Origin of the sequence: Halomonas sp., from assembly GCF_029263665.1 — a bacterium.
In the GTDB taxonomy this organism is placed as follows: Bacteria; Pseudomonadota; Gammaproteobacteria; order Pseudomonadales; family Halomonadaceae; genus Halomonas.
Window position 1 is genome coordinate 57,672 of record NZ_JAJUFQ010000009.1, and the last position, 57,671, is coordinate 115,342.

45 protein-coding genes (2 of these 45 cut by a window edge) are annotated in these 57,671 nt (G+C 58.0%); 17 read left to right on the forward strand and 28 right to left on the reverse strand.

Features of this window, described 5'->3' with window-relative positions:
* Positions 1 to 148: the final stretch of an isocitrate lyase gene (locus Q1K07_RS11200; protein ID WP_300310808.1), read on the forward strand. 1,448 nt of this gene lie to the left of the window's left edge; the window shows 148 of its 1,596 coding nt (coding positions 1,449-1,596); its start codon lies off the left edge, out of view; it ends in the stop codon at positions 146 to 148.
* Between the two features lie 208 nt (positions 149 to 356).
* Entirely contained in the window at positions 357 to 830 is a 474-nt protein-coding gene (locus Q1K07_RS11205) for a glycine zipper 2TM domain-containing protein (protein ID WP_300310810.1), read from the forward strand.
* Positions 831 to 960: 130 nt separating this feature from the next.
* Here the strand turns inward: Q1K07_RS11205 and Q1K07_RS11210 are convergent, their stop codons facing one another.
* Positions 961 to 1,242, reverse strand: coding sequence for a hypothetical protein (locus Q1K07_RS11210; protein ID WP_300310812.1), 282 nt, complete (start codon positions 1,240 to 1,242; stop codon positions 961 to 963).
* 255 nt (positions 1,243 to 1,497) lie between these two features.
* Between Q1K07_RS11210 and Q1K07_RS11215 the strand changes: the two genes are divergently transcribed.
* Positions 1,498 to 1,980: a peptidylprolyl isomerase gene (locus tag Q1K07_RS11215; protein WP_149284124.1), complete on the forward strand. Its 483-nt coding sequence runs from the start codon at positions 1,498 to 1,500 to the stop codon at positions 1,978 to 1,980.
* Positions 1,981 to 2,218: 238 nt separating this feature from the next.
* Here the strand turns inward: Q1K07_RS11215 and Q1K07_RS11220 are convergent, their stop codons facing one another.
* Positions 2,219 to 2,884: a CDP-alcohol phosphatidyltransferase family protein gene (locus Q1K07_RS11220; RefSeq protein WP_300310816.1), complete on the reverse strand. Its 666-nt coding sequence runs from the start codon at positions 2,882 to 2,884 to the stop codon at positions 2,219 to 2,221.
* Between the two features lie 20 nt (positions 2,885 to 2,904).
* Positions 2,905 to 5,148 (reverse strand): FAD-dependent oxidoreductase, encoded by a 2,244-nt coding sequence (locus Q1K07_RS11225; protein ID WP_300310818.1) that lies wholly within the window; start codon positions 5,146 to 5,148, stop codon positions 2,905 to 2,907.
* A gap of 189 nt (positions 5,149 to 5,337) precedes the next feature.
* Here Q1K07_RS11225 and msrA point away from each other — a divergent pair, with 189 nt between their 5' ends.
* Positions 5,338 to 5,991: a peptide-methionine (S)-S-oxide reductase MsrA gene (gene msrA / locus Q1K07_RS11230; RefSeq protein ID WP_300310820.1), complete on the forward strand. Its 654-nt coding sequence runs from the start codon at positions 5,338 to 5,340 to the stop codon at positions 5,989 to 5,991.
* A 2-nt stretch (positions 5,992 to 5,993) separates the two neighbouring features.
* On the opposite strand, the gene Q1K07_RS11235 is transcribed toward msrA, so the two are convergent.
* Positions 5,994 to 7,196 carry an MFS transporter gene (locus Q1K07_RS11235; RefSeq protein ID WP_300310822.1) on the reverse strand — a complete coding sequence of 401 codons (1,203 nt, stop codon included), beginning with the start codon at positions 7,194 to 7,196 and terminating at the stop codon, positions 5,994 to 5,996.
* An 89-nt stretch (positions 7,197 to 7,285) separates the two neighbouring features.
* Here Q1K07_RS11235 and Q1K07_RS11240 point away from each other — a divergent pair, with 89 nt between their 5' ends.
* Positions 7,286 to 8,173, forward strand: coding sequence for a LysR substrate-binding domain-containing protein (locus Q1K07_RS11240; protein WP_300310824.1), 888 nt, complete (start codon positions 7,286 to 7,288; stop codon positions 8,171 to 8,173).
* Positions 8,174 to 8,396: 223 nt separating this feature from the next.
* Here Q1K07_RS11240 and Q1K07_RS11245 read toward each other — a convergent pair whose 3' ends face one another.
* Both Q1K07_RS11245 and Q1K07_RS11250 read right to left on the reverse strand, forming a co-directional pair.
* The gene (locus Q1K07_RS11245; RefSeq protein WP_300310826.1) at positions 8,397 to 9,005 is read right to left on the reverse strand and encodes an NlpC/P60 family protein; all 609 of its coding nucleotides are present in this window, start codon (positions 9,003 to 9,005) and stop codon (positions 8,397 to 8,399) included.
* Positions 9,006 to 9,263: 258 nt separating this feature from the next.
* The gene (locus Q1K07_RS11250) at positions 9,264 to 11,720 is read right to left on the reverse strand and encodes a DUF1266 domain-containing protein (RefSeq protein WP_300310829.1); all 2,457 of its coding nucleotides are present in this window, start codon (positions 11,718 to 11,720) and stop codon (positions 9,264 to 9,266) included.
* Between the two features lie 286 nt (positions 11,721 to 12,006).
* Between Q1K07_RS11250 and Q1K07_RS11255 the strand changes: the two genes are divergently transcribed.
* Both Q1K07_RS11255 and gabT read left to right on the forward strand, forming a co-directional pair.
* Positions 12,007 to 13,452: an NAD-dependent succinate-semialdehyde dehydrogenase gene (locus Q1K07_RS11255; protein ID WP_300310830.1), complete on the forward strand. Its 1,446-nt coding sequence runs from the start codon at positions 12,007 to 12,009 to the stop codon at positions 13,450 to 13,452.
* Positions 13,453 to 13,477: 25 nt separating this feature from the next.
* Positions 13,478 to 14,770 (forward strand): 4-aminobutyrate--2-oxoglutarate transaminase, encoded by a 1,293-nt coding sequence (gene gabT, locus Q1K07_RS11260; RefSeq protein ID WP_300310831.1) that lies wholly within the window; start codon positions 13,478 to 13,480, stop codon positions 14,768 to 14,770.
* A 115-nt stretch (positions 14,771 to 14,885) separates the two neighbouring features.
* On the opposite strand, the gene Q1K07_RS11265 is transcribed toward gabT, so the two are convergent.
* Positions 14,886 to 15,437: a DUF924 family protein gene (locus Q1K07_RS11265; RefSeq protein WP_300310832.1), complete on the reverse strand. Its 552-nt coding sequence runs from the start codon at positions 15,435 to 15,437 to the stop codon at positions 14,886 to 14,888.
* A gap of 419 nt (positions 15,438 to 15,856) precedes the next feature.
* Here Q1K07_RS11265 and Q1K07_RS11270 point away from each other — a divergent pair, with 419 nt between their 5' ends.
* The 6 genes from Q1K07_RS11270 (at position 15,857) to Q1K07_RS11295 (ending at position 22,868) form a co-directional block, all read left to right on the forward strand.
* A complete protein-coding gene (locus tag Q1K07_RS11270; protein WP_300310834.1) occupies positions 15,857 to 17,449 on the forward strand; it encodes a solute:sodium symporter family transporter in 1,593 nt (530 codons plus the stop codon).
* Between the two features lie 180 nt (positions 17,450 to 17,629).
* Positions 17,630 to 18,634: a GlxA family transcriptional regulator gene (locus Q1K07_RS11275; protein WP_300310836.1), complete on the forward strand. Its 1,005-nt coding sequence runs from the start codon at positions 17,630 to 17,632 to the stop codon at positions 18,632 to 18,634.
* 111 nt (positions 18,635 to 18,745) lie between these two features.
* Complete coding sequence (locus Q1K07_RS11280; protein ID WP_300310948.1) at positions 18,746 to 19,915, forward strand: MFS transporter; 1,170 nt, start codon at positions 18,746 to 18,748, stop codon at positions 19,913 to 19,915.
* Between the two features lie 84 nt (positions 19,916 to 19,999).
* A complete protein-coding gene (locus Q1K07_RS11285; protein WP_300310839.1) occupies positions 20,000 to 21,391 on the forward strand; it encodes a YcjX family protein in 1,392 nt (463 codons plus the stop codon).
* On the forward strand, positions 21,388 to 22,446 hold the full coding sequence (locus tag Q1K07_RS11290; protein WP_300310842.1) for a YcjF family protein: 1,059 nt from the start codon (positions 21,388 to 21,390) through the stop codon (positions 22,444 to 22,446). Before Q1K07_RS11285 ends, Q1K07_RS11290 begins: the two co-directional genes overlap by 4 nt.
* A gap of 116 nt (positions 22,447 to 22,562) precedes the next feature.
* Positions 22,563 to 22,868 (forward strand): hypothetical protein, encoded by a 306-nt coding sequence (locus Q1K07_RS11295; RefSeq protein ID WP_300310844.1) that lies wholly within the window; start codon positions 22,563 to 22,565, stop codon positions 22,866 to 22,868.
* A 51-nt stretch (positions 22,869 to 22,919) separates the two neighbouring features.
* Here Q1K07_RS11295 and Q1K07_RS11300 read toward each other — a convergent pair whose 3' ends face one another.
* The 13 genes from Q1K07_RS11300 to Q1K07_RS11360 form a co-directional block, all read right to left on the reverse strand.
* The gene (locus Q1K07_RS11300; protein WP_300310847.1) at positions 22,920 to 24,032 is read right to left on the reverse strand and encodes an ABC transporter ATP-binding protein; all 1,113 of its coding nucleotides are present in this window, start codon (positions 24,030 to 24,032) and stop codon (positions 22,920 to 22,922) included.
* A gap of 38 nt (positions 24,033 to 24,070) precedes the next feature.
* Positions 24,071 to 24,955: a carbohydrate ABC transporter permease gene (locus tag Q1K07_RS11305; RefSeq protein ID WP_300310951.1), complete on the reverse strand. Its 885-nt coding sequence runs from the start codon at positions 24,953 to 24,955 to the stop codon at positions 24,071 to 24,073.
* A gap of 4 nt (positions 24,956 to 24,959) precedes the next feature.
* Positions 24,960 to 25,889 carry a carbohydrate ABC transporter permease gene (locus tag Q1K07_RS11310; RefSeq protein WP_300310849.1) on the reverse strand — a complete coding sequence of 310 codons (930 nt, stop codon included), beginning with the start codon at positions 25,887 to 25,889 and terminating at the stop codon, positions 24,960 to 24,962.
* Between the two features lie 101 nt (positions 25,890 to 25,990).
* The gene (locus Q1K07_RS11315) at positions 25,991 to 27,241 is read right to left on the reverse strand and encodes an ABC transporter substrate-binding protein (protein WP_300310953.1); all 1,251 of its coding nucleotides are present in this window, start codon (positions 27,239 to 27,241) and stop codon (positions 25,991 to 25,993) included.
* A 132-nt stretch (positions 27,242 to 27,373) separates the two neighbouring features.
* Positions 27,374 to 28,576 carry an AGE family epimerase/isomerase gene (locus tag Q1K07_RS11320; RefSeq protein WP_300310851.1) on the reverse strand — a complete coding sequence of 401 codons (1,203 nt, stop codon included), beginning with the start codon at positions 28,574 to 28,576 and terminating at the stop codon, positions 27,374 to 27,376.
* A gap of 105 nt (positions 28,577 to 28,681) precedes the next feature.
* Positions 28,682 to 30,127, reverse strand: coding sequence for an ATP-binding protein (locus Q1K07_RS11325; RefSeq protein WP_300310854.1), 1,446 nt, complete (start codon positions 30,125 to 30,127; stop codon positions 28,682 to 28,684).
* A complete protein-coding gene (locus tag Q1K07_RS11330) occupies positions 30,127 to 30,852 on the reverse strand; it encodes a response regulator (protein WP_300310857.1) in 726 nt (241 codons plus the stop codon). Before Q1K07_RS11330 ends, Q1K07_RS11325 begins: the two co-directional genes overlap by 1 nt.
* Before the next feature lie 114 nt (positions 30,853 to 30,966).
* Positions 30,967 to 31,779: a Cof-type HAD-IIB family hydrolase gene (locus tag Q1K07_RS11335; RefSeq protein ID WP_300310859.1), complete on the reverse strand. Its 813-nt coding sequence runs from the start codon at positions 31,777 to 31,779 to the stop codon at positions 30,967 to 30,969.
* Between the two features lie 140 nt (positions 31,780 to 31,919).
* Entirely contained in the window at positions 31,920 to 33,632 is a 1,713-nt protein-coding gene (gene nagE, locus Q1K07_RS11340; protein ID WP_300310861.1) for an N-acetylglucosamine-specific PTS transporter subunit IIBC, read from the reverse strand.
* Complete coding sequence (gene ptsP / locus Q1K07_RS11345) at positions 33,629 to 36,178, reverse strand: phosphoenolpyruvate--protein phosphotransferase (protein WP_300310862.1); 2,550 nt, start codon at positions 36,176 to 36,178, stop codon at positions 33,629 to 33,631. Before ptsP ends, nagE begins: the two co-directional genes overlap by 4 nt.
* Before the next feature lie 54 nt (positions 36,179 to 36,232).
* Positions 36,233 to 37,252 (reverse strand): SIS domain-containing protein, encoded by a 1,020-nt coding sequence (locus Q1K07_RS11350; RefSeq protein ID WP_300310864.1) that lies wholly within the window; start codon positions 37,250 to 37,252, stop codon positions 36,233 to 36,235.
* Complete coding sequence (nagA, locus tag Q1K07_RS11355; protein ID WP_300310866.1) at positions 37,236 to 38,372, reverse strand: N-acetylglucosamine-6-phosphate deacetylase; 1,137 nt, start codon at positions 38,370 to 38,372, stop codon at positions 37,236 to 37,238. The genes Q1K07_RS11350 and nagA overlap by 17 nt, the downstream gene beginning before the upstream one ends.
* A gap of 9 nt (positions 38,373 to 38,381) precedes the next feature.
* Positions 38,382 to 39,116, reverse strand: a complete 735-nt coding sequence (locus Q1K07_RS11360) for a GntR family transcriptional regulator (RefSeq protein ID WP_300310868.1) — start codon at positions 39,114 to 39,116, stop codon at positions 38,382 to 38,384.
* 355 nt (positions 39,117 to 39,471) lie between these two features.
* On the opposite strand from Q1K07_RS11360, the gene Q1K07_RS11365 reads away from it, so the two are divergent.
* Both Q1K07_RS11365 and Q1K07_RS11370 read left to right on the forward strand, forming a co-directional pair.
* On the forward strand, positions 39,472 to 41,418 hold the full coding sequence (locus tag Q1K07_RS11365) for an exoribonuclease II (RefSeq protein ID WP_300310870.1): 1,947 nt from the start codon (positions 39,472 to 39,474) through the stop codon (positions 41,416 to 41,418).
* Between the two features lie 113 nt (positions 41,419 to 41,531).
* A complete protein-coding gene (locus Q1K07_RS11370) occupies positions 41,532 to 42,827 on the forward strand; it encodes an amidohydrolase (RefSeq protein ID WP_300310872.1) in 1,296 nt (431 codons plus the stop codon).
* 66 nt (positions 42,828 to 42,893) lie between these two features.
* On the opposite strand, the gene Q1K07_RS11375 is transcribed toward Q1K07_RS11370, so the two are convergent.
* Positions 42,894 to 44,300, reverse strand: coding sequence for an amidohydrolase family protein (locus tag Q1K07_RS11375; RefSeq protein ID WP_300310874.1), 1,407 nt, complete (start codon positions 44,298 to 44,300; stop codon positions 42,894 to 42,896).
* A 236-nt stretch (positions 44,301 to 44,536) separates the two neighbouring features.
* Here Q1K07_RS11375 and Q1K07_RS11380 point away from each other — a divergent pair, with 236 nt between their 5' ends.
* Together Q1K07_RS11380 and Q1K07_RS11385 are read left to right on the forward strand one after the other, a co-directional pair.
* Positions 44,537 to 45,652, forward strand: a complete 1,116-nt coding sequence (locus Q1K07_RS11380; RefSeq protein WP_300310876.1) for a glycosyltransferase — start codon at positions 44,537 to 44,539, stop codon at positions 45,650 to 45,652.
* Positions 45,645 to 46,748 (forward strand): lysylphosphatidylglycerol synthase transmembrane domain-containing protein, encoded by a 1,104-nt coding sequence (locus tag Q1K07_RS11385; RefSeq protein WP_300310878.1) that lies wholly within the window; start codon positions 45,645 to 45,647, stop codon positions 46,746 to 46,748. Before Q1K07_RS11380 ends, Q1K07_RS11385 begins: the two co-directional genes overlap by 8 nt.
* A gap of 99 nt (positions 46,749 to 46,847) precedes the next feature.
* Here Q1K07_RS11385 and sucD read toward each other — a convergent pair whose 3' ends face one another.
* The 7 genes from sucD to sdhA all read right to left on the reverse strand — a co-directional run.
* Positions 46,848 to 47,720, reverse strand: a complete 873-nt coding sequence (gene sucD, locus Q1K07_RS11390) for a succinate--CoA ligase subunit alpha (RefSeq protein WP_300310880.1) — start codon at positions 47,718 to 47,720, stop codon at positions 46,848 to 46,850.
* A complete protein-coding gene (gene sucC, locus Q1K07_RS11395; protein WP_149284092.1) occupies positions 47,720 to 48,886 on the reverse strand; it encodes an ADP-forming succinate--CoA ligase subunit beta in 1,167 nt (388 codons plus the stop codon). Before sucC ends, sucD begins: the two co-directional genes overlap by 1 nt.
* Before the next feature lie 250 nt (positions 48,887 to 49,136).
* Entirely contained in the window at positions 49,137 to 50,576 is a 1,440-nt protein-coding gene (lpdA, locus tag Q1K07_RS11400; protein WP_300310883.1) for a dihydrolipoyl dehydrogenase, read from the reverse strand.
* 223 nt (positions 50,577 to 50,799) lie between these two features.
* Positions 50,800 to 52,311, reverse strand: coding sequence for a 2-oxoglutarate dehydrogenase complex dihydrolipoyllysine-residue succinyltransferase (gene odhB / locus Q1K07_RS11405; protein WP_300310885.1), 1,512 nt, complete (start codon positions 52,309 to 52,311; stop codon positions 50,800 to 50,802).
* A gap of 42 nt (positions 52,312 to 52,353) precedes the next feature.
* Positions 52,354 to 55,209, reverse strand: coding sequence for a 2-oxoglutarate dehydrogenase E1 component (locus Q1K07_RS11410; RefSeq protein WP_300310887.1), 2,856 nt, complete (start codon positions 55,207 to 55,209; stop codon positions 52,354 to 52,356).
* A gap of 302 nt (positions 55,210 to 55,511) precedes the next feature.
* Positions 55,512 to 56,222: a succinate dehydrogenase iron-sulfur subunit gene (locus Q1K07_RS11415; protein ID WP_300310889.1), complete on the reverse strand. Its 711-nt coding sequence runs from the start codon at positions 56,220 to 56,222 to the stop codon at positions 55,512 to 55,514.
* 12 nt (positions 56,223 to 56,234) lie between these two features.
* A protein-coding gene (sdhA, locus tag Q1K07_RS11420) for a succinate dehydrogenase flavoprotein subunit (protein WP_149284087.1) crosses the window boundary here: on the reverse strand, positions 56,235 to 57,671 show its 3' portion. Its footprint extends 336 nt past the window's final position; the window shows 1,437 of its 1,773 coding nt (coding positions 337-1,773); the start codon falls outside the window, past its right edge; it ends in the stop codon at positions 56,235 to 56,237.

Here is a 57,671-nt window from a genome sequence, read left to right on the forward strand (position 1 = left end):
ACGCCGTGAGATCCGGGAAGGTATTGCCACGGTCAAGCACCAGGACATGGCCGGCTCCAATATCGGTGATGATCACAAGGAATTCTTCCACGGGGACGCAGCACTCAAGGCCGGAGGCAAGGACAACACCATGAATCAATTCGGTTGAACATCACACCGCCATTCCTGCTGAAACCCGGGGAGGCCTACGGCCTCCCCGACTTGTTGCTTGCATGATCGCTGATTAAATGATTTTCTCGGGAAACCAAGGAACTAAAGCGATATGCTGAATTCTAATAATGAAAGATTAGAAAACCGCATTTCTCTTATTCAACCTTATTTCTTTTTCTTTAACGCAGTAGAGGGGTATACCCATCATGCAGGTCACCAAGACACGACTCGTTCCCGCTCTGGCCATTGCAGCCCTTGCTCTTACCGGTTGTGCCAATACTTCTGGCTACTCCGGCAATGTCTACTCTGGCAACCAGGCCAAGGCTGCTCAGAGCGTGGAATACGGTACCATCAGCTCCATGCGCCAGGTGCAGATTCAGGCCGAGAACAGTGGCATCCTGGGTAGTGGCGGTGGCGCTATCATCGGTGGTCTGCTCGGCAACCAGGTGGGTGGTGGCTCCGGTCGCACCTTGGCCACTGCCGCGGGCGCTATCGGTGGTGCCGTGGCCGGCAGCAAGATCGAACAGTCAGCCAACCGTGTCGCAGCATGGGAGCTGGAAGTCCGCAAGGATAACGGCCAGACAGTCGTCGTCGTGCAGAAAGCAGACCAGCCGTTCCAGGTCGGTCAGCGCGTTCGCCTGATTGGCAGTGGATCGAATCTCAGCGTAGCGCCTTATTGACGTGACGCCAGACCGACCAGTGTGACTCTTGTGTTTCAGGCAGGAGACACAAACGACATCGCCCCAGCCATCAGAAAAGCTGGGGCGATGTCGTTATGCCCCATCATGATGGGGCATAAGAAACTGCTCGTCAGTGCATCTTGACCTTGCTCATGATCCAGCAGCCTAGCTTGCCACCAACACCAACGATGATTGCCATGATCAACAGCGTCATCAGCATATCGATGGGAGACACAATAGCCGTCGCCACAATGGCGGCAAAGGCTGGGCACCAGATCCAGCGGTCATCCTCACTGCGCAGCACGGCAGGCAACAACCGATCTACCATAGAACCGAAGATCCCTGGCCAAGCCTTTATTGTCAGGGCCAGGATGACGGCAAATACGACCAGCCAGATCACGAATAGCATCATGTCAGACTCCACACGAGTGACGTTAATTAAAAGGATGGGGAAAAAACGTTCCCAGAGGGTATCCCCACCATCGGCACCGCGCAACTAACGACAGGAAAGTCATGCAACTACCGACAAGTTAAAGCATTAGTGCGTGAATCCTGTTCAGGATACGACAGCAACAAGCTGAAAAATGTCCCATCCACCTGACATCACCTTCCTCTGCACGTTACCATGAAGGCTTAAATGCACTCACCAAAGACCAAAGGTTCATCCATGCAGATTGCGCAAAACTCTGTCGTCGCGTTTCACTACACCTTGACCAATGACGCTGGTGAAGTGCTGGACAGCTCGGAAGGCCGTGAGCCGCTGACTTACCTGCACGGTGCTGGCAACATCATTCCCGGGCTGGAAAAGGAGCTCGAAGGCAAGAGCACAGGCGATAAGCTTGTCGCCAAGGTAGCTCCTGCTGAAGGCTACGGCGAAGTCCAGGATCAACTGGTGCAAGAAGTTCCTCGTGATGCTTTCCAGGGCGTCGATAACATCGAAGCCGGAATGCAGTTCCAGGCCCAGACCCAGGGCGGCCCACTGATGGTCACCGTCACCAAGGTCGAAGGTGACACCGTCACTGTCGATGGCAATCACCCGCTGGCCGGCCAGACCCTGAACTTCGACGTCGAGATCACTGACGTGCGCGAAGCCAGTCAGGAAGAGATCGAACATGGCCATGTGCATGGCGAAGGCGGCCATCAGCACTAAGGCTTATTCCCCCCCCTCCATCGCCCTATGCCATCAAGTGTAGTGTCAGTGGGGGACAGGCATGAAAGGGCAGCTCTCGCCGGCTGCCCTTTTTGTGCCTTCCAGGCCTCTTCTACACTGCCAGGTGCCCGTCTTTCCCCTCCATGGTTCGTGTAGCATATGAACTGCCCGTTTATTGGAGTAGTGGTTCTCCTTATCTTGTCGATTATTGACAATTCAATAAATCGGCTTACACACATTAATACCGTCGCCTAGTCAATCGGGCGTGAGCTTTTCCGTGTCGGCGGCAGGCAGTCTCTTGAGCGTGCGATACCCCCCCCCACAACCGAGTGGCGGTCGTTATCAGGCAAGCAACAGCAAACAGTGATGCCAACAAGGGGAATTGTGCCGGCCAAAGACAGAAAGCCACCAAAGCCACTACGGTTTCGGTACCTTCTGTCAGGCCATGCAGGTAATAAAAGGCCTTGCTCTGGAAATTGGGACGCTGAAGGTCATGTCGTGAAGCCATGATGGCAAAGGCCAGAAAGGAAGATCCCGTGCCAATGAAGGCAAACAGCAACAACGCAGAGGGTAATGCATTACGCTCACTATCGGCCAAGGCAAACCCCAGCACCACAGCAGCATAGAAAACGAAATCCAGACCAATATCGAGAAATCCTCCGGCATCACTGGCCTTTCCGGAACAGCGCGCCAGCGCTCCATCCAGGCCATCCCCCAGGCGATTGAGCAGAATAGCCAGCAAGGCCCAGCCATAAAGCTCCATCGCCAGCAGGGGCAGAGACAGCATCCCCACCAGAAAGGCAAACACTGTCACGGCATCCGCTGTCACTCCCAGGTGCCACAAGCGTCGGGCCAGAGCCTGAAGCGGCCGTTGTGTCAGCGGCATGGTCCAGCGATCAAGCATATCAGTCCTTGAAGTATGCGTTACGGGGAACGGGAGCCTTCTGCATTGCGATCAGAAACGGCTGCCTTGTCCGCATCCATGGAAGATGCTTCGCTCCCTCCAGTTGAGGACTCTCCACGTCGCCAGGCAAAGTACCTCTCCAGCCAACGCAGTATTCGTGCTGGCTTATGCGCATTTTTCCACACTCCGGCAGTGGCTTTTGCTGCCTCAGAGTATGTCGGGTAAGGGTGAATAGTACCCAGCAGCTTGTTCAGGCCTATCCCCTGGGTCATGGCCAGGGTGAACTCGGCCAGCATCTCCCCCGCGCCATGCCCGACGATCGAAGCACCAAGGATACGGTCCTTGCCCGGTTCAGTCAGGATCTTGATGAAGCCACGAGTATCCCCCTCCGCAATCGCTCTATCCAGCTCGGAGAGCGCATAACGCGTCACTTCATACTCGATCGCCTGTTCCTGGGCTTCACGCTCATTGAGCCCCACCCGAGCCACTTCTGGATCAGTGAAGGTCACTGCGGGCAATGCCCGATAACTCACCTTGAAACGCTTGATCTCACCGAACAGAGCATTAACCGTGGCATGCCAGGCCTGGTGGGCGCTGGCATGGGTCAGTTGATAGGGCCCCACGACATCACCACAGGCCCACACGTTGGGCAACAACGACTGCAGTGCCTCATCGACATCCAGAGTTCCTCCGGGCCGAGTGGTGACACCAAGCGCTTCCAGCCCCAGGCCCTTTACATTCGCCTGCCGCCCTATCGCGACCAGAATCCGGTCGAACTCGAGTCGATCAAGACGTGTCTCTCCATTTTCCGTCACCTCGACTTCCAGATAATGACGACTTGTTTCCTCCCCAGTGACTACCGCCAGTGCTCGGCTGGAGAGCCGGACATTCACACCATTCTCTCTAAGCTCCCGGGTAACTTCCTCGGCCACATCCGGGTCTTCTCTCGGCAATAACTGGCTGCCCATTTCCACCAGGGTGACCCGGCTGCCCAGACGGGCAAAACTCTGTCCAAGCTCGCAGCCTATCGGACCACCACCCAGGATCAATAGCCGGTCCGGCAATGCATCCAGTTGCCACAGGTTGTCCGATGTCAGTATCTCGACGTGCTCAAGGCCAGGAATGGGAGGTACTCTTGGGTGAGCCCCGCTGGCGATGATCACATGCCGAGTCGACAGGACCTGGTCTCCGACACGCACCCGCCAAGGGTCCACCAATATAGCCTCACCCTGGATCACATCGACACCAAGCCCGCGATAGCGCTCAGGACTGTCATGGGGCTCGACTTCTCGAATCGCACGATGCACATGGCCCATGACAGCGGAGAAATCTACCTGGGGTTCCCCGGCGCTGACACCATATGATGATGCCCGCCGCACATCCTCTGCCGCCCGGGCCGCACGAATGAGCGCCTTGGATGGCACACAACCAGTATTGAGACAATCGCCCCCCATGCGATGACGCTCCACCAACGTCACCTTGGCCTTGAGCGCTGACGCAATGTAACTGGCAACCAGCCCCGCCGAACCAGCCCCAATCACCACGATATCCCGGTCAAACCGACTTGGGCGGTTGTACTCTCGGGCAAGACGACGCCGTTTGGCCAAGGCAACAAGCGCCCGGGCCATCCAGGGAAAGCCCCCTATCAGAATAAAGGACAGGAGCATCCCGGGAGACAGGATGCCAGACAGCGACTCAAGGTTGCCCAGCTCACGCCCGGCATTCACGAACACTGCCGTACCTGGCAACATGCCCACCTGGCTGATCCAATAGAAGGTGCGCAGACGCATGCGCGTCAGGCCCATCACCAGGTTGATGACGAAGAACGGAAATACCGGAACCAGTCGCAGCGTGAAAAGATAGAAGGCCCCTTCCCTGTTGATACCACTGTTGATCCGCACAAGCTGGCGTGCAAAGCGTCGTTCGAGACTGTCACGCAACAAGGTGCGAGCTATCAATGCAGCCAGTGTGGCACCCAGCGTACTCGCGAAGGAGACGATGCCCAGACCGGTCCAGAAGCCAAACAAGGCGCCTGCCAGCAAGGTCAACAACACGGCACCAGGTAATGACAGAGCCGCCATCAGAACGTAGATAATGAAAAAGCCACCAGCGACTTTCAGAGGTTCGTCCAACCACCAGGCGTGAAACTGAGCCTGCTGAGCCTTGATGGATTCCAGCGTGAGTTCATTCTGGGCTCCACTGATAAAGAAAGCAGCCACCGCCATGATGATGACTGCCACCAAGCCCCATTTCTTTATGTTCACTCATGCCTCCTGGGCAGTTTTCTCTCCCACGACCTGATGCCGCAGTGTCCAGTATGGTCGTAGATCTCTCGCACTACCTTACAGATCGAGGTGTATTCACTACCTGACAGTGTAAGGAAATGGCCATTACTGGAACTCAAGCTAGGACGGCTTCATCCAATCCTCTATCGGGGCATACGGAGAAATACCATGCAATCTTTTCAATTTGCTGGCGTGCAGTGCTCTCTTTTATCCTCAGCCGCTATGATGGCTGGTCTGGCTCTGGCGCTGACGGGTACTCCGGCAGAGGCCGAAACAGAGAAGGCCATCTTTGCTGGCGGCTGTTTCTGGTGCGTGGAGGAAGCTTTCGACAAGATCGATGGCGTGCAGGAAACCATCTCCGGCTATAGCGGTGGACATACCAAGAATCCAACCTACGAGCAGGTCGGTAGGGAAGGAACAGGTCATGCCGAGGCCGTAGAAGTGACATTCGACAATGACAAGGTGAGTTACAAGGATCTGCTGTATGTGTTCTGGCGCAACATTGACCCCTTCGTAGCCAATCGCCAGTTCTGTGATGAGGGAGAGTCATATCGCAGCGCGCTATTTCCTCTCAATGACCAACAGCAGGAGTTGGCGGAAGCCAGCAAGGCTGACATCGCCCAGCGCTTTGACCAGCCAATCGTCACCGAGATCACTTCTGCCGGCCCTTTCTACCCCGCCGAGGATTATCACCAGAACTATCACAACACGAACCCGATACGTTACACCTTCTACAAGAACGCCTGTGGTCGCCCAGAACGGCTGAAACAGATCTGGGGAGATGAAGCCATGCCACACGAAGTGCCTCATGCAGCCTCATGAATTCAGTGGGCCAATGCCTTCTGTTCTCGGCCAGCCTCTCTGCGCCCTAGCCACAGGGCCAGGAAAAAGGTCATGGCAAGCACCAACCAGGAAGCACCAACGATGCCTGGCCAGTGCGCCCACTGCCAGAACGGCTCAAACCACACGGGGCCGAGACTGGCGCCAAGATAATAGAAAGTCAGGTACAGGGCCGAGGCGCTGCCGCGCGCTTCGGTCGCACAGCGCCCCACCCAGCCAGAAGCCGTCGCATGGCAAAGGAAAAATCCAAAGGCTCCCACTGTCAGCCCGAGAACGATCAGGCCAAGAACAGGTATTAATGTCATGGCACTGCCACAAGCCAGGATCGCAATACCTAGTGCCATGGAATATGGCGCTGTCAGCCGAGTCACCACCTTTGCAGACAGGCTCGAACCCAGAGTCCCGCCCAGATAGGTCAGAAACAACAGACCAAGCCAGCTAGGTCCCAGCCCGAAAGGTTCCTCGGCAAGGCGGAAGGTCATGTAACTGTACTGATTGATGAAAATCAGGAAATTCAATCCACCGATCAGATAGGCCGTCAACAGCAAGGGATTGCGTAAATGGCCCAATAGCTGCCCAATGGCCCGGGATGGCCGAAAGGGTTGCGGCTTGAAGTCCGTCGATGCTGGCAGCAGGCGCCAGAACAATGCCACGCCGACCAGAGAAAGAATGCCGATGGAGAGAAACCCAACCTCAGCTCCTTGCCATTCACCAATGGCACCGCCAATCACTCGTCCCCCAATGCCACCGAGCGTGTTGGCTGCGATGTACAATCCCACTGCAGGTACCATAGCAGCAGGTTCGAACTCATCCCCCATCCATGCGATCGCAACCGCCGGCAACCCTCCCAGGGCAATGCCCTGCAAGGCACGTAACAACAACAGGCTAGTGATATTTGGAGCCAATGCCACCAACAGCGTGGCACAGGCAGCTGCCAGCAGAGAAAAGCGCATGATGGCCTGACGGCCAAAGGCATCGGACACCGGGCCATAAATCAGCAGCGACAAGGCCATGGTCAGGGTCGCCAGCGACATGACCAGGCCAATGGTCAACGTGGTGACATCATGGCTATGACGTAGTTCGGGCAATAGTGGTTGAGGAGCATACAGGTTGATGAATACCAGCATGGAACCCAGGCAAAGTGCCAGGGTTGCCCGCCACCAGGCGGCACTCTTGGCTTGAATCATGGCAATCTCTCATTGGCGGTTTCCCATGATCCATGTTTCACTTCCATCACACCAACGAAAGAAAAAGATGATTACCATCTAATTTCCTTATGGCCTTATCCTTCGACCTGCGCTCTCTGGCCGTCTTCGTGGCGGTGGTGGATCATGGAGGCTTCAGTGCGGCTGCCCGAGCCCGCCATGTGGCACAGTCTGCCGTCAGTCAGACCATTGCCAATCTGGAACGTCGCCTGGATACGCCCCTGTTTTACCGCCAGGACCGTCGTATTGACCTGACTCCGGAGGGAGAAGTACTGCTCCAGCATGCCCGACGCCTGCTGGAGCATGCTGAAGCTGCGGAACTGGCCGTGAGTGAGCTCAAGGGGCTGGTGAAGGGCGAGGTGCGTATCGGTATCCCATCAATGCTCGGTTCCTACTACCTGCCTCCATTATTGATGGGATTCAAGTCCAGCTATCCTGGTATTCGTCTTACCGTGATAGAGGCAGGGGCTCGCCGTCTGCAACGCTTGATCAGCGAGCGAGAACTGGACCTAGGCATTATTGTCGATGATCACACCAGCACCCCCATGGAAAGATATCCATTGTTGCGCGAGGAAATGGTGGTCTGCGTGCAAAGGGAACACCCATTTGCTGAAAGGGAGAGTATTCGCCCCGAGGACTTCTTTAATGAACCTCTCGTGCTCTTTCAGGAGGGTTATTTTCACCGTGAGTTCGTCGACACAATGGCGCGGCGTCTGGATGTCACCCCGGACATTGCTTTCCAGTCCAACCTGATTCCCTTGACCAAAGCCATCGTCCGTCAGGGCTTCGGGATCACGACTTTCCTGCGCCGAGTCGTCGATGAACCAGAGCTGACAGCGGTTCCCTTCTCCCCCTCTACCTGGCTGACTTTGTCCTTGGCCTGGCGACCCAGTGGCTACCTTTCGCGAGCAGAGCGTGCCTTCATCGATTACACCATTGGCCAACGCGATGCTCTGTAGCCTGCAAGGAATAGCCCAAATAGCAGGGTGGAAAATACGTGATCCTATGCAGTGCAATGCAAAAATCAAGTGCCGAAATACAAAAACCGGCTTCTAAAGAAGCCGGTTTTTTCGAATATCGAGCCTTGAACCACGTTGCTCTACTCATTTTATAGCATCATTACCGCATAGCGACTCTTGATACAACAGCGTGAGCGATCGACTTGCCTGCATTCCCCTATAATCAACTACCGAAACCATAACCGGAGGACAGCTGCAAAGATGCCAGATCAGTAGATTGGAGCGGCCTGCGCGCCTGCCAATAGTAACGAGACCAATAGCTGTTGCTGAGCTTGGAAATCATCACGCCACGAGAAGAGGAGGCATGCAGGAAACGTCCATCACCGACATAGATGCCAACATGCCGATTACCCGGCGGGCGGAAGAATACCAAGTCGCCCGGAGATAGCTCTGCACGGGCAATAGGTACACCGGTATGAATCTGACTGCCGGTCGTACGCGGCAAATCCACCTGGAAAGCTTCATTGAAAATATTCTGCACCAGTGCAGAACAATCAATGCCACTGAAGGAAGTGCCCCCGAGACGATAGGGTGTTCCGGCCCATTTTTCATGTTCTTCCATCAGAGTTGAGCGAACAAGCTCATCACCCACGGCTGCAAGGGATTCTCCAGCAGGAGACATCGATGGTGGTGTCTGAGATGCCATTCCTGGCAAATCCTGGGAGTAATAATCCTGGCTGGCAACATCCTTCTGGCTACTGGAAGCACATCCGGCCAACAGACCGAGTAAGACCAGAGCCGCAGCGGCGCGACACGACAGTGCGACACTCATTAGAATCGAACCTCATTCCCTGAACCCGTGGGAGTCATGAAAGACTTCCTGCTCGGTGTCCTGAGAGTCGCTCTGGAAGTGGCGCTTCAAACCAGAAATTCGTGCCACTGCCATAGCGCCCCATGACTCACTATGGTTAATGCCATTCCCCTAAAGTGGGGAAGCCTTAATTGTTGTTAGGCGATACTAGCCAATATCTCCAATCTTGGCGATAGGAAAAATCAATTTTTTCCCCTTTTTATCCGTAATGTGCGCAAATCAGTGCAAAGTCCTGCCATCACCGGGCAGGGTATCAATGTGCAACGGTGCCCAATGACGTGGTCGCGCACCAGGAAAGTCCAGGCTTGCCCAGCTACCGGCCAAAGGCGGAGCAGCGCTTAACCAGGCAGTAATGGCTTGGCGGAAACTGGCCAGAAAGGCTTCTCTATCCGGGGTCTCCCCCATGAAAAAGGAGAAGCCGGCATACAGGCCCTGGGCATAATCCTGCCACCCGGAATAGTGTTCGGAAGCCAATGCATAGGCTCTTTCCAGCACGGAGAGGAAGTCGGATCTGGCCAGCCATCCGAGCTGACGCCCTGCAATCGCCAGATCTACCGCTTGAGCTAGATCCCAGGCGCACATATCAACATCATTACAGCTCTCGGCATTGTCGCGAACCCGAATCAGCCGGGAAAGATGGTTACGCTCTTCTTCATTGCAATCGCCGGACTCAAGCGTCGCAATTTCGGAGCTCAGTCGCGCAGGATTGAGAGTATAAGGTGCATAGTTGATCTGATATTCCTGACGATCTCCCACATCGAGCAAGAAGCGCACGAAATCGATCAACTCGGTTGAACTGTGCAAACCATAATGGCTGTCAATCCAGTCGCGGATGGAAGCGCCTTCGCGATCACTCTCCTGTTGTGGCAGGTTCCAGACTGGCGTATTCAGCGGTCCTACCAGTGCCAGAGCCGTGAAGTGGCTCAACGACGGGCGCTCCCCCGGTTCATTCCAGGTATCACTGGCCCAGTCAAGCCAATGGAACAGGCTACCCGGGTCCTCCAGATGCCAACGAATCTCTACCGTCAAAGTCGGTTGTTCTGGCTCGGGTAGCAGGCTATCCCAAGTGGCCCAGGCTTCAAGAAGCTGCTTGGGCGAACTGTAGAAACGACACAGGACATCTCGCAGAGATGATGCCATTTCGATCAGTTCTCGTTCGCTGAATTGCTGGCTATCCATTGCCATCTGCAGATAGAAAGCATACTTCTCGGCCATGTGGATGGTCGCCGAATGGCGTGTCGCCTTGCTCAGGGAATCTCGATTGATCAAGTCCGCAGAAGCCGGGTCGCCAAATGGTGTGCGAGATGGCGGCAAAGCCCGATGTGCAGCATCAGCGGCCAACTGGTTGAGATGATGAGCCTGCGCCGGCAACCAATAGCGCATCAATGCTTTTGCTCCCTCATCCGCATATAGTTCCAGACTCTCAATGAGGTACTGACGTGCTTCCTCGACTCGGGACTCAGACAGAACAGGTTCTGCCCCTTGCCGTGTCGATAGCTCCGGATCACGCACTGAAGCCAGCGCCAACACCCAGTGACGCGGAGAGCTACGCCACTGACGTATGGAATGGCGTGCAGCCTCCACCACGTCGGCATTGAGCAGTTCTCCAAGGCTTCCACGCCAGGGGCTTGCTGGCGACGACATCAACAGGCGCCAGTCCATGCTCAGTTGCGGCAGGCGATCCTGCCCCTCGAACAGGCTACGGCCACGCTGATAGGCTCGGGCAAGAGCACTCCAGTCGCTGTAACGTCGAACCACCAGATCCCCCGCATGCGTGGCCAGCATGGTTCCTTCCTGCTGGGTCAACCAGCCACTACAGCAACCTGCCCATGCCAGATCGACAGCCCTCAGCCAGTCCCAAGCAGCCCATTCCAGAGGCTCACCTTTCGCGACGTATTGACTGAGCAGACGGCCATAGGCCACTACTTGAGGCTCCAGGCTTTCCAGCCATGTCTGGCACTCTTCCTGGCTTAGCATCATCAAGCGTGCCGCATCGATATCCCAGCCCTGCCGGTCTCCTTGGCTCGTCAACCACAGGATGGCCCGTATCAAGTCATCACGTCCGTGAATCTGCCAGACCTCGGACAGCCAGCGCTCACTACCAACCCAATCCAGCTCACAGGCAGGCGTTACCATGACCGGCGAGAATGCTGCACGTAATCGCCAGACCTGATCCTCTGCTTGCTGGGGCCAAAGCCGAGCCTTGCCTTTCTTTTCCAGGCAAGCCTCCAACAAGGCCCAGGTCACGCCATCGCCCTCAGCCTCCAATGTGGATAATGCCAGGCAAGCTTCGGGCAGGCCGTCATCACCTCGCATCCAATCTTCCGCCCCACGACAGGTGCGAACCGCTTCCAGCCATGCATCCAAGTCGGCATAGCGACTATGAATACTACGACAGGTATCCAGCCCCCACTGACACGCCTGTTCATGAGAAAGCCAGCCTGCGGCACCGGCCAATGCCGCCAGTTCCAGACTGGCCAGCAACCAGGAAGCCGGTACTTCAACAGCCCCTCTGAGCTCAAGCAATCGCCAGCCCAACTCGCCACGGTCGGCGATCTCGAGTGCCGCCAACCGTTCGCGTGCCGCCTCCTCGGGCAGCATCATGGGATCGGGCATGAAAGCCCAGTTGCACATCACCAACTGCTGGGCCCACCAGGCGTTCAAGGGGTCTACCAAGGCTCACCTCATCAAAGGGACTGTTGCTTCATCTAGCCTGCGCAAGCGAATCATCACCGGATGGCGCGAGAGCTTCGGGAATTCGGCGCAACAGTGTACCGGAAAGCAAGCGTCAGTCCGATGCTTGACCACTTTCTAGAGATAAAAAATTGTGCGGCATGAAAAGGCGCGATGAATAAAAACATCACTGTCAAAAAAATTTGGAACACCCTCTTGGCTCGATGTTTCAAATAATGCACACTCGTCAAACATTGACACACCCCCTACATTGTTCGTGGAGCGTCCCATGTCCAGTTATCAGGATCTGATCTTCGACAAGGCATATATCGGTGGCCAGTGGCGCGACTCTGAGCGCCATTTCGCCGTGACCAACCCTGCCACCGGTGAAGTGCTGGCCCAGGTGGCAGATCTCGGTGCCGATGACGTTCGCGAGGCCGTCTCAGCTGCCGAGTCCGCCTGGCACGGCTGGAAGCGCAAGACAGCCAAGGAGCGCTCCGCACTACTGCGCGCCTGGCATGACAGCATCATGGCACACCAGGAAGTCCTGGCTGAACTGATGACCCGCGAACAGGGCAAGCCTCTAGCCGAAGCACGAGGCGAAGTTGCCTATGGCGCGTCATTTGTCGAGTACTATGCCGAAGAAGCCAAGCGCATCGCCGGTGACACCTTGCCTGGCCATGGTCCCGACAAGCGCATCCTGGTGTTTCGCGAGCCAATCGGTGTTGTAGCAGCCATCACGCCATGGAACTTCCCTCTGGCGATGATCACGCGCAAGTGCGCGCCTGCCATGGCTGCCGGTTGCAGCGTGGTGATCAAGCCCGCAGAGGCCACTCCTCTGACAGCCTTGGCACTGGCCAAGCTGGCTGAAGATGTCGGCATTCCTTCCGGTGTACTCAATGTCGTGACAGCCAGTTCACCACGTGAAGTGGGGCCTGTGCTGACAGGAGACACCCGCGTACGAAAGGTGTCCTTCACAGGCTCCACCGCCGTGGGCAAGATCCTGCTTTCACAATGTGCTGCTACGGTAAAGAAAGCCTCCATGGAGCTGGGGGGCAACGCTCCCTTCATTGTCTTCGACGATGCTGACCTGGATGCTGCAGTGGAAGGCGCTGTCGCGTCCAAGTACCGCAATTCTGGCCAGACTTGCGTATGCACCAACCGTCTACTGGTTCAGGACGGTGTCTACGATGCCTTCGTCGAGAAGCTGGCAAAACGTGTGGCTGAGCTGAAGGTTGGTAATGGACTGGATGATGGTGTGCTTCAAGGCCCGCTGATCAACGCTGCCGCCGTAGACAAGGTGCAGTCTCATATCAGCGATGCACTTGGCAAGGGGGCTTCCCTGGTGTGTGGCGGCAAGCCCCATCAATTGGGTGGCACCTTCTTCGAACCTACTGTCCTGCGCGATGTCACCACAGACATGCAGGTAGCAAGGGAAGAAACCTTTGGCCCCCTGGCTCCGGTGTTCCGTTTCACCACGGATGAAGAAGCCATCGCCATGGCCAACGACACGGAATTCGGCCTGGCAGCCTACTTCTACGCCAGAGACTACCGTCGTATCTGGCATACCATGGAAAACCTTGAGTACGGCATGGTGGCCATCAACGAGGGCATCCTGTCCACAGAGCTGGCTCCTTTCGGGGGCATCAAGGAATCCGGGCTGGGCCGAGAAGGTTCTCGCTATGGATTGGATGAATACACTGAGTTGAAGTACGCCTGTCTTGGCGGCCTCTAATCATTCCTCATCTGGAGACTTCGTCATGAATAATGCACAACTGAATGAGCTGAAAGAACGCTACGTTGCCAAAGGCGCTGCCAGTCCTGCTACCGCTTTTGCAGACCGTGCCGAAAACGCTCTGATCTGGGATGCCGATGGAAACCGTCTGATCGACTTCGCCGGCGGCATTGGCGTGCTCAACATCGGCCACCGCCATCCCAAGGTCGTGCAGGCCGTCAAGGATCAGCTTGACCATGTCATGCACACCTGTCAGACCGTCATGCCATATGCTGGCTATGTCCAGGTGGCCGAAAAGCTCGCAGGCATTACCCCCGTGCGCGGCAATGCCAAGGTCATGCTGGTCAACTCCGGCGCCGAGGCACTGGAAAATGCCGTCAAGATTGCCCGCGCCGCCACTGGCCGCAATAACGTTATCTGCTTCGATGGCGGTTACCATGGACGGACGTTCATGACCATGGCCATGAACGGCAAGGTAGCGCCCTATGCCAGCGACTTCGGCACCATGCCGGGTTGTGTATTCCGCGCGGGCTACCCAGTACCCGAGCACGGCATCAGCGAAGAAGAATCCATTCGTCGCCTGAAGATGGTGCTCAAGACCGATGCCAATCCAAAGGACACGGCAGCCATCGTACTGGAACCGGTACTTGGTGAAGGAGGCTTCTATGCAGCCCCGGCCAGTTTCCTCAAGAAGATTCGCGAGATCTGCGATGAGCACGGCATCCTGATGATCATCGACGAAGTTCAGAGTGGCTTTGGACGGACAGGCAAGATGTTCGCCATTGAACACAGCGGCGTTCAGCCAGACCTGATGACCATGGCCAAGAGCATGGCGGCAGGCATGCCCATCTCCGCCGTGGTGGGGACGGCCGAGCACATGGATGCTTCATGTGTCGGCTCCCTGGGTGGCACCTACTCTGGCAGCCCTGTTTCCTGTGCTGCGACCCTTGCCGTGCTGGAAGTGTTCGAGGAAGACAATATCCTCGACAAGAGCCAGGCTCTGGGCGACAAGCTGGCCAAACGCTTCCAGCAATGGGAGCAACGCTTCGATGCTGTCGTCCATCCGCGCAACCTCGGCGCCATGGCGGCCTTCGAACTCGCTGACGGCAATGGCGAGCCCTCTCCCGCTCTGGCGGCAGAACTGTGCAAGCGAGCCCGTGAGAAGGGATTGATCCTGCTGTCCTGTGGCATGTTCGGCAATACCATTCGTTTCCTGATGCCTGTCACTATCGAAGATGACATCCTTGAAGAAGGCCTGAGCATCATCGAACAAGGTCTGGAAGCTTTGGTAGGCAGCAAGGCAGCTGCTACCGCCTGACACTGACACAACCAGCAGCATCACACTGACGACACCACCGGCCTTTGGCCGGTGGTGTCTTTTCAAGGAGCATGCTGACCCGCTATTTAACGTGTCACCAGCAAGAACGGCCAGGTTAAAAAGAAGAACCTGGCTGCGAAAGGAAAGCCAGCTCTTCCGCCGTCGAGGCACGCCCTAGCACTTCATTGCGATGAGGGTAGCGACCGAAGCGTGCAAGAATCTCCCGATGAAGATGTTCATAACGCAGGTTATCTTCTAACCCGGGCTGGTCGAACAGCCGCAAGGCTTCATCATGCACAACCAGAGACTCACTGTGCATGTAAGGCATATAAAGGAACGACCGCCCATGGACATCCAGCTTGCGATCAGCCTGTTGAGCCACTGCCTCCTGGGCCAGAACCAGTGCCTGGCCATCACAGGCAAAGGCCTGCGCCGAGCCCCGATGAATATTGCGTGAAAACTGGTCGAGCACGATGATTTCCGCCAACCGCCCACGTGCGGAGCGGCGCCACTGCCACAGCTCCCCTGCCGCTGCCGCTTCCAGGGTCATGCCAAAGTCCTGCTGAATACGTCGGTCGAGGTCATCATCCTTGGCAAACCACTGCTTCGGTGTCAGCACCTGAAACCAGAATCCCACCACCTCTTCAGCCGCCTTCACATCGGGCATGATCGTCTCCATTAATAGGGTGCCTGGGGGCAAGAAATCTCATCACAGCTTTCCCGTCACCAGGAATGCCGGCTGCGAATGCATTCTAGCCGCAAATGGGCAACAATACGCCCGTCTACGGCTATACGACAAAAGGCGTATAGCCGTAGTTTTCATAACGCCTAAACTCGCATGCTGTTCGTTTTATAACGTGTCTTAGCTGCTTTCTTAATCCTTTAAGATAAGCACCCAATGCGCAATGAACGTAAGTTTCCGAGCAGAACACTCCCAGATTTCACTACGAACCGAATGCCAAATGCGAAGTTTTTTGAGCCAGACGACTCAGTTACTGCCTAGGCTTATCAGCGATGTCCGGTTCAGCTTCGGCAGCCGAATTGGTTAGCGAACCTACTCCGCATTTTGACCGCAAGGAAGACAACATGCCCTTACTCACTTTCGCGTCATTCCTGTTCTTTACAGGATTGGTCGCCTTCATTACCTGGCGCATCACGCGCAAAGACGACCATTCCAGCAGCAACGGATTCTTCCTTGCTGGACGTAGCCTGACATTCCCGTTGATCGCAGGCTCACTACTGATGACCAACCTGTCCACCGAGCAGATGGTAGGCCTCAATGGTTCTGCCTTCACTGATGGCTTGAGTGTCATGGCATGGGAGGTGGTTGCCGTCATCGCGCTGGTCGCCCTGGGGCTGTTCTTCCTGCCGCGTTTCCTCAAGAGCGGCATCACTACCGTTCCTCAACTGCTGGAAATCCGCTTTGACCGCGGCACCCAACTGATCTGTAACATCATCTTCCTGATTGCCTACGCGGTAATTCTGCTACCAATCATTCTGTATTCCGGTGCCGTTGGTCTTCAGGGCATGCTCGACCTGCATTCCCTGACCGGTATTCAGTCTGATACCACCCTGCTGTGGTTAACGGTATGGATTGTCGGCATCATCGGCTCCATCTATGCCCTATTTGGTGGCCTGCGCACCGTTGCCGTATCCGACACCTTGAATGGCATCGGCCTGCTTGTCGGCGGCTTCGTCATCGTCTACTTCGGCCTGCAGGCCGTCAGCGACGATGGAGGCATCATGGCAGGCTGGGAACTTCTCAAGCAGAGCAACCCGGACAAGTTCAATTCCATGGGTACTGCTGAGCAGCAGGTTCCCTTCCTGACACTGTTCACCGGGGTCTTCCTGATCAACCTCTTCTACTGGACCACCAACCAACAGATCATCCAGCGTACCTTCGCCGCCAAGAACCTGGCTGAAGGCCAGAAAGGTGTGTTGCTGACAGGCCTGTTCAAACTGCTTGGCCCGCTCTACCTGGTACTCCCCGGGATCATTGCCTACCACCTCTATGCGGACCAAGGCGTTCGCGCCGACGAAGCCTACGGCCACCTGGTGTTCAACGTATTGCCTGCACCGCTCACGGGGTTCTTCGCAGCGGTCATGGTGGGTGCCATCCTGTCTTCCTTCAACTCAGCGCTTAACTCCACGACCACACTGTTCAGCCTGGGGTTGTACAAGGCAGTGCTGAAGAAGGATGCCTCTGACGAACAGGTGGTCAAAGCAAGCAAGGTATTCGGCTGGATCATGGCTATTGCCGCCATGACCATCGCTCCTCTGCTGGCCGGTCAGGAAAGCCTGTTCAGCTATCTGCAAAAGATGAATGCCATCTATTTCATCCCCATCCTGGCGGTGGTCATCGTCGGCCTGCTGACGCGGCGTGTTCCGGCCATGGCCGCCAAGATCGCCCTGGTCGGGGGGTGTCTGTTTATCTTTGCCGGCTACTTCATTCCGCCGTTCAACAAGCTACCGACCATCATGCATGAATTCCACTTCGTGGCCCTGGTCTTCGTTCTGCTGGTGGCAATGATGCTGTGGATCGGCAAGATTCGCCCCCGTGCCGAAGCCTGGGTGCATGAAGACGCTGGTGCCGTGGACCTGACGCCTTGGAAAGGCGCCATTCCCGCCGGTATCGTGCTGGTTGTCCTGGTCATTGCCATGTACATCTCTTTCGCCTGACATCGTCGCCAACCACGATTGACACCACAGCGCCCCGCTCACCGAGCGGGGCGCTGTGGTGTTGGCGTCGCACTTGAGTCCCTGCCACGCCCCGAATGTCCTTATTGGTGGGATATTGGTCATTGATGACATCCTCGTCATCCTCCAGACTCCAGAAACCCCGACATGCTGGAGTTTGCCATGCCTCCCTCTCCCTTACGCCGTGTTGCGATCGTTGCCTATCCCGATTGCCAGGTACTCGATGTCAGCGGCCCTTGGCAGGTATTTGCCAGTGCCAACCAGATGGCGAACCGTCTACTTTACGACCTGAGCCTGGTGGCCCGGGCCGCCGGCATGATAAAGACCAACGGCGGGCTGACACTATGCGCCGACCTGGATTGGCAGGGACTGGAAGCTCAAGGAGCCCCCGACACTCTGCTGGTAGCCGGCGGCAGTGGTGTCTTTTACCAGTGCCGCCAGCGTTTTCATGTCGATGGGCTGCGCAGGATGGCTCCTCACGTCAGGCGCCTGGGAGCCATTTGCTCAGGCGCCTTTCTGCTGGCCGAAGCAGGACTGCTGAATGGTCGCAAGGCCACCACGCACTGGCGCCATTGCACCGACCTGGCACGACATTACCCTGATATAGAGGTCCTGCCTGATGCCCTTTATGTAGAAGACAGAGGGTGCTTTACCAGCGCGGGAGTCACCGCGGGCATCGATCTCGCCTTGTCTCTGGTGGAAACCGACCATGGTACCGAACTGGCCAGCCGAGTTGCCCGAGAACTGGTCATGTTCCTGCATCGCCCAGGCGGACAATCCCAGTTCAGTGAAGTACTGCTGCATCAACAGCGCGCCGGCCCTCGGCTCAGGCCTCTGATAGAGGAGCTGCATGCTGCGCCTGGCAATGACCATGATATCCATTCCATGGCCGAGCGACTGGCGATCACGCCCCGCCATCTGTCGCGTCTTTTCCGGCGCCAGCTTGATACGTCACCGGGCGAGTATCTGACCCAATTGCGCCTGGAAGCCGCACGCAGCGACCTGCTAGGCGGAGAACCCTCCCTGGAACGCCTGGCATCGAGATGGCGGCTGGGCGGAGCCGAGCAGCTTCGCCGCCTGTTCCAGCGCCATTACGGCGTCTCGCCGTCTGTCTATCGCGCGCGCTTTGCAGCCCACCCACCACACACCGACTCTAGCGCTCTCTAAAAATGCTCTTTACCCAGCACACCACCCCTGTCCCACATAACCGACTTGCACTATCTTGCTGCTATTCCACTGGAGCTGCTCATGCCCTCATCCGCTAGTGAATCCCGTTCCTTGCCACTCAGTGTGGTCTTGCTGTCTCTATGCCAGGCACTACTGGTCAGCGGCAATATCCTGTTGATTGCTGTATCGCCCTTGATTGGAGACAAACTGGCGCCATCACCCTGGCTGGCAACCCTGCCCATCGCCAGTCAATGGCTGGGGCTGATGGGAGCCACCATTCCCGCGTCTCTCATCATGGGACGACTCGGTCGTCGGCAGGGCTTCACTCTGGGTAACGTGATTGGCCTGGGCGGCGCTCTCGCCGCAGCATGGGCCCTGATGGCAGGGAACTTCTGGGGCTTCACCTCCGCCACCTTCGCCATCGGTATCGGCATCGGATTCGGGCAACTCTATCGCTTCGCCGCCACTGAAGCCGCACCGGTGGCGGCCAGGGATCGTGCCATTGGCCTGGTCATGGGCGGTGGAGTACTGGCAGCGTTCTTCGGTCCCTGGCTGGCCCGTCATAGCCAGGACCTGGCCACAACGCCCTTTCTCGGCAGTTTCATCGGACTCGCTGTTCTCTATACCGTGGCTCTGGTGATTCTGCGCTTCACCTCGCTGCCCGCATCACATGCTCAGCATCAACAAGGGACTGCTCGACCACTGGGCACGCTATTGCGCCAACCACGCTTCGTACTGGCTGTCATTTCTGCCATGATTGGCTACGGTGTCATGACGCTGTCGATGACCGCGGCGCCCTTGGCCATGTCTCACTCAGGCCATCCTTTCAACCACGTCGCCACCACAATCCAGTGGCATGTACTGGCCATGTTCGTGCCTTCCTTCTTCACCGGCCGGTTGACCGAACGCTTCGGTCGTGAATGCATGATCATCATCGGATGTCTCTTGCTGGTTGCCAGCGCTCTGGCGGCGTTTTCTACGCTGGACAGCATTCGTTTCACAGCAGCCATGATATTGCTCGGATTGGGCTGGAACTTCACCTTCCTGCCCGCCACGGCCCTGTTGACGGAATGCCATCGTCCCGAGGAGAAAGCACGAGTACAGGCAGCCAACGAATTCCTGGTGTTTTCCACCGTCGCTTTCGCCTCATTGGCCGCTGGCCCCAGCGCGGTACTGCTAGGATGGTCCGGTCTCAACCTACTGCTGCTGCCCCTGGCATCGATTCCCCTTGTCGTCATTCTGCTGCAGCGTCTGATACCTCAGCGCCATCAGTTGCAATAGACAGGAGCTCAGTACTCGGCTTCACTTGTGTTTGCTCGCGGCAGGCCCCAGATTATGGGCTGATATTCTTGCATGGAGCCCTGAATGGCCCAGGACCTGACCCGTGATCTGATGGATTTGATCGAGCGCGGCCGTGACCGTCAGCTACGCCTGGCGGTCACGGGGCTTTCCCGTGCTGGCAAGACGGCCTTTCTCACTTCATTGGTGGATCAACTTCGCCACTCTGGCCTGGAAGCCCGTCTCGACCTGCTTTCTGCCGCCCGTGAAGGGCGCCTGCTCGGTGCTCAACGCGTCGCTCAGCAGGATCTTGGTGTGCCGCGTTTCCCGTTTGATCAGGCTCGCGCCACACTGGAAGAGACGCCTCCGCGCTGGCCAGAGCCGACTCGTGGCATCAGTGAATTGCGCCTCAAGATTCGTTATCGTCCAGCGCGCCAGGCCTGGCTGCGCCCGGAAACCACAGAGTTGACTTTGGATCTGTTCGACTACCCTGGCGAATGGCTGCTGGATCTCCCCTTGCTTGAGCACGACTATCTGAGCTGGAGCCAGGCTCAATTCGCAGAAGCCGGCCCTGCTCGCCAAAGCATGCTGGCCAGCTTTTACGCCGAGGTGGAGGATCTCACGCCCGACGCTGAAGTCGACGAGGCTCGCCTGGCCGCCATCAGCGAGCATTATGCTGAAGGGCTCAGGGCTGCGCGCGAAGCTGGCTTTTCCGACCTCCAGCCTGGACGCTTCCTGTTGCCAGGAGAACTCCAGGGCGCTCCTGTACTACAGTTTTTCCCCCTCCCCGGGCTCGCCGAGCAGGATGCGGAAACCCTGGACAGGCTCCCCGACGCCAGCGTCTATGCTCAACTGGCCAAACGTTTCGCCTATTACCAGAGCCATATCGTACGCCCCTTCTACCGGGAGCATTTTCGTCGCTTCGACCGCCAGATCGTCTTGGTGGATGTCCTTGGAGCACTCAACGCTGGCCCTGAACGCTTCGAAGACCTTTCCCGGGCCCTGACGCGACTGATGCAGAGTTTCAACTACGGTCAACGCAGTCTGTTCTCGCGCCTGTTCACACCGCGTATCGACCGCCTGGCCATCGCTGCCACCAAGGCTGACCATGTCACACCCGAACAGCACCAGCACCTGGTTGCTCTGCTTGAAGCCTTGCTGGCAGAGCCATTGAAGAACCTGAAATACGCCAACATCCCGGTCAAGGCGCTTTCTCTGGCATCTATCCGGGCAACCGAAGCGCGAGAAGTCTCCCATCAAGGACGCAATACGCCAGCCCTGAAAGGTACGACACTGGATGGCGAGCCCCTGCTGACCTTTCCCGGTGAAGTACCAGCGCGATTGCCTACAGCAGACTTCTGGACACGCCAGGGCTTCGACTTCATTGCCTTCCGCCCCCAGCAGACAGCACCCGGAGCCCTGCCTCACATTCGCATGGATGCCGCACTGGAGTGGCTGATCGGAGACAAACTCACATGACATCACCACAGGACGATCCGCGCCCGGGAATACGCTTCAGCGATGCCAAGCCCCGGTCACCCGAGGCTCCTCGTGTCGATCCGCAACCTGGACTGCGCTTCGATGCCGAGCAACCTAGCCGCCATCTGCCGGTCACCCCCGAGGCCGACAGTGTCTCAGCGAATGATCCAGCGCTGGAGCCTATCCTGCGTCCACGCAAGCGCCGCTGGGGACTGCTTGCCGTACTTGCTGGAACGATTGGCCTGGGTACGGCAGAGCTGATGACTGGGCTACCCGCCACGCTGGCTGGCGGCGACTGGCTCAATACTGGCTGGCAGATACTGGGATTGGGTGTCATTGGCCTGGGAACTGGCGCGCTCGGCCGGGAGCTGTTTCGTCTGCGCCGTCTCAAGCGCCACGACAACCTGCGCCAGGATCTCTCCGAGTTGCCCCAACTTCCCCCCAAAAACGCCAGTGCACTGGTCGAACGCCTGCGCCAGCAACTCTCTCTGAACGATGATCATCCTCACTGGCAGGCCTTCAACAATGCACGCGAGGCCCACCATGATGGTCGCGACCTTGCCGAGCTTGTCCAGCACCACCTGCTGGCTCCCCGTGACAGGGAAGCTCGACGGCTGATTTCCCGGATGAGCAGCGAAACGGCCGCCATGGTGGCAATCAGTCCTCTTACGCTGGTGGATATGGGACTAGTCGCCTGGCGCCACCTGGCCATGATCGATCGCATCTGCCGTATCTATGGCCTGGAACTTGGCTATGGTGCTCGTATTCGCTTATTACGCAGCGTGCTGTATCAAATGGCATTTGCCGGTGCCACGGAACTGGCCGCGGATGCCAGCATGCAGATGCTGACCCTGGACCTGGCCGGACGACTTTCCGCACGCGCTGCCCAGGGCCTGGGCGTCGGCCTGCTGGGCGCCCGCCTCGGACTGCGTACCCAGCAACTGGCTCGCCCTCTCGCCTTCAACCCGAATGAGCGCCCTCGCCTCACGGACCTGCGCAAGGAACTATGGCAACAGCTCAAGAGAATGGAGGCACCGAAGAAGGGACAGGACTGAAAGCACTGAATGGGAGTCTCGCACAGGAAAAGACATTCCCAAGACAAGGCAAAATTTCAACGCCGCATTGTCAAGTACAGGCATTTTGTAGATACCGCCAAGCAAGGAAGCAAAGAATGTCAGCGACTCTCTCCTGGGCCATTGGTACCGTTGCCTTTGGCCTCGTGATGCTTGCCCTGGCCATTTACCTGGGTACCCGAAGCGTCACTGGATCTCGCCCCCTGCGCCGTTCATCTGATAACAGTGCCCCCATTGTCGTCGATAATGGCACATCTTCGGTTTACGCCGTTGACGACAGTTTCAGCAACTGCAATACCGATACTTCCAACCGAATATCTTCAAGCAGCAGCTGCGATTCTGGAGGAAGCTTCAGTGGTGATTCTGGCGGTGGTGGTGGAGATGGCGGCGGCGGAGGTGACTAACCACTGACGACAAGCGCCGTCGTCAGCGCTTGCCGAAAAGGGCATCAGAACTTATGCCAGACGTACTTCGCGTTGCGGATCAAAAAGCACCGCGCGACGCATATCCACCTGCAGTTCCAGCCGTTCACCAGGGCGAGCGTGGCAGTCCGGCCCGACCCGGGCGGTCACCTCTCCCTCCCCCAGGGGGAGATTGATCAGCACATCGGCACCGGTTGGCTCCACGACCCCGATCACGGCTGCCATCGCTGTACCTGCCCCGGAATGTCCAACTGCTTCGCTGAAATGTTCCGGACGTAGACCCAGCAGCATCTTCTGCCCGACGCACGAAGCCAGTGCATCGGTGTCACGCTCGGCTGGCCATGGCAAGACCAGGTCTTCCTGTCCTGGCGTGCTGATGCGCAGAGCGTAGTTGCCTCTGCCACCTTCCAGGACAGCATCAACGAAGTTCATTGCCGGCGAGCCCATGAAACCGGCGACGAATACATTGACGGGGTTGTTGTAGATCTCGTCCGGCGTGCCAAGCTGCTGTACCTGTCCATCACGCATGACAGCGATACGATCCGCCAGTGTCATGGCCTCGATCTGGTCATGCGTCACATAGACGATGGTGGTGCCAAGACGCTGGTGCAGTTTCTTGATCTCGGTGCGCATCTCTACACGTAACTTGGCATCCAGGTTGGAAAGCGGTTCGTCGAACAGATAGATCTGCGGCTCTCGGGCCAAGGCTCGGCCCATGGCCACTCGCTGCCGCTGCCCTCCCGACAGCTGAGATGGCTTGCGATCCAGCAGATGCGATATCTGCAACAAGTCGGCAACCCGCTGCACCGCAGCTTCACGCTCGGCTTTGGGTATCTTGCGCATCTCGAGGCCGAAGGCAATATTTCCACGCACGGTCATGCTGGGATAGAGCGCGTAGGACTGGAATACCATGGCGATGTCTCTTTCTGCCGGCGTTCGCCAAGTGACATCCTCACCTCCGATACGAATCTCCCCGGAGGTGATCGGCTCCAGACCAGCAATGGCATTCATCAGGGTCGACTTGCCGCAGCCTGATGGCCCCACCAGAATCAGAAATTCTCCGGAAGCGATGGAAATATTGACGTCCTTGAGGACATGGGTCGAACCGAAGCTCTTGTGCAGCTGATGTATTTCCAGAGCGGACATGATGAATTCTCGTCACTGAATTGTCGTTGTAATGAACGTCAGCCCTTGACCGAACCAGCGGTAAGGCCCCGCACGAAGTACTTGCCGGCCAGTACATAGACCACCAGCGTTGGTAGTGCAGCAATCATCGCTGCCGCCATGTCGACGTTATATTCCTTGGCGCCGGTAGAGGTATTGACCAGGTTGTTGAGTGCTACCGTCACCGGTTGAGTGTCATGGCCCGAGAAAGCCACCCCGAACAGAAAGTCGTTCCAGATCTGGGTGAACTGCCAGATCACCGAGACCACGATGATCGGAGCCGACACCGGCAACAGAATGCGCCAGAAAATGCGGAAGAACCCTGCACCATCCAGCTTGGCCGCATTCACCAGTTCGTCGGGGATACCCACATAGAAGTTACGGAAGAACAAGGTGGTGAACGCGATGCCAAATACCACATGCACCAGCACCAGACCCGAGCGCGAGCTGGCCAACCCCAACCAACCCAACGTCTGGGCCATGGGCAGCAATACGACCTGAAAAGGGATGAAGCAGCCAAACAGCATCATCGCGAACACCAGGTTCGAGCCCTTGAAGCGCCACTTGGTCAGGGCATAGCCATTGAGCGCACCGACCAACGTCGAGATGATCACGGCAGGAATGACAATGGCAAAGGAGTTCCAGAAATAGCCCCCAACCCCTTCACAACGCATCCCCGTACAGGCCTCTCCCCAAGCCTTCGCCCAGGGTTCGACGGTCGGCGACCGGGGCAGCGCCAGCAGGTTGCCAGGAGTGATTTCGGCCAGCGGTTTGATGGAGGTCAGCAGCATGACCACCAGGGGCATCAGGTATGCCACTGCAGCAACGATCAGCACGGCATAAAGCAATCCACGCAGAGCCTTGGCTGCGGGTGTCTGGCGGCGAATCACCTGTCCCCGACTCATGGCATCAGACATCGCGCTTGCTCCTCAACTCGCTGTACAGGTACGGCACCAGAATCGCCAGCACACCACCCAACATCAACATGGCACTGGCAGACCCCAGGCCAATCTGCGCTCGGGTAAAGGCATGGGCGTACATGAACGTCGCGGGCAGATCCGAGGAATAACCGGGACCGCCACCGGTCAGCGCCACCACCAGGTCAAAGCTCTTGATGGCAATGTGCGACAGGATCATCACGGCACTGAACACCACCGGTCGTAGACAAGGCAGAATCACTCGCCGATAGATGCGCGGAAGACTGGCCCCATCGAGCTGGGCCGCCTTGATGATCTCGTCATCAATACCGCGCAACCCGGCCAGAAACAGTGCCATGACGAAGCCGGACGCTTGCCATACTGCCGCGATGACCAGGGTGTAGACCGCCATCTCCGGTTGTACCAGCCAGTCAAAGGTGAAGTTGTCGAATCCCCAACTGCGTACCATGGCCTGGATGCCCAGCCCGGGATTGAGCAGCCACTTCCACACCACCCCGGTGACAATGAAAGACAAGGCCATGGGATAGAGATAGAGCGTACGCAAGGTGCCTTCCTGGCGAATACGCTGATCAAGCAGGATGGCAAGCCCGGCTCCGATGACCAGGCAGATGGCAATGAACAGGCCGCCGAAGATGGCCAGATTGGAGGCGGCTACCCACCAACGCTCATTGGCCATCAGGCGGGCATACTGACCGAAACCGACAAAATGATAACTCGGTAACATGCGCGAGTTGGTCAGGGACAGGACAAACGTCCAGATCATGAAGCCATAGACGAAGAACAGGGATATGGCGACGGAGGGAGCCAACACCAGCCTGGGTAGCCAGGACTGCAGACTGGCAGAGGCGGAGTGGCCCCGGGCACCGGCATGAGCCGGAACCTGAGTTGTGTTGATGGGCATCGCAGAATTACCTCAACATGCCTCGGCAACCGCGGCCCTGGCCTGAGTTGCTCGACCAGGGTCGCGAATGAGGGAGTCGGTTTCCGATGGAGAACCGGGACCTAGAACGCCAGACTGGCAGCCTGCGCCAGACGCTCGGACGCCTGCTCGGCGGTCATCGACTCATCGTTGAAGTAGTTGGTAATGATATCGAAGAAGGCTCCCTGAACGTCGCTTTGCATCGCCATGCGATGAGCGACACTCGGTACCAGGGTGTCATTGGCCTGGGCCGCCTTGAAGTCCTCCATGGAGCGCTGGGCACAGCTGTCGAAATCGCTCATGTCGAGGTCTGGACGTGCCGGAATCGAGCCCTTGATCTTGTTGAAGGACGCCTGGAAGTCCGGTTCAAGAATCAGCCGTGCCAGTGTTTTCTGAGCCTCGGCGGAACGGTCATCTTCCAGCTGAAACATGGCGAAACTATCGATATTGAAGATGAAGTCGGCATCGGTACCAGGTACCGGCGCGCACACGTAGTCGCTGCCTGCCTCCATGCCTGCGGCGGAAAACTCGCCCTTGGCCCAGTCTCCCATGATCTGCATGGCCGCTTGACCGTCGATGACCATCTTGGTCGCCAGGTTCCAGTCTCGCCCGGGCATGCCTTCGTCCATCAGCTCGCGCAGACGCTTGAAGGTATCCAGCGCTTCGATCATGGTGTCGCTCTTCAGAGTATCCTCGTCCAGTTCCACAAAGGCGTCCCGATAGAAATCAGCGCCTCCCAGGCTCAGTACGACGGTCTCGAAAGTAGTGGTATCCTGCCACGGCTGACCGCCATGGGCCAAGGGAACGTAACCCGCCTCACGCAGCTTCTCGCCCGCGGCAAACAGCTCATCCCAGGTAGTAGGCACCTCCACTCCAGCATCCGCCAGCACTTCCGGATTGGCCCATAGCCAATTGACACGATGCACGTTGACCGGCACTGCCACATAGTGGCCGTCGTACTTCATCATGTTGGCCACAACGTCCGGCAGCAATTCGTCCCAGTCCCCCTCCTGCGCAACATCATCCAGATTGCCGAGCAGGCCAAGTTCTCCCCATTCCTGGATTTCTGGACCATTGATCTGGGCAGCGGACGGAGGATTACCGGACATGGCACGTGACTTGAGTACCGTCATGGCACTGTCACCGGCACCACCGGCAACGGCGAAGTCCTTCCAGGAATGCCCCTCCTGCTCCAGCAGATCGCGCAGTGTACCGACTGCCTCGGCCTCCCCTCCGGATGTCCACCAGTGCAGAACCTCTACCTCACCGGCCTCAACCGCCGTCGTTGTCAGGGCAGCGGCGGTGGCCACGGCCGCGCAGGTAAGACGCAGCATCGGGAAACGCAAGCGTGCGGGCATGATGTCACTCCTGTTTATTGTCTTGTTATGTAGCGGCACCCGAGGCACCGCCTGACAATACGCTAGCGCATCCCGTTTCCTTCTTGGGTTACGTAGTAATGGATAATCTTACGAGGCTGTAATATTTCGCCGCTTCAAGACTTCCATGACTTCCTGACAGGCCCCCATGGTGTGGTAATCCACCTTGCCAGCAGGACTCTTCTCATCGGAATAAGCCTGATTATCCGGGGTCAGGATGCGATACCAGGCGCCGTGACGATGATCGATCATATGAGTCCAGCTGAAATTCCACAGATGGCGATACCAACGCCAATACACGGCCTTGCCTGTCGCCTCGCCAAGACGAGCCGCAGCCGCAAGGCTCTCGGCCTGGACCCAGAAATACTTGTCGCCATCACAGACCTTTCCCTGCAGGTCCAGGCCATAGACCAGGCCGCCATGCGTGCTGTCCCAACCGGCCTCTACCGCCGAGACAAACAGGCGCTCGGCAGCGGGAATCAACCAGGCATCATCACGATGTCGCGCCAGAATGGCCAATAGCTTGGCCCACTCGGTCTGATGGCCAACCTGATAGCCCCAGGGGCGGAACAGATGCTTGGGGTCATCGCGGTTGTAATCGAGATCACGCCGCCATTGCCGATCGTAATGTTCCCAGATCCAGCCATTCGGGTTATCACGAGGATCACCAAGGTTGGCACGCACCAGGGCATTGGCAATCGCCATGGCCTGATCCAGAAAATGCACTTCGCCGGTGGCCTCATAAGCGGCAATCAACGCCTCGCAGCCATGCATGTTGGCGTTCTGCCCCCGGTAGTCCGAAAGCTGCCAATGGGCATCGGCTTCATCGGCGAAACGGTTCCACTGCGGCTCCCAGAAACGCCGCTGAAGCATGGCATGGACACGATCGATTTCCCGCCGGGCCTCTTCGACTCCCGCACGATATGCCTCGGCATAAGCCAGCAGCACAAACGCCAGGCCATAGCAGTGATGGGTACTGTCCTCGACAACGCCATCCTTCAGCGTCCAGGCATAGCCTTGCTGCTGAGACTGAAAGTGCTGGCTTTCGAGAAATTTCAGGCCATGGCGTACCCAACGCAGGTACTCGGCATTTCCTGTCTGGCGCGCAAAGCGTGCATAGGTGACAACGAAACGCGTACTGGAGACCAAGTGGCGATGGCCTTTTTCATAGATCTCGCCATCATCCCGGAAGTACTGATAGAAACCACCATGAGGATCAATGGCCCGAGGATGGTAGAAGGCCATCGTCTTGCGTACATGCTGATCGAGAAAAGCGGGATCGAAATAATTCATTACAGCATCCTCCTGTGATCACCACAGCCTACGTCAAGTCCTCTGCTGAATTCTTTTACCAAGTGTTGCAAAGGGCCTGGCACGACAAATTGGCTGCCACTCCGATTAATGTGCAAAAGGACCTGGGCGCGGCAAGCGGATGGACACTTCCAGCCCACCGCCCAGGCCGTTGGTCAGCCCCAGAGTCCCTGCGTGTGCTTGAATGATATGACGGGCGATGCTCAAGCCCAGCCCACTACCGCCTGTATGGCGACTGCGTGAAGGTTCCAGGCGTACGAATGGCTCGAAAACCCGATTCATCTGTTCCTCGGGAATGCCTGGACCATGATCATGTATCGTCAACGTCAGCACGTCCGGGCTGTCTTGCAGTGCCACTTCCGCACTCGTGCCGTAGAACACGGCATTTTCCAGCAGGTTGGCAAGTGCCCGCTTCAATGCCAGAGGCTTGATCAGCAGCGGTTCTGCCTTGCCTTTGATGCTGACCCGGCCTCCCAGCAGAGCGACTTCCGTGGAAAGGTGTTCCAGCAGAGGCCTGAGTTCACAAGGTTCAGCATGTTCATGCATATCCAACCCCTTGACCGAAGCCAGGGCACCGCGCACAAGTTGGTCCATTTCATCCAGTGACGCGGCGAAGCGTTCGCGCTGTACCGGATCATCCAGCATCTCGGCACGCAACCGCATACGGGTGATCGGAGTCTTGAGATCGTGAGAAATCGCTGAGAACAAGCGCTCACGCTCCTCCACCTGATGCTGCAGCTGTCTCTGCATGCGATTGAAGGCCGCTGCCGCCGTGGCCACTTCTTTGGGGCCGGTCTCGCGCAAGGGCAGCGCATCCAGGTCATTGCCCAGACGCTGTGCAGCCCTGGCCAGACGTCCCAAGGTGCGTGTCGCACTGCGAATCCCCAGTGCCGACAACCCAATGACCGTCACCAGCACAACCAGCAATACGAACAGTCGATCATGGGATAGCCAGAAATCATCATGGAAGATACCGGGCATCGGCATCAGGGTCGCCACATACAGCCACTGCCCTCCTCCCAGGGGCAACTGCACCACCAGGATCGGCTGATCTTGTGTGGCGCTCAACAAGGTGTGCTGCCCCCAGCGAGGAGGCATCTCGGTCAGCAGGACTTCTGTATTGAGCAAACGCAGATCATGAGGATGGGAAAACTCCACCGTCACCTGGGATACCCCAAGCTCTCGATGCAAGACTCGACGCATGGTATCGACGACCCGCTCCTTGGCCGGACCATCCCCAATATCCATGACCGGCAAGCGATGATCGTTGACGCTGACAAAGAAACGCGTGCCCCCCATGTCACGCAACTGGTCCAGGGCGACATGGCGATAGGCATGGGGCAAGGAGCGGAAGAAACGCACAGTGGAAGCCACACTGTAGGCCAGGTTCTTCGACACCTCATCCACGCGCGCGTTCTGCTCCTCACTCTCCTGGGCACTCCACCAGGCATAGCTCATCACTTGAGCCCCCAGGACACCAATGACCATGATCAACAGAAAGCGCCCGCGCAGAGTACGCGGCAGAATGCGCATCAGGCCAGCGCCTCGACCTGAGCGGCCAGCACATAGCCCGCGCCCCTCACCGTACGGATCAACTGAGAATGCTGGGCATCTTCACCCAATCGCTGACGCAAGCGACACACATGCACGTCCATGGAACGATCCAATGGCGGAGCCGGGCGCCCTCGTGTCAGTTGATACAGGTCCTCACGAGACAGGACTTGTTCCGGGCGATCCAGAAACACCTGCAGCAGTTGAAAGTCCGCGCCACTGAGAGGTAATCGTTCACCATCATGACCCATCAGCTCACGGCTTACCCTATCGAGACGCCAGTCACCAAACGCCAGCACCCGAGCCTTGTGTGGTATCAGGTTGGCGTCACGAGGCTGGCAACGACGCAGGACCGCCTTGACCCTGGCCAGCAACTCCCGGGGATCGAACGGCTTGCACAGATAATCATCAGCCCCGAATTCAAGCCCCAGAATGCGGTCAGTCTGATCATCGCTAGCCGTCAGCATGATGATGGGCAGGTCGCTCTGCTTGCGGAGATGCTGGCATACCGCGAATCCATCCTCTCCGGGCATCATCAGGTCGAGAATGACCAGAGCCGGTATTTCTTTCTCGAGTAGGCGATAAAGCGCTTGGGCATTTTCAGCAATGCGTGCCGAGTACCCATGACGACCCAGGTAATCGGCCAGCAGCTCACAAATTTCGGGATCGTCATCGACGACGACGATAGGCGCGCTAGGTGTGTTCATGGAAGTCTCTGAAAGCGCTTGGCTCAAGGCAAGATACCTTAGCCAGCGCCACGAGTTATCACGATTGCACCATGGTGGTAGAGGCTGCAGGTCTTGCGCCTGGTACCGGACCAGCTAGCTCACTGCTGACGCCAAACCAAACCGCTCACGTAGTTGTATCGCCACAGCATGCTCGGCGTGGTGGCCAATGACCCTGGCTCCTGGCACTTCCGTGGCCAGACTCGGATGAGCATTGGCCATCACATGACCTTCCCCTGCCAAGGCCAGCATTTCCATGTCATTGAGGTTGTCACCAAAGGCCAGGCAACGATCGGCAGGAATGCCAAGATCATCGAGCAATGCCGCAACCGCAGTTCCCTTATTGACACCTGCGGCCATGATCTCGAGGGAGTTGGCCATGGAATAGGTAATGTGCAGTGCCTCCCCCGCCACCTGCCTCACCGCAGACTCGAGCTCTGCTAATGCTTCGGGCTGACCGATATACAGTGCCTTGCCAATGCCTTCTGCGCTCATTTCCGGGCTGGCCTCCACGCGATAGCCAAACCCCGTAGCGTCGTGCAATGCGAGCAGCCCCGGGGCATGGTCGTCAATCACCCAGGCGTCATCGCGATAGATATTGAGACGCACACCATCCGGACGCGGCAATGCAATCAATGTCTGGGCAATTTCCGATGTCAGATAGTGCCGGCGCAGGCACAGGCCCTTAGGGTTCAATGTCCAGGCACCATTGCTGCTGATGATATGTGCATCGATACCAAGGCGGTCACGGAAAGCCAGCATGTCGAGATGATGCCGACCGGATGCCAGGGCGATATGGTGCCCTTGGCCAGCCAGCTCCCGGAGAGTGGCTATAGTGATCTCGGCCAGATCATGATCAGCACCGAGCAAGGTACCATCGAGATCGGAAACGATCAGGTGTGCATCCATGAAATGAAGAACCTCCATTACGCCCAGCCCTTGGCGGTATTGCCTGTGGCATTTGCCATGCCCAGACTACCGTGTCTCGACGCAAACGGCACGCCAAGAGGCGTGCCATTTGCATTATCGGGGCTTGTGTCCGCGTCAGTTCAGTCGCTTGCTGCCAGCCCCGCCCTTTTCAGACATCCGGCAAGTCCAGCCGCCCTGTCACCAACGATCAGGTGCCAGGTACTGTCACCAATACGCATCGCAGCGTGGCAACCAAGATGCGTCAATGCCTGCTCGTCGATATTGCCATTGCCCGCAACAGTGACACGCAGACGGGTAACGGCACAGGCTTCAAGCTCGCGTACATTACCCTGGCCGCCCAAGGCTTCTTGCCAGGCCGACAGGTCATCGGCGCTGAGCTCGAGTGCCGGAACCGCTGGTTCGTCGACCTGGTTGTCGGATGCACAGACCTCTGGAGCGGCTTGCCCCATGGCTGCCATGGCAGTGCGAATTTCATCTGCCACACTATCCGCAATCGGCCCCAGGATGACCTGAAGACCTCCGCCTGCCAGATGCAGGATACCGCGGGCTCCCAGTGCCTTCAGGGAAGCCTCGTCAATCCGCTCAGGCTCAGCCAGAACCAAGCGCAAGCGAGTCGTGCAGGCGCCCACGCTGGCCAGATTGTCAGCGCCACCCAGGGCGACGACAAAGGCCGGACCACGCTCGTCCATGGAGACTGTCGCAGCAGTACCGCCTCCGTCCACCAGCGGTTCACGCCCGGGGGTTGGCAGATTGAAGCGAACGATGGCCCAACGGAAGATAAAGTAGTAAACCGCCGCCATGGCCAGGCCCAACGGAATTGCCATCCAGCCGTTGGTCGACAGGCCATAGGACAAGGCGTAGTCGAACGCGCCTGCGGAAAAGGTGAAACCCAACTTGATATCGAGCCACTGGGAAATGGCCATGGCCACCCCCGTCATCACCGCATGGAAGGCATACAGCAACGGTGCCAGAAACATGAAGGTGAACTCGATCGGCTCGGTCACTCCCGTCAGGAAAGCGGTCAAGGCCAGAGACATCAACAGACCACCGACCTGGGCACGACGCCCCTTCTCGGCCGTGTGATACATCGCCAGGGCTGCAGCCGGGAGGCCAAACATCATCACCGGGAAGAAGCCGGTCATGAAGCCCCCGGCCGTCGGATCGCCGGCAAAGAAGCGATGCAGATCACCTGTTGCACCATCGTAGCTGCCGAACACAAACCACACGAAACTGTTGAGTACATGATGCAGCCCGGTAACGATCAACAGGCGATTGAGCGCACCGTAGACGAATTTGCCCAGGGCACCCGCATCGATCAACCAGTGGCCTAGGGTATCGATACCTTGCTGAATTGGTGGCCATCCCCAGCCAAGCGCAATCCCCAGCAAGACCCCCGCCAGACCAGTGGCAATGGGCACAAAACGACGGCCACCAAAGAACGCCAGATATTCCGGCATTCGAATGGCCTTGAAGCGATTGTAGAAAAGACCTGCGACAACCCCCATGAGGATACCGGCAAGGACACTCATGTTGATGCTCTCATCGATACTCTTGAGTACCGCATCGAGCACCAGATAACCGATGACACCCGCGAGCCCGGCCGCGCCGTTGCTGTCATTGGCTAGCCCGACGGCTACGCCAATGGCAAACACGAGCGGCAGGTTGGCGAAGATGGCATCACCTGCGCCGGCGATGAACGCAATATCCAGCAAGTCCGGCTGTCCCAGACGCAGCAACAGGCCAGCCACCGGCAACACTGCAATAGGAAGCATCAGTGAACGCCCGAGCAGCTGTAACGCGGCCATCAGGCGAGATCCAAGTGTTTTTATCATGATGGGATCCTCTCCGGGGTAACCTCAGAATTGAGCGCAGCGTCGACCAGCGGCGCCAGTTCGTGGCGTACCGCTGCGGCATCGGGCAGTGCCAGCAAACGCTCCAGCTCAGATGCAATGACCCGGCTATCCAGACGACGCACTCGTGCCTTGACCGCGGCAACACGCGACGGCTCCACTGACAGTTCATCGACGCCCATGGCCACCAGTAAGGGGCCCGCCAACGGATCACCCGCGGCAGCACCACATACCGCCACGGGACAGCGTCCTGCTGTGCCCTGCAGCGCGGCCTGGACCAAGCGCAGTATTCCCGGATGCAACACGTCGGCACGGGCGGCCAACAGAGGGTCTTCCCGATCCATGGCGAGGCCGTATTGAGTCAGGTCATTGGTGCCGATGGAAAGGAAGTCTGCCGCTCTTGACAGGCTACCTGCGCATAAGGCTGCACTAGGTACCTCGATCATGGCGCCAAGCAGTGGCAACTCGGTCAACTGCATCTCGGCGGCTGTGACTTCCATACGTTCGCGCACCCACTCCAACTCACTGGCATCCGCAATCATCGGCACCATGATGCGCAGATGGCGCAATGGCTTGACGCCCAGCAGTGCTCGCAATTGGGTATCCAGCAATTCAGGATTGCTCTGCCACAGGCGTGTACCACGGATTCCCATCGCAGGATTGGGGGCAGGAGGCAGACTGACATAAGACAGTTGCTTGTCAGCACCAATATCCAGGGTACGAATGACCAGAGGCTTGGAACCCAGAGCATCAATGGTCGCCTGATATTCAGCCAGTTGCTGAGCCTCACTTGGTGCCTGGTCACGCCCGAGGAAAAGAAACTCGCTGCGCATCAGACCAACACCATCGGCACCATTGGCATGCGCCTGACGAGCTTCCTCACTGGAGCCGATATTGGCCGCCACTTCGACAACGCGCCCATCACAGGTCACCGCTTCATGATGCGCTTGCGCTCTCTCGGCTTCCGCCTGGGCCCGGCGACTGGCAAGTGTCTTACTCACCTGCTCCAGGCGCGCGTGGTCTGGCGTGGTCTCCAGCTTGCCACTATCGGCATCCAGTACCGCGACACTTTCACACAGGTGACTGATGGCGTCGCCCATGGCTACCAGACAGGGCAGCTCTCTGGCGCGCGCCAGAATGGCCAGGTGGGATGTCACACCGCCCGCTTCCAGACACAGTCCAGCCGGATTCTGCTCACACAGTTCGACAAAAGCGGATGGCGTCAGGTCCTGAGCCAGAACAATGGCGCCCGAAGGAATATTGCCTACCAAAGACTCGGCATCTTTGATATTCGTGCAGAACTCCATCATCACATGGCGTTGCAGATCCTGGAGATCGGCCACACGCCCCGCCAGAATTTCGTTACCGCTGGTACGCAGCTTTTCCGCTTCTTCATCGAGCGCCTCTCGCCAGGCCTGCCCAGGACTCAGGCCTTGCTCCAGGCGGCTTACTGAGGCGGCAATCAGCCCCGGATCATCCAACAATGCCAGATGGGCATCGAAGACTTCTGCTTCGGCTGTCTTGCCAGCCTCTTCGGCTGCATGACGAGCCGTTTCCAGCTGTCCGCCGACCTTTTCCAGCGCGGCCATCAGTCGCGGTTTCTCGACATCGACACCCTGTCCCTTTTCGGGGACTTGCGGCAAGCACATGCTGAGTCTGGTCAACGGACCGCTGGCCAGGCCTGGGCTCGCTACCAGACCAGCCAACTCTCCATCCCTCAGCTCTGCCGCTACGGGAGTCGACGACTTCGCCACAGGGGCATGGCCTTCCGGTGTGGTCAACAGTGAGGTTGCCTGGATCAATGCCTGTTCGGCACCCTCACCTTCCACAACGAGAGTCACCTCGCTACCACATACCAGCCCCAGATTCATCAACCCACTGACACTGCTGGCACTGGAGGAACGGCCCTCTCCGTAGACCACGAGCGTAACGCCATGCTCCTTGGCAATGCCGCGTAGCCGCGCTGCCGGGCGTGCATGCAAGCCGGTTTCCAGCGCCAGCGTCAAGCGGCCCTCCTTGCGCGTCCCGGATACAGGGGCACTACTGCTGGCTTCCACTTGCGCATCGCTCAAAGTCAGCAGCGGCTCCCCCTGTGCAATCACCACACCCGGTTCTGCTTGCCCTTCCAGACACCAGCCAGCGCTATCCAGCACGACCATCGGTGTGATCAAGGAGGTGGCTTCACGGGCCAGCTTGTCGGGATCGAAGCGACACAGTGGTTGTCCAGACTCGACCTGCTGCCCCAACTTGACCAGAGCTTCTATGCCCTGCCCCTCCAGGGCCACGGTATCCAGGCCAAGATGGACCAGGACTTCTATGCCACTTGCATGACGCAAGGTAAATGCGTGCTGAGTCCTGGCACATTGAATGACTTCGCCATGACAGGGGGCGCACAAGCAATCACTTAGCGGGTCCAGGGCAATACCATCACCCAGGGCTCCCTCGGAAAAGACGGGATCCGGCACGCCCGCCAAGGGGACGACAACCCCCTTGAGCGGTGCAACCAGTGTGATTGTGGAGGATGACATGATCGGCTCCGTTACCTGGTAACAGGTAGGCTGGTTGGATTTATCGTTATTCGCTCAGAGCGTGCAGGTGACTTTCCTCAAATGACGCGGCTGGTCTGGGTCAATGCCCCGAACCTGTGCCAGGTGCGCCACCATGGGATAGAAGCTCTGGATGACCGACAACGGCTGCAGCGCTTCATGACCGGCATCGGCTAACGTGAGGTGACGTTGGGCAACGCGCTCATCCGCTGCCAGCAACACCCTGGCCCCCACGCTGCCCAACCATTCAGCCAGCTCCAGCAACCCTGCTTGTTCTGGTCCTGGCGGTGCGAACACCAGCACGGGATATCCGGGCTCGATCAATGCCATGGGGCCATGACGCACTTCCGCCCCACTGAACGGCTCGGCCTGGATGGCACAAGTTTCCTTGAACTTGAGGGCGGCCTCCTGGGCAATGGCCAGACCGGGTCCGCGTCCGATCACCATCAGACGTTCGCTGTTGCCCAGCACATCCAGCGCTGAACTCCAGTCCTGTACAGTCGCCTCGCCAAGGCGATCGGGCAGTTCCTCCAGCGCCCCCAGCAGCGTCTGGTCATCATTCCAGTAGGCCATCAGTTGCGCTGCCGCGGACAGAGTGGCCAGATAACTCTTGGTAGCTGCCACGCTGCGCTCTTCTCCGGCAAATAGCGGTATTTCAACATCACTGATCTTGCCCAAAGGAGATTCCGGCGTATTGACCAGAGCCAAGGTCAAGGCTCCTCCCTCTTTCAGAGCCTTCTGGCTAGCCACCAGGTCGGGGCTCTGGCCGGACTGGGAAATCGCTATGGCAAGTTGCCCTTCCAATTTCCAGGGGGCGTTGCTGAGCGTGGACAGGGACGGCGGTAATGAAGCAACCGGGATTCCCCGGCTCTGCATGCACAAGTAGGCCAGGTAGCTGGCGGCATGATCAGAGCTGCCTCGAGCCACGGTCATTGCGGCTCGGGGCGCTTCGGAGCGCAGACGCTCACCCAGCTCACTCAGTACTGACTGGTTACGTGCCAGTTGGCCACGCACGCGCTCTGGCGCATTCAGCGCTTCTTCAAGCATGAGAGACATAGGATTCTCCAGATACGAGACTACCGCCCACATGGACGGACAATAGATTGAGCTCAGCGTCGAACTCCACGACGTCGGCTTGTGCCCCCACACTCAGGCGACCGATATCGTGCCGCGCGAGGAAATCCGCGGGGTAGAGGGAGAGACGATGTGAGGCTTCTTCAAGCGTCAGACCCAGGCTGACGAAATTACGCAGTGCCTGGTCCATGGTCAGTGTGCTGCCTGCCAAGGTGCCATCTGCCAGCCGGACACCGCCAAGGCATTTGGTGACCGTCTGTGCACCCAGCTTGTAATCACCATCCGGCATGCCTGCTGCCGCCGTTGAATCCGTCACGGCATAGAGGCGAGGTATGCAGCGCAGGGCCGTACGAATGGCACCGGGGTGCACATGCAGCAGGTCAGGAATGAGTTCGGCATATTCGGCATGGGCCAAGGCCGCACCCACCATGCCCGGCTTACGGTGATGCAGCCCGGTCATGGCATTGAATAGATGCGCGAAGCCACAGGCGCCATGCGCCATGGCATCGACACCTTCCTCATAGCTACCGAGGGTATGACCGAGTTGAACACGCACCCCCTTCTCACTGAGGTAGCGAATCACATCGTGATGACCGGACAGCTCCGGTGCCAGGGTCACCAGTAGTATCGGTGCCAGTGCCAACAGCTCATCAAGCTCGGCAATGGTCGCCACCTGGGCCTCGGCGGGTTGTGCCCCAAGCTTGCCCGGGTTGATGTAGGGGCCTTCCAGATGTACACCGACCACTCTCGCAGCCTGTGGTTCGGGTGCTTCCATATAGTGGGCAATATCCCCGAGCACCTGGCGAATCTCTGACTGGGAAGCGGTCATGGTCGTCGCCAGCAGGCTGGTAGTGCCAAAGCGCACATGGGTGGCCGCCAAGGTGGCGACGGCATCGCCCCCTTCCATGGTGTCGGCTCCCCCGCCACCGTGGACATGCAAGTCGACGAAGCCAGGCAGGAGTCTTGGCAGGTCATTGTCGTCAGGATCCACCGGATGGCCTTCAATGGCAGCGATACGGCCATCCACCATCTTCAGTTCACCTAGTAGCCAACCCTCCGATGTCAGGATGTTGCCATGTAGCGTGGAGGAAGATTGGGACATGGAATTCTCCTAGCGCGCCAGTTCGACGCTGAAGTCGTAGTAATCGGTACGGCAGTAGGTCACCGTCAGTTCGGCCGGAGTGCCATCGGCCAGATATCCCAGACGCGTGACCTTGAGCAGCGCCTGGCCGATAGGTACCTCAGCCAACCGGGCCAGTTCCTCTCCTGCGTTCACTGCCGTTATCTGCTGCTGAGCGCGAACGATGGGCTGGCCGGCTTCTTCCAGGCAGCGGTACAACGAGGTCTCCACCACACGAGGGTCCGGCATGACGGTAATCGGCATGCAGGTTTCCTCGACCGCCATCACCACGTCATCCGCCAGGCGCAAGCGCTTGAGTCTGGCCACCTGAGCATTGGCAGGCAGGCCCAGACGCAGATTTTCCTCACTGCCCGGCTGGCACAGTTCCCGGACCAGCCACTCTGAACGTGGGGTAAACCCTCTTTGGGTCAGCATCTCGCTGAAACTGACCAAGCGGGCGAGCGACTGATTCATGCTGGGACGAATGAAGGTGCCGGACCCTCGATCACGGCGGATCAGGCCACTTTCCTCCAGCTGGTCCAGAGCGTTGCGTGCCGTGATTCGGGATACCGCCAGTGCCTCGGCCAGATTGCGTTCCGAAGGCAGGGCTTCTCCTGCCCGCCACTCCCCTGAGCGAATAGCGATTTCAAGCTGGCTGGCCAATTGGCGATATAGCGGTGTCGCCAGGGAAGCGTCGAGTTTCAGGCGTTCAAATCGTGAATCCATGCGGGCATCTCGATAGTCGTCAGGCGATGGCTGTATGAGCGTCAACTGCAAGGGCAACAGCTGTCAGGACATGATCCATTGATGGGTGAATGATCATGACCGGATCTGCATAGGACCAATATAGAACCAATGTGACATCCAGGACATACCACTTAAATACCAATTTAGTCGCATGGCCATCCAAACTTTGCCCTAGCGCACATTCATGTGCCTCAAGAGTGCTGCCCATGCGCCTAAGGGGGGTTACAGACGCGCGCAAACCGTTGATTTGGCGTAGTCGACCGGTTCAGGGTTTGGCCCCGGCTCGAACAATCCGTATAGTGGCCTCCTTACTTCTCGCCACTCGATCGTGACCATGCTGCAGAACAACGCCTTGCTGGCTCAGCTCAAGCAACAGATCCGCGAAAACACTCCACGTGTCAGCGGTGTCATCAAAGCAACGGAAAAGGGCTTCGGTTTTCTGGAAACCGATGATGGAGAGTCCTACTTCGTACCGCCCCCTGCCATGAAGCAGGTTCTGCACGGTGATCGTGTCGAAGCCGTCCTGCATGAAGATGGTGAGCGCAAGTCGGTAGAACCCGACACGTTGATCGAAACCAATATGGAGCGCTTCATCGCCCGGGTGCAGAAGCGTGATGGGCGCCTGGCCGTGGTGCCGGACCATCCGTCGATCAAGAATGTGCTCAAGGCACGCATCAAGCGTGGTATCGACGAAAACGACATCGGAAATGGTGATTGGGTCGTGGCACGTCTGGTGCGCCACCCGCTCAAGCCTGACGACCGTGCCTTCTTCACTCAGATCGATGAGCTGGTAGCCAAGGTCGATAACCCGGCAGTGCCGTGGCGCGTGACATTGGCCCGACATGCGCTGGAGCAGGAATGCCCGGATGCTGGCAGTGACTGGACGCTGCGTGATGAAGGTCTGACCCGAGAAGACCTGACAGCCGTGCCCTTTTTCACTATTGACGGCGAAAAAACCCGCGACATGGACGATGCCCTGAGCATCGAGCCCCGCGAACAGGGTGGCTGGACGCTGTCCGTGGCCATCGCTGATCCTACTGCCTACGTGGAAGAAGGCCACGCCGCCGATCTGGAAGCCCGTACCCGCGCCTTTACGGTCTACCTGCCGGGCCAGAACGTGACCATGCTGCCGGAGCAACTGGCCGATGACCTGTGCTCACTGCATCAGGACCAAGAGCGCCCGGTCCTTGCCTGCAGCCTGGAGATCAACGCCGATGGCAGCCTGGGTGGCTATCGCTTCTTTGCCGCCACCATGCGCTCGCATGCACGCTTGATCTACGATCAAGTCTCCAACTGGTTGGAAGATGAAGGCCAGAGTGAATACACCCCTGCAGACAACATTGCCGCGCAGCTCAAGCTGCTGCGCGACATGACAGAGGCGCGGAGCGCCTGGCGTGAACAGCATGCCCTGGTGTTCAAGGACCGCCCCGATTATGTCTTCGACCTGGATGAGGCCGGTAATGTGCTGGCCATCCGCACGGAAGAACGGCGCATTGCCAATCGCATGATCGAAGAGTCGATGATCGCTGCCAATGCTTGCTGTGCAGACCTGCTGGCTACCCACGTGGGGCACGGCATCTTCAATGTTCACCATGCTTTTGATAACGACAAGGCAGAAGCGGCGCAAAACTTCCTGGCAAGCCAGGAAATCGCTGTCGAGTGCGACGCGCTGACCGACCTGGCGCGTTACAAGGAACTCAAGCGTGCGTTGGAAAGCCGTGATGATGCCTGGCTCGACGCCCGTCTGCGCAAGTTCCAAGGCTTTACCAGCATGTCTGCTCAGCCAGGCCCTCACTTCGGTCTGGGTCTACCGGCTTACGCTACCTGGACGTCCCCGATCCGTAAATACGGCGACATGGTCAACCATCGCCTGATCAAGCGAGTCCTCAAAGGCGAACAGGCGCCCGCCGAAGCCAGTCAGCAGCTCACCGAGCAGTTGACCGAGCGTCGCCGCCTGAACCGCATGGCCGAACGCGATGTCAAGGACTGGCTGTACGTACGCTTCCTGGCTCCGTCTGCAGTTTCCGGCGAGGCCTTCGATGCCGAGATCATCGCCATCAATCGTGGTGGCATGCGTGTGCGCCTGACAGCCAATGGCGCCACGGCCTTCGTCCCAGCGCCGCTGATGCACGCCGATCGCGACAAGGTAGTAGTGGATGACAAGGAAGGCCGCATCCAGATCGAGGGGGAAGAACGCTTCAAGCTGGGCGACCAGATTCAGGTCGTCTTGACCGAAGCCCGCGAGGAGACCCGCTCCTTGGTGGCCCGCCCTGCTGCCTGATCCTCTCTTCTATGCTATACACACCTACGGCGCCCCATGGGGCGCCGTTTTTACGACGACCTTCTGCATGTCGATCGTACTCATCCATAGCATAGAGATAATAAGGAGTCTGGATGACATCCTCCCGCCTATGGGCCGCTATCATTGGCGCCTCCCTTGCACCTTCCTTTGCCTTTGCGCAATCATCGCCGGTCTCCATCGACAACACCCTCGCAGCCAAGGTCATAGAATGGCGACGCGATATTCATCAGCACCCAGAGTTGGGTAATCAGGAAACCCGTACCGCAGGCCTGGTGGCCGATCACCTGAAGTCACTGGGCATGGAAGTCAGGACAGGTATTGCTGTGACCGGCGTGGTCGGCTTCCTTGAAGGTGGCAAGCCAGGCCCTACCATTGCACTGCGTGCTGACATGGATGCACTGCCCGTCACGGAACAGGTCGACCTGCCTTTCAAGTCAGAAGCCACTGCCAGGCTTGATGGCAAGGAAGTCGGCGTGATGCACGCCTGCGGCCATGATGGCCACGTCGCCATGCTGATGGGCGCTGCCGAGCAGCTTGCTGCCATGCGCGATGAGTTACACGGTAATATCCTGTTCATCTTCCAGCCTGCTGAAGAAGGCATGTCCAATGTAGACAGTTGGGGGGCCAAACAGATGCTGGACGAAGGCATCTTCGATGACTATGCCCCGGAAGCCATCTTCGGCATTCATCTCGGAACCAACTTGCATACCGGCACAGTCGCCTACCGCAGCGGTCCAATACTTGCCTCTTCAGATAGCTTCGAAATTCGGGTCAAAGGACGGCAGACCCACGGTGGTCTGCCCTGGAATGGCATCGACCCTATCGTGACAGCATCCCAGATCGTGACCAATTCACAATCCATTGTCTCCCGCCAGGTCGATCTGAGCAGTGCGCCCGCCGTGATTTCCTATGGCATCATCGATGGCGGCCTGCGCCAGAACATTATTCCGGATGAAGTCAGGATGGAAGGGACCATCCGAAATTTCGACATGGACATTCGCAGCCAGGTACTGGAAAGTCTGACACGTGTGGCCGAGTCCACTGCCCAGGCTCAGGGGGCCGAGGCTGAAGTCCACATTCATGAGGGCTATCCCGTGACTGTCAACGATCCACAGCTAACCGAGAAGATGCTGACCGTACTTCGCGAGGTTGTCGGTGATGACAAGGTCATCGAAACCGCTCTACGCATGCCGTCAGAGGACTTTTCCTACTATGCCCAGGAAGTCCCTGGAATGTTCGTGATGCTCGGAGCCACACCTGCGGATACGCCTCTCAGTGAAGCAGCACCGAATCATTCTCCTCACTTCAACATTGATGAAGAGGCATTGGAAACCGGCACCAATCTGCTGGTCAATTGGGCAATGCGCTATTCCGAGAGCGAAACCTAGCCACGAATTACAAAAAAACAAGCGCCCTCAAGGGGCGCTTGTGTCGGTGAACTGGCGCTCAGTGCGTCACGCTTTCCAGACTTCCCCTGCCACCAACCGGCCATCATGGAACGTCGCCTGGCGGGGCGAGACCCTCGCTACCTGTTCAGCAGAGCAACTGGCATCGGTCAGCACGAAGCGGGCATCATTACCCACGGCCGGCCACTGACGTTGCCCATGCTCATCCAGAGGCAGTATGTCTCCGGTGGCAATCGCCAGCGAACGCGATAGTGCAAACTCATCTATGGCGCCATACAACTGAGCAAAGAGGTTGGCCTTGGTCATGACGTCGCCCGTACCGAAGGGGGACCAATGGTCGATCACACTGTCGGTGCCGGTCATCACTTTGACACCCTTGGCATACAGCGCCGGCAGTGGCATGACCAGTTCACCGATCGGCACTGTGGAGGCAATGCTGATCTGCTGCTGGGCAAAGCGGGTCGCAAGCTCGTCAACCGCTGCTGCATCCAAAGTGCCAAGGGCAAAGGCATGACTGAGCGTCAGCTTGCCATGCAGCTCAGGCGTCGCCTCAACCGTGTCCGTCATGTAGCGGATCGCAGCAGCCCCCGAGGGCCCCGTCTCATGAAGATGGATATCGACCTTGGCATCATAGTCGATGGCGATCTGGAACATCGCATCCAGTGAGGCCTCCATGTTTCCATCCACATTGGTAGGATCCAGGCCTCCAACGTACTGAACGCCCATCTGCATGGCCTCGCGCATCAAGCCATCGACATTGGAACGCAGTAAGCCGTGCTGTGGAAAGGCCACGATCTCGCAAGAGAAACTGTCACGATGGTTGTCCAGGGCCTTTTGCAAATGTTCCAGGCTTTTCAATCCGCTGACCGGATCGATATTGCAGTGACTTCTGGCCTGAGTACTGCCGTGGGCCTGGAGCAGTGCAATCAATGCCTCGGCCCGCTGCTGCGATGTCGGTAGCAGTTCAGGCAACAGCTGCTGTTCCAGTGCGATCATGTCCGCAATGTTTTTGCCCTGGCGTGAGCGAGGAGCCCGCCATGGCCCGCCATAGAATGTCTTGTCCAGATGAATGTGCATGTCACGGGTTGCCGGCAGGGCCAGACGGCCTTGGGCACTGTAGCGCGGCAAACTGGCATCCAGGGGGGCACCGGCAGGGAGAATACTGGCGATCTTGCCATCCTTGAGTTCAAGAGTGTACAAGACTGTCCGAGTGCCTATGACGGTATCGCCGTCATATTCGAACCCCTCCTCTAGCCGGACATCTCCCAGATAGTAATGGCGGTCGGCAATCACCTTCTGGCGCTCATCGCTGCCCTCTCCCTGCTGGCCAGAGATATCGCCCGCCTGAACGCTTCCGTTCCCTGCTCCCACCAGAGCGCATGCTGCCGTCAGCTTACCGGTCGTATTGAGAAAATCTCGCCGGCTTACCTTGCCTCTTTCATTCCTTTCGCTCATGTCACTCACTCGCGCATCCTTCCTGTCTTGTCATTGTTCCAGGCATGCAACTCCACCTAACTCCTTGTCAAAACTAAGGAATCATTAACAGCACTGCCAAGGATATTTTCGAATGCCTGGCATTTGATTTGTTAATACCGCAAACCGGACATGCACCATGCTCCGGGCTGTCGCAAAACTGTCGTATCAACGCCATAGGCTGGGAGGCATCTTCAAGGCGGGTTCAGGAGGAACCTATGCACATTGCTGACGTGACCATGTTCCATGCTCCCGCCAGTGGCGGGGTCAGAACCTACCTTCAGGCCAAGCACCGTATATTCAACCGCGACGCGGATCTGCGCACCAGCCTCCTGGTTCCTGGCGCAGAACACGACAGCCTGGGCGACCACCACTACCTGCCGGCCATGAAACTACCGCTGGGTCAGAGCTATCGCTTTCCCTTGCGTACCCGCCCTTGGCGTGATGCCCTTGTGGACCTGGCTCCCGACCTGATCGAAGCCGGGGACCCTTATGTCACTGCCTGGGCAGCCCTGAATGCAGGCAGGCACCTGGGGGTACCGGTGGTGGGCTTTTACCACTCCGATCTACCACGCTTGATGGGAGATCGCTTTGGCAATACCGTGCGTCGCCGCCTGGAGCGCTATGTGGTCAACCTTTACTCGCGCTTCGACAGCGTCCTGGCGCCCAGCCAATCCATGGCCGATCGTCTCTATTCCCTGGGCCTGGAGCGCGTTAGAGTCCAGCCATTGGGTGTCGACCTGGACACTTTCCACCCCTGCAAGCGCCATCCAGAGCTGCGCCAGCGGCTGGGTCTGGACGATCATTCCCGGCTGTTGATCTTCGTCGGACGCTATTCTCGAGAAAAGAACATCGACGTGCTGCTGGCCACCATGGAGCGATTGGGCTCTCCGTATCACATGCTATTGATGGGACCCGGCATGCCCCAAAAGGTGCCGAGCAATGTCACTGTGGTCGACCGCTGCGTCGGTACTCACGAGGTTGCTCGTGCCCTGGCCAGCAGTGATGCGATGTTGCATGCAGGGACTCGAGAAACATTTGGCCTGGTCGCTCAGGAGGCCATGGCTTCTGGCATTCCCGTGATTGGCGCCAGGGCGGGAGCATTGATCGAGAACATCCCGCTCGGTGCCGGTATTCTTTGCACCCCTCTCGATCCACGAGCCATGGCAGATGCCACCGAAGCACTGTTCGCCAACGATGCCGCAGCCAGTGGACGCTACGCCCGTCGTTATGTGGAACGACACTTCGATTGGGACAATGTCATGAGCAAGCTGCTCAATCACTATGAAGAACTCATTGATATAGGGCACGGGACCCGGCGCCGCTATGGCTGAAAGTCTTGCTATTTTTCCCAGGTCAGCCCATCGGTACTACCTGCACGGCACGCTTCTCACCCTTGCCCTGCTCGTGACGCTGATCGTACCTTGGTGGCTGGGAGGTCAAGGCACTTTCCTGGCGATTGCGGCATTTCCACTGCCCATCTTCGCTCTGATGACTGTCTTGGCCGTGGTGTGCTGGAACATCAATGCGGCTCGTCTGCGCCTGATGCTGGCTGGCCGCGCAGGACGTCTGGGGCAAGCTGGAGCCTTGTCCATTGAAATGGCCAGCAAGTTCGCCATCTGTGCTACCCCAGGGGGTGCGGGAGGCCCGCCCACCTTTCTCGCCTTGTTGACCAGGCGCGGCTATTCCCCCTCCCAGGGAGCAGCTATCTATCTGGTTGACCAGAGCTGCGACATGCTGTTCTTCACGCTCATGCTCAGCATCATTGTCACCATGACCCTGACCACCGCCACAGACTGGCCATATCAGGCGCTGGTCGAGTCAGCCTTGCTGGGCCTGATAATGACCATCCTGCTCCTCTGTCTGTCGCTGTATTTTCTGCCCAGGCTACTGCGTGCTCGCCCACTGTCGGTGCCACTTCTTGGCCACAGACACTGGTTCAAGGCATCACGACGCCGCTGGCTGGCCCGCAGGTTACTTCGCTGTCGGCGCGCGGCCATCATGACTTTGCAGCTACCTCCCGCTAAACTGGTGGCCATCTTCGCGTTATGCAGCCTCCACTGGGTACTGCGCTACAGCCTGCTTTTCCTGGCTGTCGTCGGCGTCAGCAGTATCACAGCCAATAGTGACAATGCCCTTGGAGGGATGAGTGATGGCATGGCCACCTGGGCATGGTGCTTCCTCACTCAGATGTTGTCCATGGCCACTGGGCAGTTCAGTATGCTGCCTGGCGGCGCCGGTGCTGCCGAAGTGAGTGTCGGCGCCCTGTTGCTGCCGTTGATGGATCGAGAACAGGCCGCTGCGGCCGTCGTTGTCTGGCGCCTGGTCAGTTATCACCTTTACCTGCTTGCCGGAGCGCCTTTCTTCATGACTCATGCCCTGCGCTGGCTCAAGGGGCGCAAAGTGCGATCCAAGCTCACTGCGAACTGACCAGAAGGACCCCGATGGCGATATCGGTTCAGCGGAAACACAAAAGGCCACCCGAAGGTGGCCTTTTGCATGACACGATACTGCCAGGACGAAACGGGCTTACCAGCCGGTCACGTCCTTCAGTGCTTCACCGATCTCGGCGAGAGAACGCACAGTGCGCACACCGGCATCTTCCAGAGCAGCGAACTTCTCATCCGCAGTACCCTTGCCGCCAGAGATGATGGCACCAGCGTGGCCCATACGCTTGCCGGGAGGCGCAGTGACACCAGCGATGTAAGACACCACCGGCTTGGACACGTTGGCCTTGATGTAGGCTGCAGCCTCTTCCTCGGCAGTACCGCCGATCTCACCGATCATGACGATGGCTTCGGTCTGCGGATCCTTCTCGAACATCTCGAGGATGTCGATGAAGTTGGAACCGGGGATGGGGTCACCACCGATACCTACGCAGGTGGACTGGCCGAAACCGTAATCAGTGGTCTGCTTGACGGCTTCATAGGTCAGGGTACCGGAACGAGATACGATACCGACCTTGCCCGGCTTGTGGATATGGCCAGGCATGATGCCGATCTTGCTCTCGCCCGGAGTGATGACACCGGGGCAGTTCGGGCCGATCAGACGTACACCCAGCTCATCACACTTGACCTTGACGTCGAGCATGTCGAGCGTCGGGATACCTTCAGTGATGCACACGATCAGCTTGATGCCTGCATTGGCGGCTTCCAGGATGGAGTCCTTGCAGAACGGAGCTGGCACGTAGATCACGCTGGCTTCGGCGCCAGTCTGCTCAACCGCTTCCTTGACGGTGTTGAACACCGGCAGGCCCAGGTGAGTCTGGCCACCCTTGCCTGGCGTCACACCACCGACCATCTGAGTACCATAGGCAATGGCCTGTTCAGAATGGAAGGTACCTTGGCCGCCAGTGAAACCCTGGCAGATAACCTTGGTGTTCTTGTCGATCAGGATGCTCATTACTTGCCCTCCGCTGCTTTAACTACCTGCTGAGCGGCATCGGTGAGGCTCTGGGCAGCGATGATGTTCAGACCACTGGAAGCCAGTTTCTCGGCACCCAGCTCGGCATTGGTACCTTCCAGACGCACCACGACCGGCACATTGACACCGACCTGCTCGACGGCACCGATGATGCCTTCGGCAATCATGTCACAGCGCACGATACCGCCGAAGATGTTGACCAGGACAGCCTGGACATTGTCGTCGGAGAGAATCAGCTTGAAGGCTTCAGCCACACGCTCCTTGGTGGCGCCACCGCCCACATCAAGGAAGTTGGCCGGCTTGCCGCCGTGCAGGTTGACGATGTCCATGGTGCCCATGGCCAGACCAGCACCATTGACCATGCAGCCGATGTTGCCGTCCAGAGCAACATAGTTCAGCTCCCAGCGGGCAGCTTCGGCTTCACGCTCGTCTTCCTGGGACGGGTCACGCATTTCCTGCAGATCCGGATGACGGTGCAGAGCGTTGCTGTCCAGGTTGATCTTGGCGTCGAGGCAGTGCAGGTTGCCTTCGTCGGTGATCACCAGCGGGTTGATCTCGAGCAGTGCCAGGTCCTTGTCATGGAACATCTTTGACAGACCCAGGAAGATCTTGGTGAACTGCTTGACCTGAACGCCTTCGAGGCCCAGAGCAAAGGCCAGCTCACGGGCCTGGTACGGCTGGGCACCGACCAGCGGGTCAATCTCGGCCTTGAGGATCTTCTCGGGAGTCTCTTCAGCGACCTTCTCGATCTCGACACCACCTTCGGTGGAAGCCATGAAGACCACACGGCGTGTGGAGCGATCGACTACGGCACCCAGATACAGCTCATTGGCAATATCAGTGCAGTTCTCGACCAGGATCTTGGCAACCGGCTGACCATTCTCATCCGTCTGATAGGTCACCAGGTTCTTGCCCAGCCACTGCTCAGCAAAGGCCTTGGCCTCTTCCGGGCTCTTGATCAGCTTGACGCCACCAGCCTTGCCGCGGCCACCAGCGTGGACCTGAGCCTTGACCACCCACATGTCGCCACCGATCTTGCGACAGGCCTCAGCGGCCTCTTCAGGGGTGTCGACGGCGAAGCCCTTGGAAACGGGCAGACCATAATCGGCAAACAGCTGCTTACCTTGATACTCGTGAAGGTTCATCGATTCATGCCATTGGTTGCATGTGACTCGAACGGCAACATGCTGCATTCATGAGAATGTCATTTCATGTCGCCACCGACCGCCTCCGATACATAGCCAGAGGCGATACGCCAGACCTGCTAAACAAGCTTCTGAATATCACTGAAGCTTGTTTAGCCTTGATGCCTGACGCTTGTTGTCTCGGGAAGGACCGATCCGAGACGGCGAGAGAACCTCACCACATCGATACCACCTTCCCAGAACTGGCGCGTTACTTGCGCTTCTTGCGATCAGCCATGTGGATGGCATGACCGTCCACTGCCAGGGCTGCTTCATGCACCGCTTCCGACATGGTCGGGTGAGCGAAGCAGGTCAGCGCCAGGTCTTCGGCACTGGAGCCGAATTCCATGGCAATGACGCCCTGAGCAATCATCTCGCCAGCTCCCATGCCGAGAATATGCAGACCGAGTACACGGTCAGTCTCTTCATCGGCAATGATCTTGGCCATACCTTCGGTGGCATTGTTGGCCATTGCACGACCGTTGGCAGCGAACGGGAAGCTACCGGTCTTGACCTTGATGCCACGGGCCTTGGCTTCCTGCTCGGACAGGCCAACCCAGGCGACTTCAGGGAAGGTGTAGATAACGCTCGGGATGGTGTCGTAATTCATCTGGGCCTTATGGCCGGCGATGATGTCCGCCACCATGACACCTTCCTCGGATGCCTTGTGGGCCAGCATGGGGCCGCGTACACAGTCACCGATGGCATATACGCCCGGTACGCTGGTACGGCACTGATCATCGACATGGATGAAGCCACGCTGGTCGAGCTCGATGCCCAGACCATCAGCAACAACGCCCTTGGTGTAGGGACGACGGCCCACACACACGATCAGCTTGTCGAAGGTGATTTCCTGCGCACCTTCACCGTCCTCGTACTTGACGACGACTTCGTTACCCTTGACCTCAGAACCGGTCACTCGGGCGTTAAGACGGATATCCAGCCCTTGCTTCTTGAGCAGTTTCTGGGCTTCCTTTGCGATGGCAGCATCCGCCATCGGCAGGAATGCATCCAGCGCCTCGAGTACGACGACTTCGCTGCCCAGGCGGTTCCAAACACTGCCCAGCTCCAGACCGATGACACCGGCCCCGATCACGCCAAGACGCTTCGGCACTTCCTGGAATTCCAGCGCACCGGTAGAGTCGACGATAATGCCGTCGGTCATCGGGGTCGGCGGAATTTCAACCGGAACAGAGCCTGCAGCGATGACGATATGGCTGGCTTCATAGGTGGTGGCGTTGCCATCAAGGCCAGTCACTTCCACCTTATCCTTGGCCACCACCTTGCCGGTACCATCGATGGCTGTCACGCCATTGGCCTTGAACAGGCCCGAGATGCCACCTGTCAGGTTCTTGACGATCTGTTCCTTGCGGCCGATCATCTTGGAGACGTCCATACTGACGTCACCCGTCTGAATGCCCAGGCTATCAAACTCATGCTTGGCTTCGACGTACTTGTGAGACGCTTCGAGCAGCGCCTTGGACGGAATACAGCCGACGTTCAGGCAGGTACCGCCGTGAACAACCTTGCCTTCCTTTCCAATCCATTTCTCGACACAGGCGGTCTTCAGACCCAGCTGGGCAGCGCGAATAGCGGCCACGTATCCACCGGGGCCTGCACCAATAACGATCACATCAAACTTGTCGGCCATTTTGGCTCCTGTATGTATTCAGCTGTCTGCAACGCTTCCTTGGGGAAACACTGCATAAGGACCTGAGCGTGCAGACCATCAGGTCAACACCATCACGGCGTACTGAATGCCTTGCATCTTGTGGCCATGTCGCTCGGTCGATTTATTCAGCGTTTCCTCGAGAGACTGCCTGAACACCTTCTGACTGCATGGGGCTTCAGGTCAGTCTCAATCGATGCGGGGATCAGATTTCCAGCAACAGACGCGCCGGATCCTCAAGCAGCTCCTTGATAGTCACCAGGAACTGGACTGCGTCCTTACCATCGATCATTCGGTGATCGTAGGACAGTGCCAGATACATCATCGGACGGATCTCGACTTTGCCGTTCACCGCCATCGGGCGCTCCTGAATCTTGTGCATGCCCAAGATAGCGGTCTGCGGCGGGTTCAGGATCGGAGTGGACATCAGAGAACCGAAGATGCCTCCGTTAGTGATGGTAAAGGTACCACCCTGCATCTCATCGATGCCCAGCTTGCCAGCGCGAGCACGCTGACCGAAGTCGACAATGCCCTTCTCGACATCAGCGATCTTCATGCTGTCAGTATCACGCAGTACCGGTACCACCAGGCCACGCTCAGTGGAGACGGCAACGCCGATATCCTGATAGCCGTGATAGACGATATCACTGCCGTCGATAGAGGCATTGACGTCCGGGAAGCGCTTGAGTGCTTCGGAAGCCGCCTTGACGAAGAAGCCCATGAAGCCAAGCTTGACATCATGCGCTTTCAGGAAGGTGTCCTTGTACTGCTTGCGCAATTCCATCACGGCGCCCATGTCCACCTCGTTGTAGGTGGTGAGCATGGCAGCAGTCTGCTGAGCCTGGACCAGACGCTTGGCGATGGTCTGACGCAGACGGCTCATCGGCACACGCTTCTCAGGACGCTCTCCTTCCACCACCGGAGCAGCAGCGGCAGCCGGAGCGGCAGCTTTCTTGGCAGAGCCGGACTTGACGGCCTTGAGCACGTCTTCCTTGAGCACGCGACCATCCTTGCCTGTACCGTTGATGGCAGCAACGTCGAGGCCATGTTCGGCGATCAGCTTGCGAGCGGCAGGCGCCACGATCTTGTCACCCACCTGCTCGAAGACTTCCTCTTCAGCTGTTTCCGCTGCTGGCTCTGCAGCCGCCGCCGCGCCACCTGCACCTGCCTGGAAGACGGCCAGCAAGGCTTCGGAAGCCACCTGAGAGCCCTCTTCCGTCTTGATTTCCACCAGAGCGCCGTCTGCCGGAGCAACAACTTCGAGCACGACTTTATCGGTCTCGATATCGGCCAGCACCTCATCACGCTTGACCGGCTCACCTACCTGCTTGTGCCAAGCAGCAACGGTGCCTTCCTGGATGGACTCAGGGAAGGTCGGCGCCTTGACTTCGAACTTCTCGCCACCGGCATCCGCTGCGGCAGGAGCCGCTGCAGGTGCAGACGCTTCAGCCTGAGGAGCCTCAGACTTAGGTGCAGCAGCTCCTTCACCAATACGCCCCAGTATCTGCTCGGAAGCAACGGTATCGCCTTCCGCCACCAGGGACTCGGACAGAGTGCCCGCTTCTGGAGCCAGAACTTCCAGCACGACCTTGTCGGTCTCGATCTCGACGATCAGCTCGTCACGCTCCACGCTGTCGCCAGGCTGCTTGTGCCACGCAGCAACGGTACCTTCGGCAACGGATTCCGGAAAGGTTGGTGCCTTGATCTCGGTAGCCATGTGATTTCCTTAGTCTCTCTTCTCTCGTTCCGGGTCGTTGCCTTAAAGGTTGAAGGCGTCTTCGACCAACTGGCGCTGCTGTTCGATGTGGACGGACATGTAGCCTGCTGCAGGTGCAGCGGATGCTGGGCGTCCGGCAAACTTGAGTGTGGCTCCGAAACCCGCCTTGAGCTCTTCCGCCACGCTACGCAGATTATGCTGCATGGAGTACCAGGCCCCCTGGTTGAGCGGCTCTTCCTGGCACCAGACGATATCGGTGGTATTGGTATACTGAGAAATCGTCTCGAACAGCTCTTCTTTCGGGAACGGATAGAGTTGCTCAACCCGAATGATTGCCACATCATCGAGCAGGTTTTCCTCACGCCAGTTGTCCAGGTCATAGTAAACCTTGCCTGAACACATGATGACGCGCTTGACCTGACTGGCATCTCGCTTGCCTTGATCCGGAAGCACCATCTGGAAGCTGCCATGAGCCAGCTCTTCGAGACTGGATACCGCTTCCTTATGACGCAACAGGCTCTTCGGTGACATGATCACCAACGGCTTGCGAAGCGGACGAATCACCTGGCGCCGCAACAAGTGGAAGATCTGAGCCGGAGTAGTCGGTACACAGACCTGCATATTGTACTCGGCGCACAATTGCAGGAAGCGTTCCAGACGTGCTGATGAGTGCTCAGGCCCCTGCCCCTCGAAACCGTGCGGCAACAGCATGGTCAGTCCACACAGTCGGCCCCATTTGGTTTCCCCGGAAGAGATGAACTGGTCAACCACCACCTGGGCGCCATTGAAGAAGTCACCGAACTGGGCTTCCCAGATCACCAGCGCATTAGGCATGGTGGTGGCATAGCCGTATTCAAAGGCCAGCACCGCTTCTTCCGAAAGGAAGGAGTCATGGATGGTGAAGTCTGGTTGCCCCGGTGCCAGATGCTGCAGCGGAACATGCAGAGAAGCGTCCTTCTGGTTATGCAATACCGCATGACGGTGGGAGAAGGTACCGCGCCCCACATCCTGTCCGGTCAAGCGGATAGGATGTCCCTGATCCAGCAGAGTGGCGTAAGCAAGGGTCTCGGCAAAGCCCCAGTTCAGCGCCAGACCGCCGCCTTGCATCTTGCGTCGATCTTCATAGATCTTGGCGACCTGACGCTGAACGGCAAAGCCCTCCGGAACCTCGCACATCTTGGCAGCAAGCTGCTGCAGACGCTTGAGATCAAAGGAGGTATCTGCATAACCGGTCCATTCATGGCCCAGATATGGCTTCCAGTCGACGAACAGGGAAGTGTTCGGTTCCTGTACCAAGGCATTGGCCACATGGTTGCCAGCGACCAGGTCGTCACGGTACTTCTCGACCAACGCCTTGGCTTCATCTTCGCTGACCACGCCTTCCTGAACCAGACGCGTGGCATAGATGGCGCGGGAAGACGGATGATCCTTGATCTTCTGGTACATCAACGGCTGTGTACCAGACGGCTCATCGGCCTCATTGTGACCACGACGACGATAGCAGACCAGGTCAATTACCACGTCCTTGCTGAACTGCTGGCGATAATCCAGTGCTACCTGAGTGACGTGAAGCACAGCGTCAGGGTCATCACCATTGACGTGGAAGATCGGCGCCTGAACCATCTTGGCAATGTCGGTGCAATACTCAGTGGAGCGTGCATCGAGCGGGTTCGACGTGGTGAAGCCAACCTGGTTGTTGATGACGATGTGGACAGTGCCGCCTGTCTTGTAGGCACGGGTCTGAGACATCTGGAATGTCTCCATGACCACGCCCTGGCCAGCAAAGGCCGCGTCACCATGGACATTGATCGGCAGAACCTTGCCGCCATCACCATCATTACGGCGATCCTGGCGGGCGCGCACGGAGCCTTCGACGACCGGAGCCACGATTTCGAGATGCGATGGGTTGAACGACATGGCCAGGTGGACTTCCCCGCCCGGTGTCATGACGTTCGAGCTGAAGCCCTGATGGTATTTGACGTCACCAGATCCACGCTCGATCAACTTCTTGCCGTCGAATTCATCGATCAATTCGGACGGGTTCTTACCGAGAATATTGACCAGCACGTTGAGGCGGCCACGGTGGGCCATGCCAATGACGACTTCCTTGGTACCATAGCTACCAGCGCGCTGGATCAGCTCGTCCATCATCGGAATGAAGGACTCACCGCCCTCAAGGCCAAAGCGCTTGGTGCCCGGATACTTGGAGGCCAGATAGCTCTCCAGCCCCTCGGCGGCAGTCAGGCGTTCCAGAACATGCTTGCGCATACCCTCGGTATAGGGCGGCTTCGAACGCACCGACTCAAAACGCTGCTGCAGCCAACGTTTTTCTTCGGTATCGACGATATGCATGAACTCACAACCAATGGAACGGCAGTAAGTCTGCTCCAGAGCGTCGACGATCACTCGCAGCGGAGCCTGATCCTGGCCCAGGAAGAATGAGCCTGTCTGGAATTCAGTATCCAGGTCGGCCTTGGACAGCTGATGGAAAGCCAGATCCAGATCAGGAACCGAACTCGGGTCACGCAGGCCCAGCGGATCGATATTGGCATGCTGGTGACCGCGGAAGCGGTAAGCATTGATCAGCTGGAGAACGCGAACCTGTTTACGGCTGTCTTCGCTGTCGGAACTCGGAGCGGTGGCATAGGCGGCACGGTGCTGTTGCTTGCCTAGCTGATAGAACTGCTCGCGAATCGGCGTGAGGGGGATATCGTGGGACGTTGCGCTACCGGAACCCTGTCCATCGGGGTTAGGCAGCTGGTCGAAGTAGTCGCGCCATTCTTGGGGAACGGCAGCGGGGTCGTCGAGGTACTGCTCGTAGAGCGCTTCCACGTAGTGGACGTTACTGCCCGTTACGTGAGAGGAGCGCCACATCAACTCCATTATGCCTTCTTGCATCTCTCGGTCACCCTGCACTGATGGGGTGGTATTGGGCTCAGCACCTTGGCCTGCCTCGGGAGTAACGCCAGGCAGAAAGTATTCTGCCTGTTTGTCACCCCTTGGCACCGACCTATGCCGAGCGCCCTGTGGTTCTGCTACTGACAACAGTGTCAGCCAGCCATGACTTGCTCCATGTTCAAAAGCCGGTGCCCAAGGCACCGGCTTTCGACACTTCTGCCGAAGCGAAGTTCTTCGCAGCCCTGACGCGACAGATTGTCGCGCCCAGGACCGACATATGATAGCAAGCTCAGCGCCACGATTTAAGTGGCATTTGCCAGCAACATCTCACGAATTTTGCCAATCGCACGTGTCGGGTTGAGTCCTTTCGGACATACCGCGACACAGTTCATGATTCCGCGGCAACGGAAGACCGAAAACGGGTCTTCCAGATCAGACAAACGCTCATTGGTTGCCGTATCGCGAGAATCAGCCAGGAAGCGATAGGACTTCAGCAGACCAGCCGGACCAACGAACTTGTCCGGATTCCACCAGAAGGACGGACAAGCCGTGGAGCAACAGGCACACAGAATGCACTCGTAGAGCCCATCCAGCTTGTCACGGTCTTCCGGAGACTGCAGACGCTCGATGGCTGGCACTGGCGAATCGTTCTTCAAGTACGGCTGAATACGCTCGTACTGCTGATAGAACAGACTCATGTCGACCACCAGGTCCCGAACGACCGGCAGGCCAGGCAGCGGACGCAGCACCAGCTTGTTGTTCTTCACCACCTGAGACAGCGGTGTAATACAAGCCAGACCGTTGGTGCCGTTCATGTTCATGCCGTCGGAGCCACACACACCCTCACGGCAGCTGCGACGATAGGCGACGGTCGTATCGTCCTGCTTGATCAGTTCAAGCAGGTTGAGGACCATGAGGTCACGCCCCTGAGTATCAACCTCGAACTCCTGCATATAAGGTGCGGAGTCAGTTTCCGGATTGTAGCGATACAGGGATACCTGAAGCTTGGACATCGTGACTCCTCCTTAGTATGTGCGGATTTTCGGCTCGAACTTATCCATGGTCTTCGGCGCGAAGTTGACATCACGTTGGCCAACACGCTTCTCACCAGGGAAGAACATCGAGTGCTTGAGCCAGTTGACGTCGTCACGGTCCGGATAATCGTAGCGACAATGCGCACCACGACTTTCCTTGCGCTCGAGAGCGGCGATAGCAGTGGCTTCGGCCACTTCCATCAGGTTATCCAGCTCAAGGGCTTCGACACGGGCAGTATTGAAGGCCAGGGACTTGTCAGACAGATGAGCTTCAGCAATACGACCGCGCAGCTCAGCCAGCTTCTCGACGCCATCCTTCATGTTCTTCTCTTCGCGGAATACACCGAAAGAGTTCTGCATGATGCTCTGCAGTTCACGCTTGAGGTCAGCCACGCTCTCGCCGCCACTTGACTCGTTCCAGCGGTTGATACGCTGCATGGCCGTTTCAACATCGGAATCACGAGCATCGAGGTAGTCGACACCTTCATTCAGCGCGCTCTCGATGAACATGCCGGCAGCACGGCCGAAGACCACCAGGTCAAGCAGAGAGTTGCCACCCAGACGGTTGGCACCATGCACAGAAACACAAGCGGCCTCACCGCATGCGTACAGACCATTGATGATGTAGTCGTTGCCGTCCTTGTCCTGACCGATGGCCTGGCCATGGATGTTGGTAGCCACACCCCCCATCATGTAGTGGCAGGTCGGAACCACGGGAATCGGCTCCTTGGCCGGATCCACATGAGCGAAGGTCTTGGACAGTTCCACGATCCCCGGGAGACGCTTGCTGAGAACTTCTTCACCCAGGTGGTCGAGCTTGAGATAGACATGGTCGCCATTCTCGCCGCAACCACGTCCTTCCAGAATTTCCATCACCATGGAACGAGCCACGACATCACGACCGGCCAGGTCCTTGGCATTCGGAGCATAACGCTCCATGAAGCGCTCGCCATCCTTGTTGATCAGGTAGCCACCTTCGCCGCGACAACCTTCTGTCACCAGCACGCCAGCACCGTGAATACCGGTCGGGTGGAACTGCCACATTTCGATATCCTGGATAGGCACACCAGCTCGCAGCGCCATGCCGATACCATCACCCGTGTTGATCAGGGCATTGGTGGTAGAGGCATAGATACGGCCGGAGCCGCCAGTCGCCAGCACGGTAGCCTTGGACTTGATGTGAACCACTTCGCCAGTTTCGATATCCATGGCGATACAGCCGACAACATCGCCGTTGGCATTCTTCACCAGGTCGATGGCATACCACTCGTTAAGGAAAGTGGTGTCGTGCTTGACGTTGTTTTCATACAGGGTGTGCAGCAGCGCATGACCGGTACGGTCAGCGGCAGCACAGGTACGGGCGGCCTGGCCACCTTCACCGAAGTTCTTGGACTGACCACCGAACGGACGCTGATAGATGCGGCCATT

What these genes read in the sequence shown, in the direction of transcription:
- Q1K07_RS11375 (WP_300310874.1), bottom strand. Translation starts at nt 44,300, where the DNA reads ATGAGCGAAAGGAATGAAAGAGGCAAGGTAAGCCGGCGAGATTTTCTC.
- Q1K07_RS11240 (WP_300310824.1), top strand. Translation starts at nt 7,286, where the DNA reads ATGGCCTTATCCTTCGACCTGCGCTCTCTGGCCGTCTTCGTGGCGGTG.
- Q1K07_RS11320 (WP_300310851.1), bottom strand. Translation starts at nt 28,576, where the DNA reads ATGAATTATTTCGATCCCGCTTTTCTCGATCAGCATGTACGCAAGACG.
- ptsP (WP_300310862.1), bottom strand. Translation starts at nt 36,178, where the DNA reads ATGTCATCCTCCACAATCACACTGGTTGCACCGCTCAAGGGGGTTGTC.
- odhB (WP_300310885.1), bottom strand. Translation starts at nt 52,311, where the DNA reads ATGGCTACCGAGATCAAGGCACCAACCTTTCCGGAATCCGTTGCCGAA.
- lpdA (WP_300310883.1), bottom strand. Translation starts at nt 50,576, where the DNA reads ATGGCCGACAAGTTTGATGTGATCGTTATTGGTGCAGGCCCCGGTGGA.
- msrA (WP_300310820.1), top strand. Translation starts at nt 5,338, where the DNA reads ATGCAATCTTTTCAATTTGCTGGCGTGCAGTGCTCTCTTTTATCCTCA.
- Q1K07_RS11285 (WP_300310839.1), top strand. Translation starts at nt 20,000, where the DNA reads ATGGCCCAGGACCTGACCCGTGATCTGATGGATTTGATCGAGCGCGGC.
- Q1K07_RS11245 (WP_300310826.1), bottom strand. Translation starts at nt 9,005, where the DNA reads ATGAGTGTCGCACTGTCGTGTCGCGCCGCTGCGGCTCTGGTCTTACTC.
- Q1K07_RS11220 (WP_300310816.1), bottom strand. Translation starts at nt 2,884, where the DNA reads ATGCTTGATCGCTGGACCATGCCGCTGACACAACGGCCGCTTCAGGCT.
- Q1K07_RS11305 (WP_300310951.1), bottom strand. Translation starts at nt 24,955, where the DNA reads ATGAGTCGGGGACAGGTGATTCGCCGCCAGACACCCGCAGCCAAGGCT.
- Q1K07_RS11410 (WP_300310887.1), bottom strand. Translation starts at nt 55,209, where the DNA reads ATGCAAGAAGGCATAATGGAGTTGATGTGGCGCTCCTCTCACGTAACG.
- Q1K07_RS11290 (WP_300310842.1), top strand. Translation starts at nt 21,388, where the DNA reads ATGACATCACCACAGGACGATCCGCGCCCGGGAATACGCTTCAGCGAT.
- Q1K07_RS11300 (WP_300310847.1), bottom strand. Translation starts at nt 24,032, where the DNA reads ATGTCCGCTCTGGAAATACATCAGCTGCACAAGAGCTTCGGTTCGACC.
- Q1K07_RS11365 (WP_300310870.1), top strand. Translation starts at nt 39,472, where the DNA reads ATGCTGCAGAACAACGCCTTGCTGGCTCAGCTCAAGCAACAGATCCGC.
- sucC (WP_149284092.1), bottom strand. Translation starts at nt 48,886, where the DNA reads ATGAACCTTCACGAGTATCAAGGTAAGCAGCTGTTTGCCGATTATGGT.
- Q1K07_RS11295 (WP_300310844.1), top strand. Translation starts at nt 22,563, where the DNA reads ATGTCAGCGACTCTCTCCTGGGCCATTGGTACCGTTGCCTTTGGCCTC.
- gabT (WP_300310831.1), top strand. Translation starts at nt 13,478, where the DNA reads ATGAATAATGCACAACTGAATGAGCTGAAAGAACGCTACGTTGCCAAA.
- Q1K07_RS11360 (WP_300310868.1), bottom strand. Translation starts at nt 39,116, where the DNA reads ATGGATTCACGATTTGAACGCCTGAAACTCGACGCTTCCCTGGCGACA.
- Q1K07_RS11415 (WP_300310889.1), bottom strand. Translation starts at nt 56,222, where the DNA reads ATGTCCAAGCTTCAGGTATCCCTGTATCGCTACAATCCGGAAACTGAC.
- Q1K07_RS11330 (WP_300310857.1), bottom strand. Translation starts at nt 30,852, where the DNA reads ATGAACACACCTAGCGCGCCTATCGTCGTCGTCGATGACGATCCCGAA.
- Q1K07_RS11370 (WP_300310872.1), top strand. Translation starts at nt 41,532, where the DNA reads ATGACATCCTCCCGCCTATGGGCCGCTATCATTGGCGCCTCCCTTGCA.
- Q1K07_RS11325 (WP_300310854.1), bottom strand. Translation starts at nt 30,127, where the DNA reads ATGCGCATTCTGCCGCGTACTCTGCGCGGGCGCTTTCTGTTGATCATG.
- nagA (WP_300310866.1), bottom strand. Translation starts at nt 38,372, where the DNA reads ATGTCCCAATCTTCCTCCACGCTACATGGCAACATCCTGACATCGGAG.
- Q1K07_RS11270 (WP_300310834.1), top strand. Translation starts at nt 15,857, where the DNA reads ATGCCCTTACTCACTTTCGCGTCATTCCTGTTCTTTACAGGATTGGTC.
- nagE (WP_300310861.1), bottom strand. Translation starts at nt 33,632, where the DNA reads ATGATAAAAACACTTGGATCTCGCCTGATGGCCGCGTTACAGCTGCTC.
- sucD (WP_300310880.1), bottom strand. Translation starts at nt 47,720, where the DNA reads ATGAGCATCCTGATCGACAAGAACACCAAGGTTATCTGCCAGGGTTTC.
- Q1K07_RS11380 (WP_300310876.1), top strand. Translation starts at nt 44,537, where the DNA reads ATGCACATTGCTGACGTGACCATGTTCCATGCTCCCGCCAGTGGCGGG.
- Q1K07_RS11335 (WP_300310859.1), bottom strand. Translation starts at nt 31,779, where the DNA reads ATGGATGCACACCTGATCGTTTCCGATCTCGATGGTACCTTGCTCGGT.
- Q1K07_RS11350 (WP_300310864.1), bottom strand. Translation starts at nt 37,252, where the DNA reads ATGTCTCTCATGCTTGAAGAAGCGCTGAATGCGCCAGAGCGCGTGCGT.
- Q1K07_RS11265 (WP_300310832.1), bottom strand. Translation starts at nt 15,437, where the DNA reads ATGCCCGATGTGAAGGCGGCTGAAGAGGTGGTGGGATTCTGGTTTCAG.
- Q1K07_RS11315 (WP_300310953.1), bottom strand. Translation starts at nt 27,241, where the DNA reads ATGCTGCGTCTTACCTGCGCGGCCGTGGCCACCGCCGCTGCCCTGACA.
- Q1K07_RS11385 (WP_300310878.1), top strand. Translation starts at nt 45,645, where the DNA reads ATGGCTGAAAGTCTTGCTATTTTTCCCAGGTCAGCCCATCGGTACTAC.
- Q1K07_RS11310 (WP_300310849.1), bottom strand. Translation starts at nt 25,889, where the DNA reads ATGCCCATCAACACAACTCAGGTTCCGGCTCATGCCGGTGCCCGGGGC.
- Q1K07_RS11255 (WP_300310830.1), top strand. Translation starts at nt 12,007, where the DNA reads ATGTCCAGTTATCAGGATCTGATCTTCGACAAGGCATATATCGGTGGC.
- Q1K07_RS11205 (WP_300310810.1), top strand. Translation starts at nt 357, where the DNA reads ATGCAGGTCACCAAGACACGACTCGTTCCCGCTCTGGCCATTGCAGCC.
- Q1K07_RS11210 (WP_300310812.1), bottom strand. Translation starts at nt 1,242, where the DNA reads ATGATGCTATTCGTGATCTGGCTGGTCGTATTTGCCGTCATCCTGGCC.
- Q1K07_RS11275 (WP_300310836.1), top strand. Translation starts at nt 17,630, where the DNA reads ATGCCTCCCTCTCCCTTACGCCGTGTTGCGATCGTTGCCTATCCCGAT.
- Q1K07_RS11235 (WP_300310822.1), bottom strand. Translation starts at nt 7,196, where the DNA reads ATGATTCAAGCCAAGAGTGCCGCCTGGTGGCGGGCAACCCTGGCACTT.
- Q1K07_RS11215 (WP_149284124.1), top strand. Translation starts at nt 1,498, where the DNA reads ATGCAGATTGCGCAAAACTCTGTCGTCGCGTTTCACTACACCTTGACC.